The sequence below is a fragment of the Pseudomonas sp. LABIM340 genome, assembly GCF_040017195.2.
Taxonomy (GTDB): domain Bacteria; phylum Pseudomonadota; class Gammaproteobacteria; order Pseudomonadales; family Pseudomonadaceae; genus Pseudomonas.
On sequence record NZ_CM200227.1, the window covers coordinates 4,570,097 to 4,627,767 of the forward strand.

Here is a 57,671-nt window from a genome sequence, read left to right on the forward strand (position 1 = left end):
GCAGGACGTCGGACAGCGCCAGCGGCGTATCGGCGTGGTACAGCTTGCAGTGCAGCTGCTGCTCACCCTGGGCCAGCGGCTGGTAGAAGCTCATCACCAGCGGGCGGCTATCGGACAGGCTGGACAGGTGCTGCAGGTCCACCACCGCGAAGTGCGGGGCGAAGCGCTCGCGGTAGCCGGCCGGGAAGCCTTTCGGGAAGTCTTCCAGCAGGTTGTTGCCCTGCCCTTCGCCGAAGTTCTCCAGCACCAGCGCGGCGTAGTCGTCCTGCCAGGAACGGCAGGCCTGGATGGCTTCCTGCTCCAACTGGGCGGCGTCGACGTCGATGCGATTCTTCGGGTCGACGCGCAGGATGAACTGCACGCGGGCCAGGGTGGACTCGGAGAAGAAGGTCCAGAACTCGCAGTCGCTGGCCTTCAGGCGCTCCATCAGCACCTGCTGGATCTTCATCCGCGTTTCGGTGGAATAGATGTCGCGCGGCACGTAGGCCAGGCAGTAGGCGAAGCGGCCGTACGGGTCCTTGCGCAGGAACAGGCGGATCTTGTTGCGTTCCTGGATCTGCACGATGGACATGGCGGTGTTGTACAGCTCGTCCACCGGGGTCTGGAACAGGTCGTCGCGCGGCAGCACCTCGAGGATCTGCGCCAGCTCCTTGCCCAGGTGCGCCTTGCTGTCGAAACCGGAGTTCTTCAGGACGGCGGCGACCTTGCCACGGATGAACGGGATGTCGAATACGCTCTCGGCGTAGACCGCCGAGGTGTACAGGCCGAGGAAGCGGAACTCGCGGACGACCTTGCCCTTGGCATCGATCTCGCGGATCGACACGTAGTCCGGGTAGGCCGGGCGGTGCACGCGGCTGGGTTGCGAGGCCTTGGCGAAGGACAGCAGCACCGGCTCGCGCAGGTAGGCAACCGCGTAGTCCTCGATGTGCAGGTCGTCCTTGTTCAGGCCGGCGCGCAGGGTGCGGGTCAGGCCGAGGAAGGCCTTCTCGTCGTACACCAGGTGGCCGCCATCGGCCTCTTCCTGCACGGTGAATTCTTCGTAGCCGAGGAAGGTGAAGTGGTTGTCCAGCAGCCACTCGAGGAAGGCGCGCACCTCGGCGGTTTCTTCCGCGCGGGCCTTCACCTTGGATTTGCCCAGCCAGGCCAGCAGCTCTTCGGCCTTGGTGCGCATGGCCGGGAAGTCGGCGACGGCCAGGCGGACTTCGCCGAGCACGTCCAGCAAGGCCTTTTCCAGGGTGCGCAATTCGCCGGCCTGGGAGACGCGGTCGATCTCCAGGTACATCAGCGATTCCTGGTGCACGTCCTTGCCGGTGCTGTTCTTCGGCAGGATTTCCAGCAGCTCGCCCTTGGCGTTGCGGCGCACGCTGAGGACGTTGGTCTGCAGGGTGTGGATGCTGTAGCCGCGGCGGTTCAGTTCCATGCGCACCGAGTCGACCAGGAACGGCTGGTCCGGGTGCAGCACCTGCACAGCAGTATGGGTGGACTGCCAGCCGTGCTTTTCGTAATCGGGGTTGTACACCGCCACTTCGGGCTGGGCGGGATCGAAGCGTTCCAACAGGCGCCAGGAAGACAAGGTGCAGCCGACCAGGTCGGACAACCTGCGCTGGGTCAATTCGTCGAGGGAGATGAAGCCGAAGAACTGCTCGGCGAACAGGGCCACTTGTGGCAGACCCTTGTCGTCGACGTGCTGCGCCAGGGCCGCTTTCAGTTGTTGCTGGAAGTCGGCTTTGCTGGCTGCGGTGAAGAACGCCATGTTGTTACTCCGCTGGGCTCGTTTTGTTGGATTGAGCGTAGAACGCATATCGTCTTGTGTCGGGCCACAGGTATAGACGGGCAGTGTGACCCTCGATTGACAGCCTCGACCGGCCGGTCATCGATCCCACCGAGCTTATCGGGAGTCACCCGGCGCTGGCTTACGGGGCTGCGACATATTCGGTCAACGGCATGCAGGCTCCTTGTCCACGCGAGGACGACCGATTTCGCAGTACGATCGTTCCGCATCTGCCGCAGGAAATATCAAAGCGCTATCATGGCGATTCCTGCCCTGGAACGGACGCCATGCAACGCCACCCACCCCTGCACCGCCCGCTGCTGCGCCACCTGGACAACCTGCTGGTCACCCTGCTGGGCGTGGCGCTGCTGGTGCTGGCCTGGCTGTTCCTCGACGAGGCCGTACGGCCGCTGCTGATCGGCGCCGTCCCGGTCTATCTCGGCGTACTGCTGCCGCGCATCGTCGGCCGCGACGAGCGCCTGCGCCGTGTCGAAGCCGCGCGCGAACGCTCGGTCCGCGAGTGGGGCTTCTGCAGCCGCGACCGCAACGGCCCGTGGATCAACTACATCGATTTCCCGCTGGTCTGCGAAGACCCGGTGTTCGACGGCCGCTTCTTCTATAGCGAATGGCTGGTGGTGCACGACGGGCGCATCATCATCAACCCCGGCCCCGCCAGCGTGGACCTCACCGCCGGCACCGTCGGCTACGACTTCGGCTGCACCCGCACCTACGCCTGGGACGGCTGTTCGCCGAAAGTGCCGTTCTTCTGGATCGCCACCCTCGGCACGCCGGACTGGTGGGAACACCTGGAAAGCGTGCAGTGCCTGCGCCACGGCCAGCAGAAGGAGCGCGTGATGTTCTGGCCGGTGGCGCACCACGCCAGCCTGGTCCATGACGCGCTGTACCAGTTCCTCAACGTTGCCCCGGTGACCAAGGCCGAGGCGGACGAGCTGTTCCACCGCATGCTGCTGCGCGCCGGCATGCCGCGCCTGGTGGCCTGGGTCTACCGCTTCGCCGTGGTCCATGGCGGCGCGCGCGACATGCGCCGCCAACGCAACCCCAATACCACGCTGCGCTGCCTGACCCCACTGCCCGGCCTCGAAGCCCATCGGGAACCACTAGCGCCGCACAAGGCTCGAAGCGCAGCGCTGCAAGAGTGAGGGCCGATGCAGTAAAGTAGGCGGCCCGACAGCCCCACCCTTCGTCCAGGAAATCCACGCGATGGAACATCGTGAGTCGCTCCTTGCACTGCGCCAGTATCTCTCCAGCCAGATCCTCGGCCAGGAAAAGCTCATCGAGCGGCTGCTCATCGCCCTGATCGCCGACGGCCACCTGCTGGTGGAAGGCGCACCGGGACTGGCCAAGACCAAGGCGATCAAGGACCTGGCCGAAGGCCTGGAGGCCGAATTCCACCGCATCCAGTTCACCCCCGACCTGCTCCCGGCCGACATCACCGGCACCGAGATCTATCGCCCGGAGAACGGCAGCTTCGTGTTCCAGCAGGGGCCGATCTTCCATCACCTGGTGCTGGCCGACGAAATCAACCGAGCGCCGGCCAAGGTGCAGTCCGCCCTGCTCGAAGCCATGGCCGAGCGCCAGGTCAGCGTAGGTCGCAGCACCTATGACCTACCGCCGCTGTTCCTGGTGATGGCGACGCAGAACCCCATCGAGCAGGAAGGTACCTACCCGCTGCCCGAGGCCCAGCTCGACCGCTTCCTCATGCACGTGAAGATCGGCTACCCGGAAGCCTCCGTGGAACGCCGCATTCTCCAGCAGGCCCGAGGCGAAGCGCTGCACGGCGAGACAAAACCCGAGCGCCGGGTCACCCAGGAAGCCATCTTCGCCGCCCGCCACGAAATCCTCGGCCTATACATGGCCGACGCCGTGGAGGAGTACCTCGTACAACTGATCATGGCCACGCGTACCCCGGCCAAATACGACGCCGAGCTGGCCGAGTGGCTGTCCTATGGCGCCAGCCCGCGCGGTTCCATTGCCCTGGACCGATGCGCACGCGCCCACGCCTGGCTGGCCGGGCGCGACTTCGTCAGCCCCGAGGACATCCAGGCGATGCTCTTCGACGTACTGCGCCACCGCCTGATCCTCACCTTCGAGGCGGAAGCCGCCGGGATCGACCAGGACCGTGTGGTCCAGCGCATCCTCGACGTGGTCGCCGTCGCCTGACATGCACAACGTCCTGGCGCCCGGCGTGGCCGTCTCGCTCGGCGAGCTGATCGAGATCCGTCACCGCCTGCGCGAAGTCCAGCTGTTCTCCACGCCCTCGCGGCGCAGCCCGCTGATCGGCCTGCACCACTCGCGCCTGCGCGGCCGTGGCGTGGACTTCGACCAGGTACGCGTGTACCAGGCTGGCGACGACGTGCGCACCATCGACTGGCGCGTCACCGCACGCAGCCAGGAGCCGCACACCAAGCTGTTCCATGAGGAGCGCGAGCGCCCGGTGTATGTGCTGGTCGAACAGAGCGCGCGGCTGTTCTTCGGTTCCGGGCTGTGCTTCAAGTCCGTGCTCGCCGCCCGCGCCGCCGCCTTCGTCGGCTGGGCCGCGCTGGCGCACAACGACCGTATCGGCGGGCTGGTCTTCACCGACAGCGAATGCCACGAGATCAAGCCGCGGCGCAGCAAGCAGAGCCTGCTGCAGCTGTTCAACCTGATCGTGCGCGCCAACAATGCGTTGCTCGCCGGCTCCAACCTCAGCCACAGCGGCGACGGCTTCGGCATGGCCCTGCGCCGCGCCCGCGAGGTGCTGCGCCCCGGCAGCCTGATCATGGTGATGTGCGACGAGCGTGCGCTCAGTGACGTCGCCGAACAGCAGCTGTCCCTGCTGGCACGCCACACCGACCTGGTGATGCTGCCGGTGTCCGACCCGCTCGACCATGCACTGCCCGCCGCCGGCCTGCTGAGATTCGCCGAGGGGCAGGCGCAGCTGGAACTGGACACCCACATCGACGAGCAACGCCTGGCCTACCGCGCCCTCGGCGAAGCCCGTCGCGAGCGCTGGAAACGCCTGGCCCTGCGCCTGGGCGTGCCGCTGCTGCCGCTGACCACCCAGGAAGAACTGGTGGAACAGCTGCGCAACCTGCTGGAACAGCACCAGCCGGGCTACGCGAAATGAATCCCCTCGACCAGCTGCAACCGCTGATCGAGCCCGCCGCGGTGCCCTGGTGGCCGCCGGCACCTGGCTGGTGGCTGCTCGCCGCGCTGCTGCCGCTGCTGCTCTGGGTGCTCTGGCGCAACCGCCAGCGCTGGCTGCCCAGGCGCAAGGTCAAGGTAGTTGCCGAGGTGCCGCTGGACCCGCTGCGCGAAGCCGCGCTGGAAGAGCTCAAGCGCCTGCCGCGCCCCTACGACCGGGCACCGGCCGGCCCCTGGCTGCAATCGCTGAACGGCCTGCTCAAGCGCTTGTCCCGTGCCCGCTGGCCGGAGAGCCACAGCCACACCCTGAGCGGCCGCGCCTGGCTGGCCTTCCTCGATACGCGCTGCCCGGCCGCCGGCCTGACCCGCTGGATGATCCTGGTGGAAGGCGGCTACCGTGCCGAGTGCAAGCTGGACGACAAGGCCATCGACGGCCTCGCTGCATCGGTGGAAACCTGGGTGCGCAAGCATGTTTGAGTTCGCCTGGCCCTGGATCTTCCTGCTCGCCCCGCTGCCCTGGGTGATGCGCTTCATCCTGCCGCCGGCCGACAACGGCGAGGCGGCGATCAAGGTCAGCTTCCTCAAGGAACTCGAAGGCCTCGCCGGCCGCCGCGCCCGCGCACGCCTGCCGGCCTGGCGCCAGCAGGCACCCTTCGCCCTGCTCTGGCTCTGCCTGTTGCTGGCCGCCGCGCGCCCGCAGTGGGTCGGCGAGCCGCTGCCAATCCCGGCCACCGGCCGCGACCTGCTGGTGGCGGTCGACGTCTCCGGCTCGATGGATTACGCCGACATGACCTGGGACGGCGCGGAAGTCAGCCGCCTGGACCTGGTGAAGAAGCTCTTCGGCGGCTTCATCGAAGGCCGCCGGGGTGATCGTGTCGGGCTGATCCTGTTCGGCACCCGCGCCTACCTGCAGGCGCCGCTGACCTTCGACCGCCACACCGTGCGCATCTGGCTGGACGAGGCACTGATCGGCATTGCCGGCAAGGACACCGCCCTGGGCGACGCCATCGGCCTGGCGGTCAAGCGCCTGCGCCAGCGCCCGGCCGAGAGCCGCGTGCTGGTGCTGATCACCGACGGCGCCAACACCGCCGGCGAGATTTCCCCGCAGACCGCCGCCAAACTCGCCGCCGAAGAGAACGTGAAGGTCTACACCATCGGTATCGGCGCCGATCCCAAACAGGGCGGCGTCGCCGGGCTGTTCGGCCTCAATCCGGGGCTGGACCTGGACGAACCGACGCTCAAGGCCATCGCCGAAAGCACCGGCGGCGACTACTTCCGCGCGCGCAACGGCGAAGAGCTGCAACGCATCTCCGACAGCCTCGACCAACTTGAGCCGGTGGAACAGAAGCCGACCCAGGCACGCCCGGCCATCGCGCTGTACCGCTGGCCGCTGCTGCTGGCCCTGCTGATCAGCGCGGCACTGGTCATTGGCACCCTGTGGCCGCCCGAGGACTGGCGCAGGCCCGCCTGGGTGACGCGCCTGCAGAAGGAGCGCCGGCCATGAGCCACATCTGGCCGCACCTGCTGCACCCGCTCTGGCTGATCCTGCTGCTGCCGCTCGGCTGGCTGCTGTGGAAACTCTGGCACCGCGAACGCCGCGCCGGCCGCTGGCAGCTGCTGCTGCCTCCGGCCTTCCATCCTTGGCTGCTGTCTGGCGGCAATGGCCGGCATGAACGCCGCCCGTGGATCTACCTCGGCATCGCCTGGCTGCTGGCCGTGCTCGCCCTGCTCGGGCCGAGCTGGGAGCAGGTGGAACAACCGACCATGGAACGCAGCGACCCGCTGGTTGTTGTGCTGGAACTCACCCCGCAGATGCTCGCCACCGACCTCAAGCCGACGCGCCTGGAACAGGCCCGGCACAAGTTGCTCGACCTGCTGCACAGCCGCAGCGACGCGCAGACCGCCATCGTCGTCTACGCCGGCAGCGCCCACACGCTGGTGCCGCTGTCCAATGACCTGGGCACCGCGCGCAACCTGCTGGACGCCCTGAAGCCTTCGATCATGCCCGAGCCGGGCGAGCGCGCAGACCTTGCCGTGGCCCAGGCGCGCCGCCTGCTGGACAACGGCGCCGAGGGCAACGGCCGGATCCTGCTGATCACCAGTGCGCTGGACGCCCGCGAACGCCAGGGCATCCGCCAGGCCCTCAAAGGCAAGGGCAAAGACCTGCTGCTGCTCGCCGTGGGCACTCCCGGCGGCGCGCCCATCGCCCAGGAAGACGGCACTTTCCTCAAGGACGACCAGGGCAACATTCTCGTGCCGCGTCTCGACGAAGCTTCGCTGCGCGCCTTCGCCACCGACATGGGCGGGCGCTTCCAGCGCCTGCGCGCCAGCAGCAGCGACCTGCGCTCCCTCGGCCTGCTGGACAGCACCCAGGGCCTGCAGGTGAGCGAGGAAGATGCCCTGCTGCGCCTGCAACGCTGGGCGGACCAGGGCTACTGGCTGCTGCTGCCGCTGCTCCTGCTTGCCGCCTGCGCCGGCCGGCGCGGCTGGCTGTTCAGCCTGCCGCTGTTGCTGCCGCTGCTGTGGGCGCCGCCGCAGGATGCCAACGCCTTCGAGTTCAACGACCTCTGGCTGCGTCCGGACCAGCAGGGCCAGCGCCTGCTCGATGCCGGGCACCCCGCCGAAGCCGCCGAGCGCTTCGACGACTTCCGCTGGAAAGGCCTGGCGCTGTACCGCGCCGGTGACTACGTCGACGCCGCCCAGGCCTTCGCCCAGGGCGACGAGGCCGCGGACCACTACAACCGCGGCAATGCCCTGGCGAAACAGAACGAACTGGAAGCCGCCATCGACGCCTACGATCAGGCGCTGGAACGCGACCCCGAACTGGAAGCCGCCAAGCGCAACAAGGCGCTGCTCGAGGACCTGCTGCGCCAGCGCAAGGACAACCCCGCAGGCGACGGCACCGACCAGCCGCCGCAGCAGAACCAGGACCCCGCCCAGAGCAGCGATCCCCAGGCCGCCAAGCCGCAGGACCAGCTGCAAGAGGAAGAGCACGCCAGCGAACGCGACTCGCAGCCGGCACCGGCGGCGAAGAACCCTTCGCAGGAAGCCGACCGCCCCTCCGCCAGCCAGAGCGACAAGCCCGGCGAGGACGCCCGCGAAGAACAGGAAACCAACCCGGAAGATGCCGGTCCACTAGGTGACGAGCGCCGTCAGGCCCTGGAACAGTGGCTGCGGCAGATTCCCGACGATCCGTCCGAGCTGTTGCGCCGCAAGTTCTGGTACCAGCAACAGCAGCAGCGCCAGGAACCCAACCCATGAAAAGGCTGATCTGCCTGACCCTGCTCTGCCTCGCCGCCTTCCGCGCCGAGGCCAGCCTCACCGCCAGCGTCGACCGCGCGCGCCTGAACCAGGGCGAGAGCGTCGAACTGACACTGGAATCCGACGACCCCACGCTGTTCGGCAAGCCGGACCTGAAGCCGCTGGACGAACAGTTCGTGGTGCTCGGCACCCGCCAGGTCAACCGCCTGACAACCCTCAACGGCAAGTCCCAGGCCACCACGCGCTGGATCATCACCCTGCAGCCGCGCAACGAAGGCAAGGTGGAAATCCCGCCGATCCACCTGGGCGGCAATACCAGCGAACCGATCAGTCTCGAGGTGCTCAAGGCCGAGGACAGCGCCGAGGGCCAGAAGCTCGCCCCGGTGTTCATCGACGCCAGCGTCGACCGCGAGGAAAGCTGGGTGCAGGCCCAGGTGATCCTCACCCTGCGCATCTACCACTCCGTGTCGCTATACGACGACAGCAGCCTAAGCCCGCTGCGCATGAACGACGCCCGCGTCGAACAACTGGGCGAGCCGCGCACCTACGAGAAGGACATCAACGGCGTTCGCCACGGCGTGATCGAAGTGCGCTACGCGATCTTCCCGCAGAACAGCGGCACCCTGGAAATCCCCGGCCAGACCTTCAACGCCACCCAGGTCGCGCAACGCCGCAACGAGGACAACAACCCCTTCGGCCCGCCGGCGGGCAAACAGATTCGAGTGGTCTCGCCGAGCATCCCGCTGCAGGTCGCCCCCAAACCGGCGGACTATCCCAAGGACGCGCCATGGCTGCCCGCCCGCTCGCTCAGCCTGACCGAGACCTGGAGCCCGCAGCCGGAAGAGGCCAAGGCCGGGGAGTCGCTGACCCGCAACATCATGCTCCGCGTGGACGGTCTCTCCAGCGCCCAGCTGCCGCCATTGCCGATCATCCTGCCCGAGGGCCTGCGCCATTATCCCGACCAGCCGCAGCTGGCCAACGAGGCCAGCGACCAGGGCATGATCGGCAGCCGCGAAGAGCGTGAAGCGCTGATCGCCGACAAGGCCGGCCCGGTGGAGCTGCCACCGGTGGAAATCGTCTGGTGGAATACCCAGGAGCGCCGTGTCGAGCGCACCAGCCTGCCGGCGCGCACGCTGCAGGTCGCCGCCAACGCACAGCTCGAAGAACACGCCGAGCCACCCGCCGCGCCCAGCGAAACGCTGGTCAGCGACGCGCTGCTATGGCCCTGGCAGCTTGCCTGCGCACTGCTCAGCCTGACCACCCTGCTCGGCTTCGGCCTGTGGTGGCGCGCCCGCAGCCAGCCGGCGGTGATCCGTGTGGCGCAGGCCGGCCCCAGCACCCGCACGCTGCTCGACGAACTGCGCCGCGCCTGTCAGGCCAACGATTCCCACGCCACCCGCCAGGCGCTGGACGCCTGGGCCCGCCAGCAGCCGGAAACCCTGGCCGACATGGCAGCGCGCTTCGTGCCGCTGTCCGATGCGCTGGACGGCCTCAACGGTGCGCTCTACAGCGACAGCGAAGGCGGTCGCAACTGGCAGGGCGAAGACCTCTGGCGCGCCATCCGCACCCTCCCCGGCGCCGATCCGGACGCGCCACCAGCGCCGGAAGCCAGCAGCCTGCCACCGCTCTATCCACGCTGACGGCTATGCTGGAGGCATCCCCGCCAGAGGTGCCTCCATGCCCGCCCACCGGCTGATTCCGGCGCTGGCCGCCGGCCTGCTGCTGATCTGCAACCTTCTGCAGTCGGCCCCGCTGAGCGCTGCCGAGGTCCTGCCACCGACCCAGCCGCTGCAGGGCCCGGGCGGCTCGAACTATGCCCACGCCGACGTGCGCCAGTGGCACTTCACCACCGACGGCAACGAGTACTGGGTGTTCACCCCGGACCGACCAGTCCCGTCCACGGCGCCCGTGGTGGTCTTCACCCACGGCTGGAGCGTCATGCAGCCCGACCTCTACCGCGCCTGGATCGAGCACATCGTCCGGCGCGGCGCCATCCTCATCTACCCGCGCTACCAGGCGACGCTGAAGACGCCGGCGGCAGAGTTCCTGCCCAACGCCGCCGACTCCGTGCGCCGTGCCCTCGCCGATCTGCAGGCGGGCAAGCTGGGGGTGAAGCCGGAGCTGGAGCACGTCGCCTATGTCGGCCATTCGGCGGGCGGCCTGATCGCCAGCGGGCTGGCAGCCTCCTGGCAACGCCTAGGCGTGCCACAACCGCGCGCGCTGATGGCAGTTGAGCCGGGCAAGAGCAGCGGCCCGCGCTGGCGGCAGGTGCCGCTGGAACCACTGGTAAACATTCCCACCGGCACCTTGCTGCTGGCTGTTTGTGGTGATGAGGACGAACGCGTCGCCTGCGATGATGCGCGACGCGTCTACGCGGAAAGCACTCAGGTCGCACCACGCGACAAGGACCTGCTCCTGCTGAGCAGCGACCGCCACGGCAGCCCGCCGCTGCTGGCCAATCACGCAGCGCCGACCGCACCGCGCTTCGATCCGCGCTACCCGCCCAGCGACTCTTCCAGCTGGCTGCTCAACCGCGTGCAGGAACGTGTGAAGCAACGGCTCAAGCAGGGGCAACCCTCCGCGCACAACGCTCTGGCCACCGATGCGATGGACTGGTTCGGACCGTGGAAGCTGTTCGATGCACTGTGCGATGCGGCCTTCTACGGCCAGGATCGCGATTACGCCCTGGGCGGCGGGCCGGCGCAGCTCTCCATGGGGCGCTGGAGCGATGGGACTCCGGTGAAGGCGATCCAGCGGTTGTCCCAATCCCGCCCCTGATGGTTCGGGCGCAGGGTGGGTTCGCGAGCAAGCTCGCTCCTACGAAGAGCCCAACCGATCCGGCTTTGGCTTTGGCTTTGGCTCAAAGAGATTTCCAGAGAAATCACCGCACGCGCCGAATGCCCCGTTCAGGAGGCCTCGTTGAAGTGGAGTTTCAGGGGTTGAGCGACATGGATGTCGCGAGAGCGTTGATGGGCCAGGGATGGCCCTTCGACGCGTGCCCCTGAAACTTCGCTTCAACGAGGGAATTTTTCGCCTAAGCGAAAAACCGGATGTCCGGGGCAAGACCTTTTGGTTCCTTTTGGGGCGTTTGCCAAAAGGGACTCGCCCGAGGGGGCGAAACACTATGCCCGCGCGCGCACCAAAGCGGCGCAGAAATGCCCAAGCCGAAGCAGCAAACCCGCAACACCAGAGCAAAAAAACGTCGGCCCTGCCGACGGATCGCGGGCATGGCCCGCTCCTACAAGGTCAGCCCCTGGTCCAGTCGACTCAGCTACCGCTGCTCTCCATCACCGCGCCCTTGAACACATCGTCCAACGGCACCTGGTAGCCGATGGCAAGGCGGTTCGTTTCGTTGGCCATGGCCACCACCGCCATCAGCTCGCCGAGCATGGCGTCGTCCATCCCGGCCTTGCGCGCCGCGGCGCCGTGGGAGCCGATGCAGTAATTGCAGTTGTTGGTGACGCTGACGGCAACGTAGATCAGCTCCTTCACCAGCGGGTCCAGTTGCCCCGGCCCCATCACTTCCTTGAGGCTTTCCCAGGTCCGCTTGAGCGTCTGCGGGTGGTTGGCCATCGCCTTCCAGAAGTTGTTCACCCAGTCGATCTTGCGGGTCGCCATGATGTCGTCGTAGACGGCACGGACTTCAGGACTGGCTTCGGCGTACTCGATGAGCTGGAAGGACATGGGGTTTCCTAACGGAAAGGAATAAGAAAAGCAGAATTCAGAATTGGATAGCGGATCAGACGATGGAGAAAGATAAGGCGCTTTCTCCCATCCCCGTCAAGGAATCAGACCCATGCAACGCCTCCCCGCCCTGCTCTTCGCCGCCGCCCTGTTGCCCGTCGCGAGCCAGGCCGCCCAACCCGGCTTGTGGGACACCTACGCCAGCCTCAAGCAGCACGCTTTCGTCGACCTGACCCACTCGTTCGACAGCAACACCCCGCACTGGAAAGGCTTCGAGCCCATGGGCCGCAAGACGCTCTACACCGTGGACAAGGATGGCTTCCAGGTGGAGCTTTACAGCCACGTCGGCCAGTGGGGCACCCACGTCGACCCGCCGGTGCACTTCCACAAGGGCCTGCGCAGCGTCGACCAGCTCGATGTGAAGGAGCAGTTCCTGCCGCTGGTGGTGTTCGACATCCACGAGCAGGTAGCGAAGAACCCCGACTACGTGCTCACCCTCGCCGATGTGAAGGCCTGGGAGGCCAGGCATGGCGCAGTGCCGGAAGGCTCCTTCGCGGCGCTGCGCACCGACTGGTCCCGGCGCTGGCCGGATCAGGCGAAGATGCAGAACCAGGATGCCAAGGGCGTGGCGCACTATCCGGGCTGGAGCAAGGAGGCGCTGGTGTATCTCTACGAGACGCGCAAGATCACTGCATCGGGCCACGAGACCACCGACACCGATCCGGGCATCGCCACCAGCAAGGACGACTATTCGCTGGAGTCCTACATCCTGGGCACCAACCACTACCAGATCGAGCTGCTCGCCAACCTCGACAAGGTGCCCGAAGCCGGCGCGCTGGCGGTGGTGAGTTTCCCGAAGATTGCCCAGGGCACGGGCTTCCCGGCACGGGTGTTCGCCATCCTCCCGTGACTCTCGCATGAACTCCACGCATAAAAAACGCGGCCCGAGGGCCGCGTTTTTTATTGCTCAAGCGTCGATCAGTGAACCAGGATCGAAGCCTTCTTCTGACGCACCTTCTCCGGGTTGATCAGGAAGCGCGCCAGCGCCGGCAGCAGCCACAGGGCGCCGAACATGTTCCAGAGGAGCATGAAGGTCAGCATCAGGCCCATGTCGGCCTGGAACTTGATCGCCGAGAAGATCCAGGTGGCGACGCCGATGGCCAGGCACAGGCCGGTGAACAGCACCGCTTTACCCGTGGACTTCAGGGTCTCGTAGTAGGCTTCCTGCAGGGATAGGCCCTGGCGCAGGAAGGACTCCAGGCGGGTGTAGATGTAGATGCCGTAGTCCACGCCGATACCCACGCCCAGCGCGATCACCGGCAGGGTTGCCACCTTCACGCCGATGCCCAGGGTCGCCATCAGCGCGTTGCCCAGCACCGAGGTGAGGATCAGCGGCAGTACGATGCACAGGGTCGCGGCGAAGGAGCGGAAGGTGATCAGGCACATCAGTGCAACGCAGATGTACACCAGGATCAGGATGGTCAGTTCCGAGTGCTTGATCACGTCGTTGGTGGCAGCCTCGATACCGGCGTTACCGGCGGCGAGCTTGAACTTCAGGTCGTCCTTCTCATTGGCCTTGGCGAAGTCCTGAACGACGGCCACGGCGCGGTCGAGGGTCTCGGCCTTGTGGTCGTTGAGGAACACCAGCAGGGGCGCCAGCGAGCAGTTGCTGTTGAACAGGCCTTCGGCGCGGCTGATGGAGTTGTTCAGCACGTCCTGGTTGCGCGACAGCGACTCCCACTTCAGGTTGCCTTCGTTCATGCCCTTGATCATCTGCTTGGAGACGGTGACCAGGGAGATGGCCGACTGCACGCCCTGGGTGTTCTCCAGGCGCCAGGCCAGCTCGTCGATGGCGGACAGGGTCTTGTGGGTGGAGCAGCCTTCGGCCTCGGACGCCACCATCACCACCAGCACGTCGGAGCTGGTCGAGTAATTGCGGATGATGAAGTCGTTGTCCAGGTTGTAGCGCGAGTCCGGACGCAGCTCCGGCGCACCCTGGTCGAGGTCGCCGATCTTCAGGTGATGCCCCTGCCACATGCCGCCGGCGAACATCGCCAGGGCGATGACCACGGAGATCGGTGCCACGGACGGGCTTGCGAAGTTGGACAGCGCACGCCAGAAGGGATGGTCGCGCACGGCGTCTTCCTTGCTGCGCTGTACCGCCTTCTTGCTGATGCCGATGTAGGAAATGGCAACCGGCAGCAGGATCAGGTTGGTGAACACGATCACCGCCACACCGATGGACGCGCCGATGGCCAGCTCGCGGATCACGCCGATGTCGATCACCAGCAGGGTGATGAAGCCCACGGCGTCCGCGAGGATCGCGATCATGCCCGGCAGGAACAGCTGGCGGAAGGTACGGCGGGCGGCCAGCAGCGGGGTTTCCGCGTCACTGGACTGCAGGGCGATACCGTTGATCTTCTGCACGCCGTGGGAAATACCGATGGCGAAGATCAGGAACGGCACCAGCATCGAGTACGGGTCCAGCCCGAAGCCGATGATGTGCAGCAGGCCCAGCTGCCAGATCACCGCCACCAGGGTGGTGGACAGCACGGCGATGGTAGAGCGCACGCACTTGGTGAACCACAGCAGCAGCACCAGGGTGATGACGAAGCAGATGCCGAAGAAGCCGACCACCATCAGCAGGCCGTCGATCAGGTCACCGACCTTCTTGGCGAAGCCGGTGATGTGGATCTTCACGTTGGGGTTCTGCAGCTGGTACTTGTCGCGGATCTTCTCTTCCAGCTCATGGGAGAACTGGCGGTAGTCCAGCTTCATCAGCTTGCCCTGGTCCTTCGGGTCCGGGTAGACCTCCAGCAGCGGCACGTCGACGATGCTCGACTTGAAGTTGTTGGCCACCAGGCGGCCGATCTGGCCGGACTTGAGCACGTTGTTGCGCAGCAGGTCCAGGGCCTTGGCGGAACCGTCGTAGGTCTGCGGGATCACCTCGCCACCGGCGAAGCCTTCCTCGGTCACTTCGGTCCAGCGCACGCTCGGGCTCCACAGCGACTTCATGCCGGAGCGGTCGACGCCGGGGATGTAGAAGACCTCGTCATGGATCTGCCGCAGCGTCTCCATGTACTCCTTGGTGAAGATGTCGCCATTCACTGCTTCCACCGAGATGCGCACGGTGTTGCCGAGGTTGGCCAGGTCGTTGCGGTGCTCCAGCATGTTCTGGATGAACGGGTGCTGCAGCGGGATCATCTTCTCGAAGCTGGTGGACGGACGCACTTGCGTGGCCGACCAGGCGAGGAAGACGGTCACCAGCAGGCACGCGATGATCACGAACGGCCGGTGGGTGAAGATGATGCGTTCCAGGAAAGTAGCCTTGTCCTGTTGATGCTTGTTCAGAGCGTTCATTGCGGCTCCCCGGCTTATTGTTGTTCTGTCAGCTCGGCGCCGGTCGCCGAAGCCAGGTGGATACCGCCCTGGCCGACCAGGACCAGGTTGCCATTGCCGGCCGCGCTCACGCCCGCGAGGGACAGGCGATCCGGACGGTTGACGACGCTGAAGCTCACGCCGTCGTCCTTGCTCTCCAGCACGCTGCCGCCATGGCCGACGACGACGATGGTGCCGTCATCCAGCAGGCTGCCTTCGGAGAGGCCGAACTCCAGCTCGCCGCCGTTGGCGGTGGGCAGGCTGACCTGCTGCCAGGTGCTGCCGAAATCGGTGGAGCGGAACAGGTGACCGCGCAGGCCGTAGGCCAGAACGGTGCCGGCCTGGGTGGTGCCGGTGGCGCCGAACAGCGAACCTTCGTACGGGCCCTGGAGTTTCTCCCAGGTCTCGCCCCAGTCCTTGGAGCGGAACATGCTGCCCGCCTCGCCGACCACGAACAGGCCGGAATCCTTCACCGCCGTGATGGCGTTGAGGTGGAACTGGTCTTCGTTGTCCAGGCGGTCGCTGACGTCTTCCCAGTGCTGGCCACCGTCGGTGGTTTCCAGCAGCGCGCCATAGGCGCCCACGGCCATGCCGTGGTTCTCGTCCTGGAACCAGATGTCCAGCAGCGGCGCTTCGCGCTTGAGGTCCTCGAACTGGCGCACCCAGGTGGTGCCGCCATCGGTGGTGGCCAGGACCTGGGCGTCATGGCCGACGGCCCAGCCCTTCTTGTCGCTGATGAAGAACACCGAGGTCAGCAGCTGGCGGGTCGGCACGGTGGCCTGGGTCCAGCTCTTGCCTGCGTCGTCGGAATAGAGGATGTGCCCGTGATCACCCACCGCGACCAGACGCTTGCCGGCATGGGCAATGCTCAGCAGTAGGCTGCTGGAGGCCTTGGCGGAAACGATCGAGTTGGAATCACTGGCGGCGTCCGTTGCGGCAACGGCATGCAGCGGAGCCAGGGACATCATCAGGAAGGAAAGCGCGCCGAGCAGGGAAACCGTCTTGCGCGACATCGGGAAAGAGCTTCGCACTCCCGATACGGGCTGCTCGCTCGAAGTGCGCCACAGGGGCTCACGCATATGCCTTTACCTCTTTTTCTTATGCAGGCGGTATGTAGTTTGGAGCTATATAGCCAGCCTTTTCCGAGGCTGACAATTAACGGCACGTTATCTTTTGTTAAGCCCTGGCCGCCTCACTCGAAAGGATGACTGCGTTTTGCCATCTCAGCCGAAAGGCGCGCAGCTGGGGGCTTTCAGCGGGTTGAGCGGTAACACTTTTCGCCTCCGCCCTACAGGGTCTGACGACTTTTCGACCACAAATGAAAAAGCCCGCCGAAGGGCGGGCTCTTTCAGACATGACACGAACTCAGCGGGTGCCGCGGCGACGCAGTGCGGACGGGCTGAAGTAGGAGTCGTCCGGTACGGCCTGGCCGAAGTCGATGGTGCTCGGCTCTTCGTTGTCCAGGTTCTGTACGTGGTAGCGACGGGCCTGCAGGTCGTGGAAGGTATCCAGAGCGGTCCAGGTGGTGGGCAGCTCGTAGTAGTTCTTCAGGTAGGCCAGCGATACGCGCCACAGCTCGCCGCGACCGTCGTACTGGTCGACTTCGGCGGCGCCCCAGCTGTCTTCGTCCAGGAACAGCACGCGCTTGGAGTAGATGTGGCGCGAGCCCGGCTTCAGGGTGCCTTCGACGACCCACACGCGGTGCAGTTCGTAGCGGGTGTACTTCGGGTTCAGGTGGCTGGGGGTCAGCAGATCCTTGTACTTAACCTCAGGGCTGGAAACCTTGTAGTTGTTGTACGGGATGTACATTTCCTTCTTGCCGATCAGCTTCCAGTCGTAGCGATCCGGCGAGCCGTTGAACATGTCGGTGTCGTCGGCGGTACGCAGGCCGTCAGCGGCAGCGATCGGGGTGTCGTAGGCCAGGTTCGGCGCACGGCGCACGCGGCGCTGGCCAGCGTTGTAGCCCCAGGCCTGACGCGGTTCCTTCACCTGATCCAGGGTCTCGTGGACCAGCGCGGCACCACCGGCCAGGCGAGCCGGGCTCTTGGTGAACGACAGGTAGTAGAACAGCAGGTTGTTCAGGTCGGCGAAGCTCTTGCCCTGGACGTAGTACTTGAACAGCGCTTCCTGCTGCGAGGTCACCAGCGAGTAGTCACCGTTGCGCTGCACGGCCACTTCGGACGCACGACGCACGATGAAGGTACCGCGGTAACGAGCGATGTGGTTCCACACTGCCTCCACGCCGCTCTGCGGGATCGGGAACGGAATGCCGCCGAAGGCATCGACGAAGCCGTTGCCGCCCTCGGCCAGCTTGGCGCTGGTGGCGTTCTTCAGGGTGTTGTCATACACCCACTGCGGTGCCGAACCACTGCGGCGGCTCGGGTACACCGGCATCTGGAAGGTGTCCGGGTAGGTGGCGAACAGCGCCAGGGTGCCCGGGGTCAGGTTGGCCTTGTACTGGTCCAGGTTCGCCTTGGTGATGGTGTACAGCGGCTTATCGGCGGCAAACGGGTCGATGTGGTGCTGGCCCGGCTTGTAGCCGGCCGGCGCCTGGGTGATGCCACCGGTCCAGGCCGGAATGGTGCCGGCGGCGTTGCCGGCCTTTTCCGCGCCCAGCGGGGTCAGGGTCGACTGCAGCTTGGCCGCGTCCTGCGGGGAAACCGCTGCCAGGGCACTGCCGGCCGACAGGGCCAGGGCCACTGCGGCGCCAACCAGGGTACGCATGTTGCGCATGTTGCTTCTCCGTGAGGTGTGCGCGGCGGGTACTTCTGAACCCCGCCGCGCGGCTTTCATAGGATCTGTTTTCGTTAGAACGAGTACTTGACGTTGAAGCCCACGTTGTCGCGGTCGCGTGCGGCGTTGTTCTGCCCGGCGCCGTAGAACTCGGTGTATTGCAGCTCGGCTTCCAGGGCGTTCAGGTAGGTAGCCTTGACGCCCAGGGTGTAGGCCTTGCGGCCTTCGATGAAGTTGCCGGTCTGGTAGGAGTTGCCTTCGAAGTCGTCCTTGTAGACGGCGTAGGGCGAGATGTTCACGCCGGCGAAGACGTCGTTCCAGGTACCCGACAGCAGCAGGGTGTAGCCGTAGGCGTTCTTGTTCACCTGATCGTCGCGGTCGTAGCCGGAGATGTAGGCGCCGTTGCTGCGGCCGGAGTAGTAGCGGGTCGAACCGTCGTAGGCGGTGTACTGCAGGTTGCTGCCGCGCAGGTGCTCGGAAGCCAGCTCCGCCACGCCCATCAGCGAGTCGAAGGACAGCGACGGGCCGAAGTTGTAGATGGTGCCCAGCGAGGTGTTGAAGGCCTCGACACGCTCGTAGTTGTGGATCTGGTCGCTCATCGAGACCTGACCACCACCGATGTTCACGCTCTTCCCGCTGGCCAGCCCCGGAGCCTGGACCAGCAGGTCGCCGAGCAGGTCGTTGGTGGTAGCGATGCCGATCGGCAGGTTCGGGCGGTAGGCCAGCTCACCGAACACCGAGGCGTCGCCCACGGTGGTGTTGAAGCTGAGGCCGTACATGCGGATGTTCTCGACGTACTCGCGGCGGGCGTTGACCTGGTTGGCCACGTCCACGGAGGTTGCGCCGTTGACCAGGCTCAGCACCTGGCCTGCCAGGGCGTTGCCGCCGCCTGCCGCGCTCACCAGCTGGTCGTAGGAGCTGAAGCCACCAATGCCGGCCAGCTGGTCGAGGTTCACGCCGGCGTAATCGCTGTTCAGGTCGGCGTAGATGGTCGGTTCTTTCGAGTGGTAGTTCACGAAGTAGAAGCCGAACTCGGTGGAGTTCAGTTCTTCGGCCACGTAGTGGAAGGCCACGCCGAACTGACCATCGTTCTTGGCGTTGATGTCCTTGCCGACGTTGGCGACCTTGAACACGCCATTGGAGTCCAGGTAGCTGGTGCCCTGCAGGCCGCCCACATGGGCTGCGGACAGCTGCGGGTAGAGGGTCTGGAACAGCGGGTTGGAGAGCGCGCCCACGGTGGTGTAGGCGGTGTTGCCGCCGTCGGCGAACAGGTCGGTCTCGGAGAAGAAGGTGCCGACCGGGTCGATACGGGTCTCTTTCCAGTTCCACTGGTAGAAGGCGTCCATCGACAGGTTGTCGGTCAGGCCGATGTTGAAGCTCGCGGCTTCAACCGGCATCAGCACTTCCTTCAGCTCGGAGCCCGGCAGGCGGAACTTCGCGGCGTCCACCGGGTTGGTGGTGTTGACGCCACCGCGGTAGAAGATGCCCTCGCCCCAGTTGAACACCTGGCGACCCAGGCGCGCGGTCAGCGGGTGATCGGCCACGTCCCAGTTGCCATAGACGTAGGCATCGAGGATCTCGGCGCGGTTGCCGGCGGCGTCGCGGGTCTCGCTGGTGAAGCGGTCGCTGTTGGGGTAGGTCTGGCTCGGCTGCGCCGGATGGTTGTTGTCGTAGTAGTCGTTGCGCTTGTCCATGATCTGGGTGTCATAGAAAGCCGAGCCACGTACGAACAGGCCGTAGTTCTTGTAGGTCGCTTCCAGGTCGGAAGTGATCTTGTACACCTCGGAAACCAGGCCGGTATCGAAGTTGCGGTTGCCGTCGTTGCCGTTGATGTCGTTGTTGGTCTTGTCCTGACCCTGTACACGCCACAGCGAGCCGTAGGAAACGGTACTGTCCAGCGAGCCGCTCACCTCGTTGTCGAGGAAGCTGAACTCCACGGCGGTCGCCGGGGCGGACATCAGCAGAGGCAGGATGCCTGCCAGGGCGAAGCCCGCACGAGCAGGCGCATAACGCAAGACGGGCTTGCGAACTGGGATTTCCATTAGGACTCACTCCATGGACTGATCATTCTTTGGCGGTGCCGCCACTGCGGGCGGTTCACCGTTTTCAGCCGTTATTCCACGGCCTTGTTGTCGTCGATCTGAAGGAAACTCCCCCAAGGTGCTCGACATGCCTCCCGCCCCATCGGACGGGCAAAGGCTAAGCGGGGTCCGTCGGTGCAACCCCAGTGCCAAGAGCACCGATGTATCCGGTTCTGCTTACAAAAAATAAAGAATCTGCGCGCTACTTTTTGTGACTGGTCGTTCACTGATCAAATCAAGTGGCCGATTGCGCCATTTGCCATCCCTGATGGCGCAATCGGCCCCTGAAGGCGCGACGCAGACACATCGGAGTTTTTCGCCCAATATCACAAAGCGATAAGAATGCTATCGGTTAATTTCGATAGGTAACAAAAAGGTGTTACCAACAAAAGTTGGTAACACCTTTTCGAAAGTGCAGTGCGCCCCTGGGAGGGGGCGCGGCGGGTGTGTTACGCGAGGCTCTTGCTGACTACTTCGTATACATCGCTGGACAGCTCGCCGGACGCGAGGATGCGTTCCAGCTCGGCTTTCATCAACGCCTGACGCGCCGGCGCGTACTTGCGCCAGCGGGTCAGCGGGGTCAGCAGGCGCGAGGCGATCTGCGGGTTGAGCGCATTGAGGGTGATGATCTGGTCGGCCAGGAAACGGTAGCCGGCGCCGTCCGCGCGATGGAAGTTCACCGCGTTCTGGTTGGCGAAGGCGCCGATCAGCGCGCGGATCTTGTTCGGGTTCTTCAGGGTGAAGGCCGCATGGCCCATCAGCGCCTGCACACGCTCCAGCCCGCCCGGCAGGGTGCAGCCGGCCTGGACGCTGAACCACTGGTCCATCACCAGCGGATCTTCCTTGAAGTAGTCGGCGAACATCGACAGCGCTTCGGCCTTCTCATTATCGAAGGAAGAATTGACCAGCACGGCCAGCGCGGTCAGGCGCTCGGTCATGTTGTCGCAATCCTTGTACTGCTCCTGGCAGGCGGCGAGCACTTCGGCCTTGCCGCTCTGCATGAGGTAGGACAGCGCGATGTTCTGCAGGCTGCGGCGGGCGATGTGCGAGGCTTCGGCAACATAGGCGGTCTCGCGGGACTGCTTGCGGTTGGCCTGGTAGCGCTCCCACAGCTGCTCGTGCAGCGCCGCACCGATCTGCTGGCGGGCGAACTCGCGGGCGGCGTGGATGGCCTCGACGTCAGCCACTTCGCTGATCTCGGTGAGGTACGCCTCGCTGGGCAGCGAGAGCATCTCGGCGACCATGGCCTGGTCCAGACCGGTGTCGAGCAGCAAGGTGCGGAAGGCGGTGATCAGGCGATCATCCAGGACAAGCTGCTCGCCACGCTGGTGCTGCCCGATCAGCTCCTGCAGGACCTGCACGGAGAGCTGTTGGCCGGCTTCCCAGCGATTGAAGCCGTCCTCGTCGTGCTGCATGAGGAACATCAGCTGGTCGCGGTTGTACGGGAAGCTCAGCTTCACCGGCGCGGAGAAGCCACGCAGCAGCGACGGCAGCGGCTTCTCGGCGAGGCCGACGAAGGTAAAGGACTGCTCGGCCTCGGTGACCTGCAGCACACGATCGCTGCCATGGCCGTGCTCTTCGCCCTGCAGACGCAGCGACAGGGCGTTGCCCAGCTTGTCGATCAGGCCCATCTGCACCGGGATGACGAAGGGCTGCTTCTCGCTCTGCCCCGGTGTGGCCGGGCAGCTCTGGCGGAAGGTCAGGGTGTAGCTCTGCGCCGCAGCGTCGAAGCTCTCCTCTACCGCCAGGCGCGGGGTGCCGGACTGGCTGTACCAGCGCTTGAACTGGGTCAGGTCGACGCCGTTGGCGTCCTCCATGGCCTTGACGAAGTCGTCGCAGGTCACGGCCTGGCCGTCATGGCGCTCGAAGTACAGGTCGGTGCCCTTGCGGAAGCCGTCGGCGCCCAGCAGGGTGTGGATCATGCGCACCACTTCCGAACCCTTCTCGTAGACGGTCAGGGTGTAGAAGTTGGAAATCTCGATGAAGGAATCCGGGCGCACCGGGTGCGCCATGGGGCCGGCGTCCTCGGCGAACTGGTTGGTGCGCAGGAAGGCCACGTCCTCGACGCGCTTGACGGTGCGCGAGTTCATGTCGGCGGAGAACTCGCTGTCGCGGAACACGGTGAAGCCTTCCTTGAGCGACAGCTGGAACCAGTCGCGGCAGGTCACGCGGTTGCCCGACCAGTTGTGGAAGTACTCGTGGGCGACGACGCCTTCGACGCGCTGGTGCGCGGCGTCGGTGGCTGTCTCGGCCTTGGCCAGCACGCAGCTGGAGTTGAAGATGTTGAGGCCCTTGTTCTCCATGGCGCCCATGTTGAAGTCGTTGACCGCGACGATCATGAAGATGTCCAGGTCGTACTCGCGGCCGTAGACCTTCTCGTCCCAGCGCATCGAGTTCTTCAGGCTGTCCATGGCGTGCTGGACCTTGTCGATGTTCTCCGGCTCGACATAGATGCGCAGGGTGACTTCGCGCTCGCTCATGGTGGTGAACTGGTCTTCCACGCACCAGAGGTCACCGGCGACCAGGGCGAACAGGTAGGCCGGCTTCTTGAACGGGTCCTGCCAGGTCGCCCAGTGGCGGCCGCCCTCTTCCGAGCCACTGGCCACCGGGTTGCCATTGGACAGCAGCACCGGGTACTGGTGCTGTTCGGCCGACAGCGTGGTGGTGAAGCTGCTCATCACGTCCGGGCGGTCGAGGTAGTAGGTGATCTTGCGGAAGCCTTCGGCTTCGCACTGGGTGCAGAACATCTTGCCGGACTTGTACAGGCCTTCCAGCGCGGTGTTGCTTTCCGGGTGGATGCGCACGGTGCTGTCGACGGTGAAGGTCTTCGCCGTCGGCTGCAGGGTCAGGTGGTTCTCGTCCTGCTGGTACTGGCCGGCTTCGAGGGTCTGGTCGTCCAGCGCCACCGACAGCAGCTCCAGCTGCTGGCCGTCGAGCACCAGCGGCGGCAGGCCGTCACCGCGCTCCGGGTTGCGGCGCATCACCAGCTGGGCGTGGACCAGGGTGTGGTCCTCGTACAGCTCGAAGGTCAGGTTGGTCTCGTCGATCAGGTACTCGGGCGCCTGATAATCCTTGAGGTAGATGACTTTCGGTTGCTCGGTACGCATGGCTTTTGGCCCCTTGGAAGGCGGCAGGCAGGGTGGGCCGGCCGGAGGAATACTGACTCTAGCGATTGGGAACGGCGCGGGCGAGTCGCAAGACGCATCTATCCGTAGATGCGTCTCTCACTAGATGCGAGCTCTGGGCCGAAAATTCAATGCAGGTGCGATCAGGCGCTGATGGCCAGCTGGTACGCGGTGAACTTGCGCACGTTGATCACGCCGGTATCGAAGATCAGGTACTGGCCCTTGATACCCTGCAGGGTACCCTCGACCACCGGCGTCTTGTCCAGATCGAAGCTGGTGATCTTGGCCAGGTAGGCCTCCACCGGGTAGCTGATCTCGATGGGTTGCATGTCGATCACCGGCTGGATCGCCTGCAGGCCGAAGCGCTGCTGCAGGGCGACGATGCCCTCGGCGCAGGCGTCGAATATCTGCTCGCGGATGGCTACCAGGTCCAGCGGTTCGGCCTCGCCCTTGAGCAGTGCGCGCCAGTTGGTGCGGTCGGTGACCTGGCTGCGCAGCAGGTCCTCGACGAAGCCGGACTGCTGGCGGGTCGCCACGCGCATGATCGGCAGCGCCTGGCGCGCGCCCTGGTCGATCCAGCGGGTCGGCACCTGGGTGGCGCGGGTGATGCCCACCTTGGCTCCCGAGGAGTTGGCCAGGTAGACCACGTGGTCGGTCATGCAGAAGCGCTCGCCCCACTCCGGTTCGCGGCAGGAGCCGTCGTCGTAGTGGCACTTCTCCGGGCTCATGATGCAGCTGTCGCATTGCGCCAGCTTGGTGAAGCACGGGTAGCAATAGCCCTGGGCGAAGCTCTTCTTGGTCTTGCGCCCGCAATGGCAGCAGTTGATCTCGCCCAGGTACTCCAGGCGCACGGTCTTGCCGATCAGCGGGTTTACCGCGACTTCCTTCTCGCCGAGGCGAAAGGCGTACTGCACGGGGTTTTCCAGGCGCGCCGACATCTTGCTCAGGGCGCCGCGTCCAATCTCTTCCATCAAAACCCTGCCATCAGTGCAGCGAATTGGAGGAGAAGAGGATGTTCGGGATCGGCTCGGCGTGTGACTCGCAGGCCTGCGGGCCCATGTAGCCGGTACGCTGGTCCTCGGGAAGGTTGTCCATCTCCCAGGCGATCATGGCCTGCAGCGACAGCTCCTTCTGTTCCACGGACAGCTTGCGGCCGTCGGGCCATTTGCCGATTTCCACGGCCAGCTTGAGGCTCTCGTAGATTTCGGGGGTGATGTTCTCGATCATTTCGGCGAAGGACGACATGGGCCGGCTCCTGCAGGGGAAAAACGAAGCCGGCATTCTACCGGGCGAAAGCCTTGCGCGCACGAACGCCGGTCAATCGGTTGCGCGGCTCCCGTTCATCCAGGGGGCGCTTTCGTAGGATGGCGTGGAGCGAAGCGATACCCATCGATCCCAGCACCGACAGCATGGGTATCGCCTAGGCTCCACCCATCCTACGAAGTCGCCAGCCGGCAAGGATCGGCCGATGATGAGACGCCGCAATGCGGCTCAGCGCGCCGCGCGCCGAGCCAACAGCCCGCCAAACAGCCCGCTCAGGCAACCCGCCACCAGCCCGCCGACGTGGGCGCCGTTGGCGATGGAGCCGAAGCCGAGCAGGTCGATCACGCCCGACAGGCACACCAGCAGCCAGATCAGCATCATTGCCACCACGCCTTTGGGCAGGTGGTAGGCCGGCGTCGGCGCCATGCGCTGGAATATCCAGCAGTGGCCAAGCAGCCCGTAGAGCACGCCGGACAGGCCACCGAACAGGCTCGGCCCGCTGACGCCGTACTGCACCAGGTTCGACACCAGGCCGAAGCCCAGGCTCAGCCCCAGCAGCATCCAGGCGCCCTGGCGATACTCGATGCGCCGGCCCAGCTCCCAGTACCACATGGCATTCATCGCCAGATGCAGCCAGCCGAAGTGGATCAGCATGGGCGTGAACAGGCGCCACCACTGCCCCTGCGCCAGCGAGTCGGACAGCGGATAGAACAGCGCGCGATCCTCGCCGACCATCTGGAAATTCTGGAAGGTGAACCAGCGCAGCGTCTCGGGCGAAGTGCCCAGCAGGGTGATGGCGGCCACCACGAAGGTCACCAGCAGCACCGCCGCCGTCATGCGGCTGACCTTCAGTTGCTGGACGAAACCCGGCCCGCCGCGCTGGGGCTCGGCATGTACGGTGAATTCGGGATCGCCCTGTGGATAACGCTGGTACAGGCTGCGCACTTGCTCGGCCAGCTGGGAATTGGGCACCCAGAGCACCTGCTCACCGGACTCCTCGCTGACCCGGAACGGCACGTTCAGCCGCTGCAGCAGGGTGACGAACTGCCCCAGGTCGACCGCCGCCGGCAACCGCATCGCTTCAATTGCGCTCACTCATCGCCCTCCGGACGCTTCACATCCACCCAAACGAACTTGTTGCGGTCCAGCCGCGTTTCCTCGTCCAGCCGGTAGGCCGCGAGCTTGCCGTACATCACCGCGCTGTAGTCCAGGCAGGCGAGGTTCGGGCGGATCGGCGCCGGGGTGCCGCGCCGCCAGTAGTGGCCGACGAACAGCAGCGGCTCATCGGCGCCGTAGGTCAGCAGGCGCGACTTCTGTTCCTCGCTCAGGCGCTCGCTGGCCACTTCGTCGGGCAGCGCGTCGGGCTGGAACACGATGTCGCCGTAGGTTTCCGGCGCGCGGTCTTCTTCCCAGAACTTGGTGCGGAAGAAGGCGCGGGTGAAGCCGTCGCTGCCGGTCAGCGTCAGGCCGTTGGGCAGGCGCATGTCGGTGCCGCGCAGCAGGCGGTCGCAGGCCTGCTGGGCAAAGCTGCCCGGCTCGGCGGTGGCCATGAGGAAGGCTTCGTCGATGCGCCCGTCGGGGAACTGCTGGCGCAGGGCGTCGATCACGTCGTGGTCCCAGCAGGCGTGGACCATGCGGAAACGCCCGGAATCGAGAAACAGCGGCATCTCCTGGAACCAGCCGAGGAAGTCGCGCCAGTCCGCCGGGTGCCCTTCGAACTGCTCCAGCGTCTCGCGGATCAGCCTGGCGTGGCGCGGCGTGTGCTCGCGCACGTACTGGCGGCCGCTGCCCGGCGCGGCAGGCGTGGACCAGCCGAGGGCGTTGAACTCGTGGTTGCCCATGATGCACAGCGCCTCACCGGCGGCGACCATGTCGTGCACCCGGTGTAGCGCCTCGCGGATGCGCGGGCCACGGTCGATGAGGTCGCCCAAAAACAGCGCCTGGCGCCGCGCATGTCGCCACACGCCGCCCTGCGAGCGGTAGCCGAGGCGCTCCAGCAGATGGTCGAGGGTATGCGCGCAGCCGTGGATGTCGCCGATCAGGTCGTAGCCGCGTGCGGGGTCGAGTTCCATCACTCGCTGCTCCCGAGGCGGCTGCCCCAGCCCAGCTTGGTCCGGCAGACCTCGTAGTAGTTGTGGTCGATGGGGTGGATCAGGCGCAGCTTCTGCGGCTTCTTGCTTACCGTAACGGTGTCGCCCGGCGCGCAGGTGAAGTGGTTCTGGCCGTCACAGGACACCTGCGGGTAGATCTGCATGTTCGGCGAGACGACGATCTTCAGCTCGCTGTTGCCATCGACCACGATGGGTCGGCTGGACAGCATGTGCGGGTACATCGGCACGACCACGATGGCATCCAGCTTGGGATGCATGATCGGCCCGCCAGCGGATAGCGCGTAGGCGGTGGAGCCGGTCGGGGTGGCGACGATCAGGCCGTCGGCCTTCTGGCTGCAGACGAACTGGCCGTCGATGTACAGCTCGAACTCGATCATCCGCGTGGACTTGCCGGGGTGCAGCACCACGTCGTTCAGCGCGTCGCCCTGGCCGATGGATTCGCCGTGGCGGCGTACCAGCGCGTCGAGCAGGAAGCGGCTCTCGACGATGTACTGGCCGCCGAGGACTTCGGCGACCTTGGTTTCCAGCTCGTCGGGGCGGATATCGGTGAGGAAGCCCAGGCTGCCACGGTTGATCCCCAGCACCGGCACCTTGTGCCGCGCCAGCGCACGTGCGGCGCCGAGCATGCTGCCGTCGCCACCGACCACGATCACCAGGTCGCAGATCTCGCCCATGATCTTCCGCGAGCAGGTCTGCAGGCCGTGGCCCGGCAGGACCTCGGCAATGGTGTCCTCGAGGATCACATGCAGGTGGCGCTCGGTGAGGAATTTCTTCAGCCGACGGATGGTTTCCAGAACCTGGGTGCTGCCCAGGCGGCCGATGATGCCGATATTGCGAAAGGGTTCCATGGGACTCCGGACGGCGTTGCGCTACTCGAATGGCGGAATTATGGGCGAAAGGCGGAAGCAGCGGCAAACCGCAGCGTGGCCGGAGCGAGTCTGTAGCGGCTAGGCTTGGGGCATGACCGACTTCACCACCCTGCTCGACGAGCTGCTGATCGACCTGCGCCAGCCGCAGGTCCGCGACCTCGCCTGGACGCTGCTCTCCCCGCCCCTGCTGCACCCCGGCAGCCCGGCGCTGCGCCACCCGCTGAGCGCCAGTCGCTGGTACACGCAGCCCGAACTGCTGGCTGACTGGCTGCGCGCTCAGGAGCGCTCGCCGGGCGAATTGCTGGCGCAGCTCGAGTCCGCGCCGCACCAGCGCCTGGGCCGCTATTACGAACGCCTCTGGCAATATGCCCTGGCGCGCACGCCGGACCTGCGCCTGCTGGCCGCCAACCTGCCGGTGCGCGACAACGGCCAGACCCTCGGCGAGCTGGACCTGCTGCTGGAGGACGACGACGGCCTGCATCACCTGGAGCTGGCCATCAAGCTCTACCTCGGCCCCAGCGAAGACGGCCCGGACTCCTGGCTCGGGCCGGGCGCCGAAGATCATCTGCTGCGCAAGATCGGGCACTTCTACCAGCACCAGCTGCCGCTCTCCTCCACCGTCGAGGGATTGGCCGTGGTGCGCGAGCACAGTGACGCGGAGCCATCCCCCGGCCTCTGGCTCGGCGGCTACCTGTTCTATTCCTGGCCCACACCCTGCCCGCCGCCAGCGGGGGCCAGCGACAACCACCAGCGCGGCCGCTGGCTGCACCGGCGCACCTGGCCCGCCTACCAGGCACAACAGCCCGACGGCTGGCAGGCGCTGTCCCGCAAGGGCTGGCTATCCCCGGCCGCCGAAGATGAAAGCTGGAGCGCTGAGCGCTTCGCCACCTGGCTGGCAGAACTGCCCGAAGACGGTTTCCCGCAGATGCTGGTGCGCATGGAGTTCCACGAAGGACGCTGGCGGGAGCATGAGCGCCTGTTCCTGGTGGGTGACCGCTGGCCACGGGTGCATAGCGGCTACTCGCGCTGAGCCGCCAGGGTCTTCAATTGCTCATCCAGCGCCCGGCGCCCCTGCAGGCCGCCGCTGTGGATGGCAACGATGCGGGCACCGCGCGCGATGCGCCCCGCCGCGATTTCATCGTGCAGCGCCAGCAGCAACTTCCCGGTGTACAGCGGCTCCAGCGGCACGCCGCACTCGGCTTCAGTCGCCTGGATGAAGCGAGCCAGCGTCGCGTCGATCCGCGCGAAGCCCCCACGGCTGGCATCCAGCAAACGGTATCCGGCATCGCTGGAGCCACCCTCCCTTAACAGCTCGGGCACCTGTGTTTCGATACCGTGCCCCGGCGGCACCGCCATGGCGCCGACCACCGGATGCGCTCCACCCTCGCCGAGCACCAGGCCGGCCAGGGTCGTGCCAGTGCCGCAGGCCACCCAGAGCTGCTGATAGTCATCCCAGCCGAGAGCACCGAGTTGCCCGCGAATCTGCGCAATCAACGGCGAGCAGCCCTGCGCACCGGCAAGCCCGCCGCCGCCTTCGGCCACAGCGAGCAACCGGGGATGGCGCTCGCGCCAGGGAGTCCAGAAATCCGCTTCGTGACGCCGGCGATAGCCGCCGTAGCCAAGCCAGTGGAGCTGCATGCCGAGCTGGCGCAGGTCGGCCGCTGTGGGATTGTCCTGCTCGTCTCCGCGCAGCAATCCGACGGTCTCGAAGCCGAAGCGCGCGCCGGCTGCCGCGACCGCATGCAGGTGATTGGAATGAGCGCCGCCCAGGGTCATCACACCGTTCAGGCCCAGGTCGGCGGCTTGCTGGAGATAAGTGGCGAGCTTGAACCACTTGTTGCCGGAGACCAGCGTGTCCACGAGGTCCAGGCGCAACAACGCCAGCTCGACGCCGGCGCGGTCGAGCCAATCCAGGTGGACGCGTTGCAGGGGGGCTTCGGGGCGCCAGTCGGGGAACCGCACGGCGCCCCGGTCAGCCGGTAGTGACGCTGCGCAGTCGGCCGGCAGTCTTGTGCCGGGAACAGCAGTTGCTGTCGCCTTCGACGAAGCGGCCGGGAGTTTCCACGCGGTCGATGGGCATGGCGCAGCGCTCGCCGTTGGACAGCCGTCCTTCGCAGGCGGGTTGCTGGTAATGGGCGAGCCAGCTGCGGTACTGGTCTTCGGCGACGAAGCACTTGGCCGCGGCGTAGGCCATGGGGTTTTCCTGGTAACGGGCGACATCCTGCAGCGACAGGGTCAGATGACCGGCGCCTGGATGGTACACCACGAAGATCACCCCCATGCCGGCCAGGCGCTCCAGCATCGAGCCATCGGCCGCCTTGGCCGCCAGCGCATCCAGCTCCAGGCGCAAGCCCTCGGCGCCCTGCTGCAGTTGCCCGGCGAGCTCGCGCAACTGGGCGGTTTCCTCGTGCAGTTGCTCGGCTTCCTTGCGCAGCTGCTGGTTCTCCTGCTTCAGCTGCTGGTCCACTTCGTTGCGGTAGGTCAGCTCGACGTCGCGGACAGAAATCTGCTCCTTGTAGCGAGCCTCCAGGCTGGCCAGGCGGGTGCGCGATTCCTCCTCGATCTGCTGGCGCAGTTGCTCCAGCTCGTCGCGGCCGCTTTCTTCGATATGACGCAACTGGGCGGTCAGCTCCTCGCGTCCGCGCTGGAAGCCATTGGCCTGGCCATCCAGTTCACGGCGCAGGCCGGCGTTGATCTCTTCCTCGCGCTTCAGGCCTTCGCGCAGTGCGGCGAGTTCGGCCTGCAGCACCTTGACCTGCTCCTGCGCACTGAGCTTCAGGCGACTGAGTTCCTGTTCGTGCTGCTGGCTGATCTGCGACAGGCGGGTTTCATGCTGACCGAGCAGCGCGGCGGTCTTCTGCTGGTGCTCTTCGAGCAGCGCGCGGGCGAGCTTTTCGGCCTCCTCGCGGGACTCCTCGGCAGGCGCATACCACTGGTGTTCGTCAGCCATCTGCAGGCGCGCAAGCTCCACGGCAGCAGGCTCTTCTTCCACCAGCATGCCCAGGTTGTTGCGCTTCACTGCTTCACGCAGTTGCACCAGATGGTTCTGCGCGGCTTCCAGGGTCGGGTCCCACAGGTGCATCTGGTGCCAGGACACCGGGCACTGGCTGCGGCAGGCCAGGCGGATAGGCCCGGCGCCCATGTCGGGGCCACGACCGGCGCGGTCGGCCAGGTTGCGCAGCGGCAGGTTCCAGCCTCTGTCGGCTTCGCCCTTTTCGTCGAAGTCCAGATAGAAGAACACCACCGCCTTGACCAGCAGACGCGGGTTGATCAGCACATAGGCGAGCTGCATCTGCTGATCGGCGTATTCCGGCATCTGCACGACGTTGTCGAGCAGCGCCTCGAATTCGGGGTAGAGCATTTCCCTGCAGACGCCGCGGTCATTGAAGAAGACCACGGCTTCCACCATTTGAGGCTTCTTCTGCATGCTCATCGATTGACCTCTGGGCTGGTGCGGGAGGAAGTCTGAAAAAAAGGGTCTGTCAGAAATGCAGCACCCAGACAGCGGGAAAATCCCGACATCCGAGCAAGTCTAGGGGAATTAATGTCGCAGGCAATGTGACTCGGTTGGCACCCGCCCCGGCGCTCGGGCCAGGCGGTTAACCGGCTGGAGAATTATGTGACGCGGTTGGATTTTTGGAGGGATATCCGGGCCCGGAAGGGAACTTTTCCGGGCCCGGCTTTGTGATCCTGGTCTCAGCCGAATCAGATTTCAGCGGCCAGGCGCGAGCCCTGGTTGATGGCACGCTTGGCGTCCAGCTCCGCAGCCACGTCGGCGCCGCCGATCAGGTGCACGCTCTGGCCGGCAGCGACCAGGCCGTCGTGCAGTTCGCGCAGCGGGTCCTGGCCGGCGCAGACGACCACGGTGTCCACCGGCAGCACCTGCGGCTCGCCGCCGGCGATGCTGATGTGCAGGCCATCGTTGTCGACCTTGAGGTACTCGACGCTGTTGAGCATCTGTACCTGCTTGTTCTTCAGGCCGGTACGGTGGATCCAGCCGGTGGTCTTGCCCAGGCCGTCACCGACCTTGGACTTCTTGCGCTGCAGCAGGAACACCTGGCGCGCCGCGGCGTGCGGATGCGCCTGGATACCGGCGATGCCGCCACGGGCATCCAGGTTCTCGTCGATACCCCACTCCTGCCAGAAGGCATGGCGGTCCAGGCTGGTGGATTCGCCAGCGTGGGTGATGTACTCGGAGACGTCGAAGCCGATGCCGCCGGCGCCGATCACCGCCGCGCTGTTGCCGACCGGTTTGCGCTCGAGGATGGCGTCCAGGTAGCTGATCACCTTGGCGTTCTCGATGCCGGGAATGGCCGGGGTGCGCGGCACGATGCCGGTGGCGAGGATGACCTCGTCGAAGCCGCCCTTGACCAGGTCGTCGACGCTGACGCGGGTATTCAGCTGCAGGTTCACGCCGGTGGTTTCCACCTTGCGCTTGAAGTAGCGCAGGGTCTCGTAGAACTCTTCCTTGCCCGGCACGCGCTTGGCGACGTTGAACTGGCCGCCGATCTCGCCGGCGGCGTCGAACAGGGTCACCTCGTGGCCACGCTCGGCCGCCACGGTGGCGGCGGACAGGCCGGCAGGGCCGGCGCCGACCACGGCGATCTTCTTCACGTGGGTGGTCGGGATGTAGTTCAGCTCGGTTTCATGGCAGGCACGCGGGTTCACCAGGCAGCTGGTCAGCTTGCCGCCGAAGGTGTGGTCCAGGCAGGCCTGGTTGCAGCCGATGCAGGTGTTGATCTCATCGGCACGGCCTTCGGCAGCCTTGTTGACGAAGTCCGGGTCAGCCAGGAACGGACGGGCCATGGAGACCATGTCGGCGTCGCCTTCGGCCAGTACCTGCTCGGCAATTTCCGGGGTGTTGATGCGGTTGGTGGTGCACAGCGGGATGTTGACTTCGCCCTTGAGCTTGGCGGTGACCTTGGTGAAGGCCGCGCGCGGCACCTTGGTGGCGATGGTCGGGATGCGCGCTTCGTGCCAGCCGATGCCGGTGTTGATGATGGTCGCGCCGGCCTTTTCGATAGCCTTGGCCAGCAGGACGATCTCGTCCCAGGTGCTGCCGCCTTCCACCAGATCAAGCATCGACAGGCGATAGATGATGATGAAGTTCGGGCCTACGGCCTCACGCACGCGGCGGACGATTTCCACCGGCAGGCGCATGCGGTTCTCGTAGCTGCCGCCCCAGCGGTCGGTGCGGTGGTTGGTGTGGGCGACCAGGAACTGGTTGATGAAGTAACCTTCCGAACCCATGATCTCGACGCCGTCGTAGCCGGCCACCTGGGCCAGGCTCGAGCAGTTGACGAAGTCGGCGATCTGCTTCTCGATGCCCTCTTCATCCAGCTCGCGCGGCTTGAACGGGTTGATCGGCGCCTGGATGGCGCTGGGCGCGACGGACTTGGGGCTGTAGGCGTAGCGGCCGGCGTGGAGGATCTGCATGCAGATCTTGCCGCCCGCCTCGTGCACCGCCTGGGTGACGATCTTGTGCTTCTCGGCTTCTTCGGCGGTGCTCAGCTTGGCCGCGCCGGAATACACGCCGCCCTCCTCGTTCGGACCAATGCCGCCGGTGACCATCAGGCCGACGCCGCCACGGGCGCGCTCGGCGAAGTAGGCCGCCATGCGCTCGAAGCCCTGGGGTTTCTCTTCCAGGCCGGTGTGCATGGAACCCATCAGGGTGCGGTTGCGCAGGGTGGTAAAGCCCAGGTCCAGCGGTGCGAGCAGGTGCGGGTAAGTGGCGGTCATGGTTCCTCCGGCATTCACGATGATGCCGCGCCCTCAGCCTGCGGGGGCGAGGCATGGGGCGCGGTCGGTATGGGGCAGACTCTAAGGAGCGCACCCTCGCCGCTCAATGATCGAAAATGACAAGTTACTGACCAAAGATGACACCCCAGCTTGGCAAGGCCCGGCCCAACCCCTACCCTGTGGTGCATCCCATGAGTACCCGTCCTTTATGCGCAAGCTGATCTTCCTCGTCCTGGTCATCCTCTTCGCCGGTTATGCCGGCTGGGCGGAGCGCCGCCCGGTGGGCCACTACCTGTCCGACCTGCGCAGCGAAGTCTCGCTCAACCAGGGCCAGCCGTCCGAGCGCGGCAACCTGCTGGGCGTGCAGCCGGAGCTGTTCACCCAGGACTACCAGAGTGTCGAGCGCCTGCGCCTGAAGTTCCACGCCTACCTGGCCAAGGCCCGCGACGAGGGGCTGATCAACCCCCGCACCGTGGTCGTCTTCCCCGAGCACATCGGTACCTGGCTGGTGGCTGCCGGCGAGAAGCCCGAGGTCTACCAGACCGAGCACATCGCCGAGGCCATGGAATGGATGGCCGCCAGCAACCCGCTGAAACTGGCGCGCGGCTGGCTCGGCGCCAAGGGTGAGGATCGCATGGCCGACGCCCTGTTCCGCATGAAGGCGGTGGACATGGCCCACGACTACCAGACGCTGTTCGGCTCGCTGGCGAAGGAGTTCGGCGTGACCATCGTCGCCGGCTCCATCGTGCTGCCCAACCCGCGCATCGTCGAAGGGCAGATTCGCACGGGCAACGGCCGCCTCTACAACGTCAGCCTGGTCTTCGGCAGCGACGGCCTGCCGCTGGGCAAGCCGCAGCGCAAGCTGTTCCCCATCGACGACGAGAAAGGCTTCACCCGCGGCGGCGATGCCGACGACCTGCAGGTCCTGCAGACCCCGGCCGGGCGCCTGGGCGTACTGGTCTGCGCCGACAGCTGGTACCCGGCCAGCTATAGCGCGCTGGCCGCGAACAAGCCCGACATCATTGCTGTACCGGCCTTCCTTACCGGCAACGGCAGCTGGAGCAAGCCGTGGAAGGGCTACAACGGCGGCGCGACGCCGAACGACGTGACCCTCAAGCCCGGCGAACTCTCCGAAGGCGAAGCCTGGGAACGCCTGGCGCTGGCCGGCCGTCTCGCTGAGAGCGGCGCGCACGCCGGCATCACTGTGTTCTTCCGTGGCCATCTCTGGGACCTGGGCAGCGACGGTCGCAGCCTGGTCGTGAATGGCGACAGCCATACCCTGGCGCCCGACGGCGTCGGCGCGCGCCTGATCAACCTCTGGCTATGAATCGCCCGACCATGCGTCTCGGCGACCTTTCGGTGGGTTTTGTCCACAGCCTCGCCGACGCGCTGGCGGAAAGCGGCGTCGCCCCGCACCCCCTGCTTCAACAGTACGGACTGGATGCCGCGCGCCTGGGTGAACCCGGCGCGCGCCTGTCGATCCCCCGCTACATGCGCCTCGGCCACGCGGCCATCCAGCAGAGCGGCGACCCCGCCCTCGGCCTGCGCATGGGGCAGCTGAGCCGACCGAGCCAGAGCGGCCTGGCTGGCGTCACCGCGGCCCAGGCACCCAACCTGCGCGCCGCCGCCCGCGCGCTGATCCGCTTCGAGCCGCTCTACGCGCAGAACTACCGTGGCCAGAGCAGCTTCATCGAAGACGCCAGCGGGGCCTGGCTGCGCTTCTACTCCATCAGCCCGTACAACGCCTACAACCGCTTCGTGGTGGATTCGGTGCTGGCCGGCTGGGTGAGCATGCTCGGCAGCATCGGCGCGCAGCCGCTGCGCCCGGAGAAGGTCGCGATCGAGTACCCGGCACCTGCCTGGGCGTCACGTTTCGAGGAAATGCTTGGGTGTCCGGTGGAATTCGGCGCCGAGCACAACCAGCTGCGTCTGGACCAGACAACACTGGCACGCGCCAACCCGGACCACTGCCCGAGCACCTGGCGGCAATTGCTGGATATCTGCGAAAAGGAGCTGGAACAGCTGACCCGCACACGCAGCCTGCGCGAGCGCGTTGCCCAGTTGCTGGGCCCGATGCTCAACGGTCGCGAACCGGACCTGGAAGAAGTGGCCGCAAGGCTCAAGCTGCCGACCTGGACGCTACGCCGCAAGCTGGCCGAGGAAGGCACGCAGTTCCGCAGCATCCTCAACGACACCCGCCGCGACCTGGCGATGATCTACATCCGCGACACCGACCTGGCCTTTGGCGAGATCGCCTACCTGCTCGGCTTCGCCTCCGCCGAGGCCTTCCAGCGCGCCTTCAAGCGCTGGAGCGGACAGACCCCAGGGGAATTCCGCCGCGCCCAGCGTCACAGCGCCTGATTACATCTCCGTGGCGTCGTCGGCCGGCTCCGGCAGATCCTGTTCCACGGCGTGCAACTCCAGCAGCTCTTCCTGATAGTCGTCCATTGGCTCTTCTCCTGACCGTTCGATCCGGTTTTAGCAAAGACCATGGGAAAAAAGCTAGACGGCAAAGGTGAAGGACCTGTGACAGCGTCTTACAGAAGGATTGCTGGAGTTTTTGGATGAAAACGAAAAAACCCCCAGGTATTGCTACCTGAGGGCTTTCGAATATGGCGCAGCGGACGGGACTCGAACCCGCGACCCCCGGCGTGACAGGCCGGTATTCTAACCGACTGAACTACCGCTGCGTGTCGGTTGGACTTTCGTCCGGTACAGCAACCTCCTTGCGCCTGGAGTGAATCACTCGACAAGCCGGTTCGGGGTAAGAACCAAGGAGGGGGAAATGGCGCAGCGGACGGGACTCGAACCCGCGACCCCCGGCGTGACAGGCCGGTATTCTAACCGACTGAACTACCGCTGCGCGTAACTTGCGAGAGTGGTGGGTGATGACGGGATCGAACCGCCGACCCTCTGCTTGTAAGGCAGATGCTCTCCCAGCTGAGCTAATCACCCTTCGTCTCGAAGTGGGGCGCATTCTACAGCCGGCAGAACCTAAGTCAATGCCCTGATTGAAATTTTTTTCATTTCCCGCGAAAAAAATTCGGCGTACAGTCAGCGGCCTCAGGTCCACGCGCAAGTCAGCCTCAGGAAGACTCTACTTCCGCAGGGGTGGAGCTTATCCGCGAAGCTCTTCTTCTTGAGGCGACACATGATGCCAACCTGTAGGAGCGCGCCATGCGCGCGATCGCGGGCATGGCCCGCTCCTACAGGGGAATGCTGTGCCCGACACCGAAGCCAGAAAAGAAAAAGGGCGACCCTCAGGCCGCCCTCCTCTCCCACACTCGACACTCAGTCGAGGTAGATCATCTTGCGTGTCATGCCGCCGTCGATCACCAGCTCCTGGCCAGTGACGAAGCCGGCACTGTCACCGATCAGCCAGGCCACCGCCGAGGCGATATCCTCTACCGTGCCGACACGGCCGACCAGGTGCTGATCATGATCCAGCTCGGTCAGCGGCTCGGCCTCGCGCTCGCGCAGGTCGCGGGCGTCGATCCAGCCCGGGGAAATCGCGTTGACGCGGATATCCGGGCCCAGGCTGCTGGCCAGGGCGTGGGTCAGTGACAGCAGCCCGCCCTTGCTCGCCGCGTAGGCTTCGGAATTCGGCTCGGACTGGTGCGCGCGAGTGGAAGCGATGTTGACGATCGCGCCGCTGTGCGCGCGCAGGTACGGCGCGCAGTGCTTGGCCAGCAGCATCGGGCCGGTGAGGTTCACCGCCAGGGTGCGATTCCACTCGTTCAGGCCCAGGCTTTCCAGCGCCGTGTTGTGCGGTCGGGCGATGGCGGCATTGCTCACCAGCGCGTCGAGGCGGCCGAACTGGCCGATCAGCTCGGCCACGGCGGCAGCGACCTGCCCTTCGCTCGCCACGTCCAGCGCGATGAAGCTGGCGCGCTCCCCGAGCGCCGCAGCCACTTTCGGGCCGCGCTCGCGGTCGATGTCCGCCAGCACCACCTGCCAGCCCTCGGCGACCAGCCAGGCAGCGACGCCCAGGCCAATGCCGTGTGCTGCACCGGTGACCAGCACCACCTGGCCGTTGCCGAGGGCGTCCATCACGCTCACAGCGCCGCCAGGCCTCGCGCCAGGTCGGCCTTGATGTCATCGACATCTTCCAGGCCCACGGCAACGCGGATCAGGTTGTCACGGATGCCGGCGTTCTCGCGCTCCAGCGGCGACAGGCGACCGTGGGAGGTAGTGGCCGGGTGAGCGATGGTGGTCTTGGTGTCGCCCAGGTTGGTGGTGATGGAGATCATCCGGGTGGCGTCGATGCAACGCCAGGCTGCGGCCTTGTCACCCTTCACCTCGAAGCTCACCACCGCGCCGAAGCCCTTCTGCTGACGCTTGGCCAGCTCGTGCTGCGAGTGGCTGGGCAGGCCCGCGTAGTAAACGCGATCCACGCCTGGCTGCTGCTCGAGCCACTCGGCGACCCGTTGCGCCGAGGCGCTGTGGGCCTGCATGCGCACGCGCAGGGTTTCCAGGCCCTTGATGAAGATCCAGGCATTGAACGGGCTGAGTGTCGGGCCTGCGGTACGCAGGAAACCGACGACGGGCTCCATCTGCGCGCGGCGACCGGCGACTACGCCACCCATGGTGCGGCCCTGGCCGTCGATGTACTTGGTCGCGGAGTGGATCACCACATCCGCACCCAGCTTCAGCGGCTGCTGCAGCGCCGGGGTGCAGAAGCAGTTGTCCACCGCCAGCAGCGCGCCCTTGGCATGGGCGATCTCGGCCAGCGCGGCGATGTCCACCAGTTCGGCCAGCGGGTTGGACGGCGATTCGACGAAGAACAGCTTGGTGTTCGGCTTGCAGGCCGCTTCCCAGGCTTTCAGGTCGCTGAGAGGCGGGTAGTCCACCTCGATGCCGAAGCGCTTGAAGTACTTCTCGAACAGGCTGATGGTCGAGCCGAATACGCTGCGCGAGACCAGTACGTGGTCGCCGGCGCTGCACAGGCTCATCACCAGCGAGAGGATGGCCGACATGCCGGTGGACGTGGCCACCGCCTGCTCGGCGCCTTCCAGCGCGGCGATGCGCTCCTCGAAGGTGCGCACCGTGGGGTTGGTGTAGCGCGAGTAGACGTTGCCCGGCACTTCACCGGCGAAACGCGCGGCCGCATCGGCGGCACTGCGGAACACGTAGCTGGAGGTGGTGAACAGGCCTTCGCCGTGTTCAGCCTCCGGGGTGCGGCGTTGCCCGGCGCGCACTGCGAGGGTGTCGAAACCGACGCCCTCCAGGTCGCTGTCCAGCCGGCCGGCTTCCCAATCCTGAGCCATGCCTGCTCTCCTTAGTCGTTATAGAGATCGATGATGGCGCTGACCGCGGCACCCTTGGTCTTGGTCACGTCGTTGCGCGCCTGGTCGATCTTGTTCAGATAGGCTTCGTCGACGTCGCCGGTGACGTACTCACCGTTGAACACGGCGCAGTCGAAGTGGTCGATCTTGATCTTGCCGCCCTCGGTGGATTCGATCAGGTCCTGCAGGTCCTGATAGATCAGCCAGTCGGCGCCGATCAGCTCGCCGACTTCCTCGGTGCTGCGGTTGTGCGCGATCAGCTCGTGGGCACTCGGCATATCGATGCCGTAGACGTTGGGGTAGCGCACCGCCGGAGCGGCAGAGCAGAAGTAGACGTTCTTCGCACCGGCCTCGCGGGCCATCTGGATGATCTGCTTGCAGGTGGTGCCGCGAACGATGGAGTCGTCCACCAGCATCACGTTCTTGCCGCGGAATTCCAGCTCGATGGCGTTGAGCTTCTGGCGTACCGATTTCTTGCGCGCGGCCTGGCCGGGCATGATGAAGGTACGACCGATGTAGCGGTTCTTCACGAAGCCTTCGCGGAACTTCACGCCCAGGCGGTTGGCCAGTTCCAGCGCGGCGGTGCGGCTGGTGTCCGGGATCGGGATGACCACGTCGATGTCATGGTCCGGACGCTCGCGGAGGATCTTGTCGGCCAGCTTCTCGCCCATGCGCAGGCGCGCCTTGTAGACCGAGATGCCGTCGATGATGGAGTCCGGGCGGGCCAGGTAGACGTGCTCGAAGATGCACGGCGCGTACTGCGGATTGGCCGCGCACTGGCGGGTGTAGAGTTTGCCGTCTTCGGTGATGTACACCGCTTCGCCCGGCGCCAGGTCGCGGATCAGGGTGAAGCCGAGGACGTCCAGGGCCACGCTTTCCGAGGCGATCATGTATTCCACGCCGTTCTCGGTGTGACGCTGGCCGAAGACGATCGGGCGGATCGCATGGGGATCGCGGAAGCCGACGATGCCGTAGCCGGTGATCATCGCCACCACGGCGTAGCCGCCTACGCAGCGGGCATGCACGCCGGCAACGGCGGCGAACACATCTTCCTCGGTGGGCTGCAGCTTGTTGCGCACCGCCAGCTCATGGGCGAACACGTTGAGCAGCACTTCCGAGTCGGAGTTGGTGTTCACGTGGCGCAGGTCGGATTCGTAGATTTCCTTGGCCAGCTGCTCGACGTTGGTCAGGTTGCCGTTGTGCGCCAGGGTGATGCCGTACGGCGAGTTGACGTAGAACGGCTGCGCCTCGGCGGAGCTGGAGCTGCCCGCGGTCGGGTAGCGCACGTGGCCGATACCGATCTTGCCAACCAGGCGCTGCATGTGGCGCTGCTGGAAGACGTCACGGACCAGGCCGTTGTCCTTGCGCAGGTACAGACGGTCGTCCTGACAGGTGACAATCCCCGCAGCGTCCTGGCCACGATGCTGGAGAACGGTGAGCGCGTCATAGAGCGCCTGATTCACGTTCGACTTGCCCACGATACCGACGATGCCACACATGCGACGCAACCCCTAGTTGGTGTTCAGGCTAAAACAATTCCGTATTCGGCAGTATCCACCGGACCTGCCGTAGCGGCGACGGCTACCCGTCGCCTCCGCCCGCCCGTCACTGGGCAGGCAGCAAGGACCCCACACCGGATGGCGGAGTGATGGTCACGCCGGACATCCACTGCCCGGCAAAAGTCAGGATGAAGTTCTTCGACCAGTCGGCGACCATCAGGAAATGCGGCATCAGCACCGATTGCTGCCACCACGGGTCCTGTTGCACCGGCGCAAGGCTCAGCAGACCGACCAGCAAAACCACCAGCAGCACGCCACGGGCACCGCCGAACACCATGCCGAGCACGCGGTCGGTGCCGGACATGCCGGTCACCCGCACCAGCTCGCTGATGAGGAAATTGACGAGTGCGCCCAGCAGCAGCGTGACGACGAAAAGAAGAGCGCAGGCGGCGATGACACGCCCCGAGGGCAGCTGGATATAGGGTGCGAGATGCTCGGCCAGGGCGCCGCCGAACATCCAGGCGACCGCACCGGCTACGATCCAGGTGACCAGCGACAGGGCTTCCTTGACGAAACCACGACTCAAGCTGATCAGGCTGGAAATGACGATGATGCCGATCATCGTCCAATCGACCCAGGTAAATGCCACGTTGCGGCCCAGAAACGGAAAGGCCCCGCATTTTAGCAGAGGCCTTCGATTTAGAAGAGCCCCAGTTTGACATGGGGCTGATTGAGAGAAGCTAACGAACGGACTCAGCCACGCTCAGGCTGAAAACGCACCACGAAACCATTGAGCTTCTGCTGCTTGCCCAGCTGGTCGCGGAGGCGATCGGCCTCTGCGCGCTCGACCACCGGGCCGACAAAGACGCGGTTCATACCGTCGAAGCTGCGCACGTAGGCGTTGTAGCCCTGGCTGCGCAGCGACTTCTGCAGCTCGTCGGCACGGGCGCGGTTGGACAGGCTGGCCAGCTGCACCGACCAGCTCACCGGCAGGTTATTGCTGTCCAGACGCTGGGCCGGCTGCTGCACGGGAGCGGCAGCGGCCTGGGCAGGCTGCTGCGCCGGCGCGGCAGGCTTGGGAGCGACCGGCTGCGGGGCCGGAGCCTTGGGCTGCGTCGGCTGGGCCTGCTGGGTCGGCACACTGGCGATGGGCGCGGAAGGTGCCTGCGCCGGAGCCGCTTCGGCCGGCGGCACGGCGTTATCCGCGTCGTCGGCCTGCGGCTCGGGAACTTCAGTGGGTTGCACTTCGACGGTAGGCATCGCCGGCGGCTTGGGCATCACCGGCGCTTCGACCACCACCTGGCGTACATCATCCTCGCGGGAGAACAGCATCGGCAGGAAGATCACGGCCAGTGCCAGCAGCACCAGCGCTCCGACTACCCGCTGCTTGAGCCCCTTATCGAGCAACGCCATGCACAACTCCCCTTAGGTCCACTTATTGAGCAGCCTTGGCGAGCCACTCCAGGGCATCCGCCACGCTGTAGAACGAACCGAACACCAGGATCTCGTCATCGGTGCCCGCTGCATCGCATTGCGCCACCAGCGCCGCGGCGATATCGCCATGGCAACTGACCTGCGCCCCGCGAGCCTGCAGCGCGGCCTCCAGCTCTGCGGCCGGACGACTGCGACCGGTGGGTAGCGGCGCGACGGCCCAATCCTGCACCAAGCCGAGCACGGGTTCCAGTACGCCGTCGAGGTCCTTGTCCGCCAGCAGGCCGAACACCGCGTGGCGCACACCCTTGGGCGGCGCCGCACGCAGGCGGCTGGCGAGGTATTGCGCTGCGTGCGGATTATGCCCGACGTCGAGCAGCAAGTGGCGCTCTTCGCCGTGCCATTGCACGGTGCGGCGATCCAGGCGTCCGGTCACGCGGGTGCGCTGCAGTGCGGCGACCAGTTGCTCGGGCTGCCACGGCAGGTCCAGCAATGCATAGACCTGCAAGGCCAGCGCCGCGTTCTCCATCGGCAGGTCGAGCAGCGGCAGATTGTGCAGGCTCAGCACCTCGCCAGTGGCGGAGCAGCCGCGCCAGTGCCAGTCGCCCTCGCCCATCGCCAGGTCGAAATCACGTCCGCGCAGGACCAGCGGCGAGCCGAGCTTGCGCGCTTGTTCCATGATCGGCGCCGGCGGCTCCAGGTCCCCACAGACGGCGGGCTTGCCGGCGCGGAAGATACCGGCCTTCTCGAAAGCCACGCTTTCGCGGGTGTCGCCCAGCCAGTCGGCGTGGTCGATTCCGATGCTGGTAACTGCCGCGACGTCGGAGTCGATCAGGTTGACCGCATCCAGGCGACCGCCCAGGCCGACTTCCAGCACCACGGCATCCAGGTTGGCGCGTTCGAACAGCCAGAAGGCCGCGAGGGTGCCCATTTCGAAGTAGGTCAGGGAGATCTCGCCGCGAGCCGACTCGACAGCGGCGAACGCTTCGCAGAGCGCTTCATCGCTGGCTTCGACGCCATCGATGAGCACGCGCTCGTTGTAGCGCAGCAGGTGTGGCGAGCTGTAGACGCCGACGCGCTGGCCCTGCTCGCCGAGCAGGGCGGCGAGGAAGGCGCAGGTGGAACCCTTGCCGTTGGTGCCGGTGACGGTCACCACGCGGGGCGCGGGGCGCCCCAGGCCAAGCCGGCCAGCCACTTCACGGGAGCGATCCAGCCCCATGTCGATTGCCGTGGGGTGGAGTTGTTCGAGATAGCTGAGCCAGTCGGCAAGGGTACGCTGGGTCATCCTGCGAGCGCGGTACTTGGAGTGTGGGTGAATTTGGCCAGCAGGCTGGCGAGCCGCTGACGCATTTCTGCACGGTGGACGATCATGTCGATGGCGCCGTGCTCCAGCAGGAACTCGCTGCGCTGGAAGCCTTCCGGCAGTTTCTCGCGCACGGTCTGCTCGATCACTCGCGGACCAGCGAAGCCGATCAGCGCGCGCGGCTCGCCGACGATCACGTCGCCGAGCATCGCCAGGCTGGCGGATACGCCGCCGTAGACCGGGTCGGTCAGCACGGAGATGAACGGGATACCCTCTTCACGCAGGCGGGCCAGCGCGGCGGAGGTCTTGGCCATCTGCATCAGGGAGATCAGCGCTTCCTGCATGCGCGCGCCACCCGAGGCGGAGAAGCAGATCATCGGGCAACGGTTTTCCAGGGCGTAGTTGGCGGCGCGCACGAAGCGCTCGCCGACGATGGAACCCATGGAGCCGCCCATGAAGGAGAACTCGAAGGCGCTGACCACGACCGGCAGGCCCATCAGCTTGCCGCTCATGGAGATCAGCGCATCCTTCTCGCCGGTGTCTTTCTGCGCGGCGGTCAGGCGGTCCTTGTACTTCTTGCTGTCACGGAACTTCAGGCGGTCCACCGGCTCCAGCTCGGCGCCCAGCTCTTCGCGGCCTTCCTCATCGAGGAAGATATCGATGCGCGCGCGGGCGCCGATACGCATGTGGTGATCGCACTTGGGGCAGACGTCGAGGGTCTTTTCCAGCTCCGGACGGTACAGCACCGCCTCGCAGGACGGGCACTTGTGCCACAGGCCTTCCGGAACCGAGCTCTTCTTCGCCTCGGAACGCATGATGGAAGGGATCAGCTTGTCTACCAGCCAGTTGCTCATGCTCTCGTCTCCAGTGCAGTGACACGGCGCGATGGGTTGCGCGTGCCCCTGAGCAAATTCATCGTCGCGGTTCTGACCTCAAGGCCGGAACCCCTCGCAAACAAAGGCGCCGCCTGGGGCGTCGCCACGGATACAGCACTCGATGCGGGTCGCCGGTGGGCAAGACTGCCAACACCGACAACTCCCAGCGCCACCCACGGGCAGCGATTGGGTAGTGGACGGCGGCAGGCCGCTCGTCGTCACATGAAGATTCCGCGTCACGCCACCGAACGACACTGCGCAATGAAATCGCGGATCTTCCGGGCATCCTTGATGCCCTTGCTCGCCTCCACTCCGCCGCTCACATCCACGGCGTAAGGACGCACCTGGGCGATGGCATCGGCCACGTTGGCGACCGTCAGGCCGCCGGCCAGGATCAACGGACGCTGCACATCCTTCGGCACCAGGGACCAGTCGAAAGCCAGACCAGTTCCGCCAGGAATACCCTCCACATAGGTATCGAGGAGGAAGCCGCTGGCCTGCGGATACTTCGCGATCTGCGCCGCCACGTCGTCGCCCGGCTTCACGCGCAGGGCCTTGAGGTAGCGCTTGTGCCAGCCGGAGCAGGCCTCGGGCGTCTCGTCACCATGGAACTGCAGCACGTCCAGCGGCACCGCATCGAGGATTTCCCCCAGCTCGCAGCGACTGGCATCGACGAACAGGCCGACGGTACTGACGAAGGGCGGCAGCGCAGCGACTATCGCCCGCGCCTGCTGGATGCTCACCGCGCGCGGGCTCTTGGCGTAGAACACCAGGCCGATGGCGTCGGCACCCGCCTCGGCGGCGGCCAGGGCGTCCTCGACTCGGGTAATACCGCAGATTTTGATGCGAACGGCGGACAAGATGCAGCAACCTTCAGGCAAGTGATCGATCGATGGTAGCAAATGACCCCAGCATCGTCAGCCGACGATATCCGGCAAACTTGAAAGGAAATGTGGCCCCACATATCGCTCGGGCAGCACGAACTCCTCCGGGTATTCCACGCCCACCAGATACAGCCCGTAAGGGTGCGCGGTGATGCCGCTGGCGCGCCGATCGCGCGCGGCCAGCGCCTCGGCCGCCCACTCCACCGGGCGCTCGCCGGCGCCGATGGTCATCAGCATCCCGGCAAAGTTGCGCACCATGTGATGCAGGAAGGCGTTGGCGCGAACATCCAGCACGATGAAGCGCCCGTGCTCGATCACCTCGAGGTGGTGCACCGTCTTGATGGCCGACTTGGCCTGGCACTGCACCGCGCGGAACGAGGTGAAGTCGTGGGTGCCGACCAGTGCGCGGGCCGCCTCGCGCATGCGCGAGACATCCAGCGGACGGTGGTTCCAGGTGACCTCCTCGGCCATGTGCGCCGGGCGTATCTGGTCGTTGTAGATCACGTAGCGATAGCGCCGCGCCATGGCGGTGAAGCGCGCATGGAAATGCGCCGGCATCACCTTGGCCCAGGTCACGCTGATGTCGTTGGGCAGGTTGGCATTGGTGCCCATGACCCAGGCGATCAGCGAGCGCTCGGCGGTGGTGTCGAAATGCACCACCTGCCCACTCGCGTGCACCAGCGCATCGGTACGACCCGCGCACATCAGGGAAACCGGATGGTCAGCCACCCGGGACAGCGCTTTTTCCAGCGCGCCCTGCACGGTCGGCACACCATTTTCCTGGCGCTGCCAGCCGCGATAGCGCGAGCCTTTGAATTCGACGCCCAGGGCAATCCTGGAAACGCCAACGGCGGCCGATTCGGCCGCCGCTGAGGGTACTGCTTCAATCATCTATCTGGAGCCTTCCGGCTCAGGCGATACGCCCGAGCAGTTCGCGAGCTTCCTGCTGCTGGTTGTCGTTACCCTCGGTGATGACTTCATCGAGGATGTCGCGGGCGCCTTCGGTATCGCCCATGTCGATGTAGGCACGCGCCAGGTCGAGCTTGGTGGCCGCTTCGTCGGCGCCGGAGAGGAAGTCGAAATCGTCTTCGTCGTCGGCACCTTCGCCCGGCAGATCCAGATCGCTGGCGGCGAAGCTTTCTTCAGCCAGCGACTCGACCGGAGCCTGCGGCTCGTCGTTCTGCACGGAGAGACGGTCCAGTTCGGCGCTGACCTCGTCCAGTTGGGCGGCGAAGCTGTCTTCGGCCTTGGCCGGCGCCGGCTCGTCGTCCGCCAGGGAGAGGTCGAAATCGTCCGGCAGGTCGTCGGCTTGCGGCGCCTTGCTCTCGATATCCAGGGTGAACTCCTCGGGGCTCACGCCGGACAGCGATGCGGTGTCGTCATCCAGGCCCAGCAGGAAATCGTCTTCCGCCGAAGCCAGGGTGGAGTGGGTATCTTTCTCCAGGTCCTTGTCCAGGTCCAGGGAGAAGTCGCTCAGGTCGTCGACCAGCGACGGCGCCTCGACCTTGGCAACCGGCTCTTCCGGCAGGTCCAGATCGAAGGCGAAGTCGTCCTCGGCCTTGTTGCTCGGCGCTGCGGCCGGCGAAGCGCCCAGGCTCAGGTCGTCGTCCAGGTCGAAGTTGCCGAAGGACAGTTCGTCGTCCTGCTGCGCGACCGGAGCGGCGGGCTTCTCGTCACCCAGCTCGAGGTCGTCCAGCGCCAGATCGAAGGCGTCATCGAGGTCATTGTGCGGCTGAGCGACGGGCTCGGCGGCCGGCGGAGTCGGCTCCACTTCGAAGTCGTCCAGGCTGAACCCGTCGAGGTCGTCGGCCGAAGTGGCTGCGGCAGCGGCCAGACCACCACCCACGGCAGCCAGGGTGACCATGCCCGGGTAGCGGGACTTCAGTTGCTCGACCTGCGGCTCGGCGCCGCCGATCTCGCGCAGTTCGTTTTCCTGACGGGCGAAACCTTCGCGGTCACCGATCTCGGCATAGACCTCCATCAGTTTCAGACGCAGGTCGGTGCGCTGCGGCTCATCGTAGATGGCGCCCTGCAGCAGTTCGGCAGCCTGGTTGAAGCGGCCGTAGGCGATGTAGATGTCCGCCTCGCCCAGCGCATCGCTGGTCTGCGCGGCAACACGCTCGGGCACAGCCTGAGCCGGAGCGGCAACCTCGGCGGCCTGCGCCACGTCCAGGGTGTCCAGTTCACTGCCGGCAAGGGTCAGGTCGTCGTCCAGATGCGGCTCGTCATCGCCCGCATAGGCAGCGAGGCTCTCCTGCTCCTTGGCGGCGCGGCGGCGGGAAATGATCATCAGCAGGACCAGCAGGGCCAGCAGCGCGCTGCCAGCGATGGCGCCCAGCCAGATCGGATTGGCGAGAATCTCGTCGACGATGCTGGTCTCGGCCTGCGGGGCCGGCGCGGCAACAGGAGCCGGTTTCGGCTTCTGCGCTTCAGGCACGGGGGCCGCTGCGGCGGGAGCCGGTGCGGGTGCCGGAGCAGGTTGCGGTTGTGCCTCGGCGGCCGGAGCCGGCGGAGTGCCTGCATCGCTCCCCGGAGCCGGTGCGGCCGGTTGCTCTGCGACCGCCGGAGCCGGCGGAGTGGCCGGCTGGGCAGCCGAATCGGCACCCGGCACAGGAGCCGGAACGGCAGCGGCGCCATTGGCGGCGGCTGCCTTGTCGCTGCCCAGTTCGTTCTGCAGCTTGGCCAGCTGGGCATCCTTCAGCGCGATGAGCTTCTGCAGCTTGTCCATCTGGCTCTGCAGGTCGGTCATGCGACTGCTCAGCTCGTCGTTCTCGCGACGGGTGCTGTCGAGGCTTTCCTTGGTGACGGCCAGCTTGTCAGCGACGGCCTGGCCGTCCTTGCTGCCCTTGTCGCCACCCTTGGCCTTGCCGTTCTCGCCGGAGAGCAGGCGCAGGCTGTCCTTGGTTTCGGCCTGGGCCGGAGCGTTGCCGGCATTGGCGCGCGGCGTGGCATCCAGCTGACGGGCGCCACCGGTGGGCAGGCTGCGGCCTTCACGCCAGGCGGTGTACTGCTGATTGACCTCGGTCACGGCCGCGGGCTGGGTGCGAGCCTTGATCTGCTCGGCATCGGGCAGGCGCAGCACCTGGCCGCTCTTCAGGCGGTTGATGTTGCCGCCGAGGAAGGCATCCGGGTTGAGATCCTGGATCGCCAGCATGGTCTGCTGGACGGAAACGCTGCCATCCGGGCGCGCACGGGCGGCAATTTCCCAGAGGGTGTCATTCTTGCCGGTGCGGTACTCGTTGCCTTCCAGGCGACGAGCCGGGGCGGCGGGTGTGGAACTGGGCGCGGGAGTCGCACGCGGCGCAGCAGTGGCGGACGGGCGCACCACCGGAGCGGGAACGGCCATCGGCGCGCGCGGCACGGCGGCGGCGGTCTGCGGCGAATACAGCGGCGGGTCCAGCAGCACGGTGTACTCGCGCAGCAGACGACCATTGGGCCAGAGTACTTCCACGAGGAAGTTCAGGTAGGGTTCCTGCACCGGCCGGTCGGAGGTCACGCGGATGACGCTCTTGCCGTTCGGCTTGACGATGGGAGTGAACTTCAGCCCGGTCAGGAAATACTGACGATCGACGCCGGCCTTGTTGAAGTCTTCCGGTGAAGCCAGCTTCGGGATTACCTCGGCCGCGGACAGGTCACGAACTTCGACCAGCTCGATTTCGGCATCCAGCGGCTGGTTCAGCGCCGAACGCAGGTGGATATCCCCCAACCCCAGCGCATGTGCCATGCCCGAGGTCAGTGCCGAAGCAGCTGCGATTGCCTGCACCAGTTTGCGAAGCCGGACCATATAGTAATCCCTTGTTTTAATAGCTTTTTTCTGGATTAGAACAACGTCTAACGGGCGCCGCTGCCCACTACACCTTCCGTTTTCACGGCGGTGCTCTCCCCTGTCAGCGACGTTCCCGGCCAGTATTGCCAAGCTAGAATACTTCTTCAAATATTCGGTAAGTATCTTTTACAGATAGTGTTTTATCAACAATTCGCCCAAGTTCACAGCATTTAGGGCTGCGCCTTTTCTCACATTATCTGACGCAATCCACAAATTCAGTTCGCACGAATCTGTCAGACCGGTCCGTAGGCGACCGACGTAAACACTATCCTGCCCCTGTGCATCACCGATGACAGTCGGGTAATCGTCTTCCACCAGCTCGATGCCGTCGGCCGCGTCCAGGGCAACGCTGACAGTCGCCAGAGAAACCGGCGCTGCCGCCTTGATGGAAAGCATCAGGGTATCGCCGAAGAAGACCGGCGCCAGACTGCAGGTCACGCTCAGGCCGTTCTTCAGTTCGGGGAACAGCACGGCGAGCTCTGCTGCAATGCGGCGCTCGACCACGGAATAGCCCTGTTCGTCGACACCGCCCAGCTGCGCCAGCATGTTGAAGGCGAACTGGCGATCCACCAGTCGCGGCTCCAGCGGACGGGCATTGAGCAGCTCGGCAGTCTGCCGCGCCAGCTCCTGCACCCCCTCGCGACCCAGCGCGGAAGCGGACAGGCAGGCACTCACAGTGACCTGGCGAAGCTCCAGCACGCCACGCAGCGCGGCAAGCACTTCGGCAACCTCGGCGGCCGGCGCTGCCGGGGCGGCAATCAAAGCGGGAAGCTGCAGGGTTTCGACGGCCTCGCCATTCACGCAGGCCTGAGCCAGCAGCGCGGCGGCATTGTTCAGCGAAGCACCACTGAGATCGATCACGCTACAGCCAGCCTCACTGGCACGGGTGGCGCAGTCGGTAGCAGCTTCGGCGCCCACGGAGAGGAAGGCCAGGCGCACCTTGGCGAAGTCGAAATCATCGAGCTTGCCGACCCGGATGTTGCGCCCGCGGAAAGCGATCGACTTGCCGGCGGATTCGCCGCTGGCCAGCAGATACAGGTTGGCGACAGGGAAGTCGCGCTCTTCCAGCAGTTCGACCAAAGCCTCGCCAACGAGTCCAGTGGCGCCTACTACGGCGATGTCGAGTGTTTCAGGCATCCGGGGTCTCACAATCGGTGGGTAAAGTAGCGCAGCACTTTACTGCCCCCACCGGCGGCGAAGCAATCGAGGGCTCCGCCGCCTATCGCCGCAGCTCAGGGGCGCGGCGCACCCTCCGCCGCCTGGGCGGTCAGCGGCGCGGCTGCCTGGGCGATAGCCCCGGCGCCCGCCTGCGGATTGCCCGCCTGCGGAGCACCCTGGGTCTTGGCGCGATCCTGTTCGGCCAGACGCGCGATCAGGCCGGCGATCTGCGAGTCCTTCAGCTCGATCAGCTTGTTCAGTTTCTGGGTCTGGCTTTCCAGATCGGAAATCCGGCTGCGCAACTCGTCGCCCTCGCGACGGGCGCTGTCCAGGCCTTCCTGGGCCACGGCCAGTTGCTCGGCCTCGACCTTGCCCTTGTCCTTGCCCGGCAGGCCGGAGATCAGGCGCAGGTTGTCACGCTCTTCGGCCTTTGCCGGCGCACTGCCCGCCTCCGCCTTGTGGGTGGCGTCCAGCTGGCGACCCTGCTCGGCCAGTTGCGGATTGCGCTTGGCCTTCCACTCTGAATTCTGGGTTTCCACGTGGGCCACGGCCTGGGCATGGTTCTGCTCGCGGACCTGCTGTTCGCTGGGCAGGCGCAGCACCTGGCCGACCTTGAGGCGATTGATGTTGCCGTCGACGAAGGCATCAGGGTTCATCCGCTGCATGGCCGCCATGGTCTGCATGACCGAGACGCTGCTGGAGGGCCGATTGCGCGAGGCGATATCCCACAGCGCGTCATTGCGCTGGATGCGATAGCTGTCTGCCGGCGCATTGGCTACCGACGGCGCCAACGGTTGCGCCTGTGGCGCGCGGACTGCCGCCACTGGCGCGATGGCCGGCGGTTTCACCGGGCTGGCCACATAGGTCGGCGGGTCCAGCAGCAAGGTGAATTCGCGCACCAGGCGCCCCTGCGGCCAGACCACCTGAAGGACGAAGTTCACATAGGGCTCGCGAATCGGCTTGGACGAGCTGACGTGAATGACGCCACGGCCGTTCTTGCCGACTTCAGGAGTGAATTTCAGTCCCCCGGGGATTACGCCGCGGTCCACCCCCAGGCGCTCGAAGTCTTCTGCCGAGGCGAGACTCACCACGACCTCTTCGGAGCTCAGGTCAGCCACGCCGCGCAGGTCGATATTGGCCGAGAGGGCCTGCCCCAGTGCGGCCCGCGAGGAAATGTCGCCCAGCTCCAGGGCGCCTGCCATGCCCGGCATGAACGCCGCGGCGACTGCCGTCGCCAACCACAATCTGTGTAACCGAGCCATTGTCTTCCCCGCTGCTTGCTTGCCGTCGGCCGGCGCGAAAAGGCGCGCCGAAACCTGTCCCCATGGACGGGCTGCGAGGATAGCGACTGGTTCCCGGTGGCTTTTCCGGGTGCGTCACAGAAACTGGCGCCAAAGAGCCGACAGCCAGACGGACTGACGTTTTTGTGCGGCGGTTCACCTACATGCTGGGAACTTCTCGTGCTCCACAAAGCACGACGCCGGCTCAAGGCCGGCGTCGCGGGGTTCACACTCAGGTGCGAATCAACGCTCGAGCAGGATGCGCAGCATGCGGCGCAGCGGCTCGGCGGCGCCCCACAGCAGCTGGTCACCCACGGTGAAGGCGCCCAGGAACTGAGTGCCCATGTTGAGCTTGCGCAGACGGCCGACCGGAACGCTCAGGGTGCCGGTGACGGCCGCCGGAGTCAGTTCGCGCATGCTGATCTCGCGCTGGTTGGGGATCAGCTTGACCCAGGGATTGTGCTGGCTGATCAGGCCTTCGATGTCCGCGATGGGCACATCCTTGTTCAGCTTGATGGTCAGCGCCTGGCTGTGGCAACGCATGGCGCCGATGCGCACGCAGATGCCGTCCACCGGGATCGGGTTCTTGAAGCGGCCGAGGATCTTGTTGGTCTCGGCCTGGCCCTTCCACTCTTCGCGGCTCTGGCCGTTGGGCAGTTCCTTATCGATCCACGGGATCAGGCTGCCGGCCAGCGGCGCACCGAAGTTCTCGGTGGGCATGGCGTCGCTGCGAATGGCTTCGGCGACCTTGCGGTCGATGTCGAGGATGGCGCTGGACGGGTTGGCCAGGTCATCGGCGACGGAGGCGTTGATGGCGCCCATCTGCTTGATCAGCTCGCGCATGTTCTGCGCGCCGGCGCCCGAGGCCGCCTGGTAGGTCATGGCGCTCATCCACTCGACCAGGCCGGCTTCGAACAGGCCGCCCAGGGCCATCAGCATCAGGCTGACGGTGCAGTTGCCGCCGATGTAGTTCTTGGTGCCGGCGTCCAGCGAGTTGTCGATGACCTTGCGGTTCACCGGGTCGAGGACGATGACCGCGTCATCCTGCATGCGCAGGCTGGAAGCGGCGTCGATCCAGTAGCCCTGCCAGCCGGCTTCGCGCAGTTTGGGGAAGACTTCGCTGGTGTAGTCGCCGCCCTGGCAGGTCAGGATGACGTCGAGGGTTTTCAGCTCCTCGATGCTGTAGGCGTCCTTCAGGGGGGCAATGTCCTTGCCAATGGACGGACCTTCGCCACCCACGTTGGAGGTGGTGAAGAACACCGGCTCGATCAGGTCGAAGTCCCGCTCTTCCAGCATCCGCTGCATGAGCACCGAACCCACCATGCCACGCCAACCGATCAGACCTACACGCTTCATCGCTACTACACCTTCAAATATTTAGAGGGCCGTCGTTCCCGCTTTCCTACAGAAGTACGGGAACGAGCGAGCCGGACAGATTACAGATTCCGCAGTGCTGCGACTACCGCGTCGCCCATTTCGCGGGTACCGACCTTGGTGCAGCCTTCGGACCAGATGTCACCGGTACGCAGGCCCTGGTCGAGCACCAGGCTCACGGCCTTCTCGATGGCGTCGGCGGCGGCGCCTTCGTTGAAGGTGTAACGCAGCATCATCGAGACCGAGAGGATGGTCGCCAGCGGGTTGGCGATGCCCTTGCCGGCGATGTCCGGCGCGGAACCATGGCAAGGCTCGTACATGCCCTTGTTGTTCGAATCCAGCGAGGCAGAAGGCAGCATGCCGATGGAGCCGGTGAGCATGGAAGCCTCATCCGACAGGATGTCGCCGAACATGTTGTCGGTGACCATCACGTCGAACTGCTTGGGTGCGCGGACCAGCTGCATGGCGGCGTTGTCGACGTACATGTGCGACAGCTCGATGTCCGGGTAGTCCTTGGCAACTTCCTCGACCACTTCGCGCCACAGCTGGCTGGAAGCCAGGACGTTGGCCTTGTCCACCGAGCACAGCTTCTTGTTGCGCACGCGGGCCATGTCGAAGCCGACACGGGCGATGCGGCGGATTTCGCTTTCGCTGTACGGCAGGGTGTCGTACGCCTGGCGCTCGCCGTTCTCCAGCACGCGCTGCTCGCGCGGTTGACCGAAGTAGATGCCGCCGGTCAACTCGCGGACGATGAGGATGTCCAGGCCAGCAACCACTTCGGGCTTCAGGCTGGAGGCATCGGCCAGTTGTGGGTAGAGGATGGCCGGACGCAGGTTGCCGAACAGGCCCAGTTGCGAGCGGATCTTCAGCAGGCCGCGCTCGGGGCGGATGTCACGTTCGATCTTGTCCCACTTCGGGCCGCCCACGGCGCCCAGCAGCACGGCGTCGGAGTTGCGCGCGCGCGCCAGGGTCTCGTCAGCCAGCGGCACGCCGTGCTTGTCGATGGCGGCGCCGCCGATCACGTCTTCGGTCAGCTCGAAGCCCAGGGCGAACTTGTCGTTGGCCAGCTCCAGCACCTTGACCGCTTCGGCCATGATTTCCGGGCCGATACCGTCGCCGGGGAGAACCAGAATCTGTTTGCTCATCTTTCTGCTCACTCTTTGAAAGTCGCTTGGCAAATAAAGCCGCTTGGCAAATAACGTAACGCCCCGGATGGCTCACGCCATCCGGGGCGGTCAGAACCTTGAAATCAGCGCTCAGCCCAGAGCACCAGCACGTCAGTGCTGAAGGAGCCCTCGGCGTCGATCTCGAAATACTCGCGCACCTCGTCGCCCATCGAAAGCTGCAGGGCACGAATGGCCTGGCGCATCACTTCGGGGGTGCGCATGCGCTCGACCCAGGAGGTGAACTCCAGGCGCAGGCGCTGGCGTTTGGCGGCAGTCACCGCAAGGCCCGCCTCACCCACTAAACGCGCCCACTCCGACGGGGAGTAGTCACGCACATGGCTGGTGTCGCGCAGGACTTCCACAGTCTGCAGATAGGTGTCCAGCAGAGGCAAGCCCGGCGCGGCGACATCGATGAGGCAGGCCACGCCACCGGGCTTGAGCACCCGGCGCACTTCCCGCAGCGCCTGGCCGACATCCCGCCAGTGGTGCGCGGAATAGCGGCTGAAGACGAAATCGAACTCGCCATCCTCGAACGGCAGCTGCTCGGCAGCGCCACAGCGCGTGGCGATGTTGCCGAGGCCGCGCTCGGCGGCAGCCGAAGCCACCACATCGAGCATCTGCTGGGACAGGTCGTAAGCCACCACCTCGCCGGCCAGCGGCGCGACGTTGAAGCTCACATGCCCCGCCCCGCACCCCAGATCGAGCACGCGCGCACCGGTAGTCGCCGACAGTCGCTCGCGCAGCTGGGCGAACTCCTCGCCCTGTGCGTGTACGGCGCTGGTCAGGTAAGCGTTGGCCTGGGCGCCGAACTGGCGCTGGACCACTTGCTCGTGACGACTCTCGGTCATGCTGCTCTCCTTGACGCGGTGGTACGACGCCAGTCAGGCGTCGCGGAACAACCAGGGCTGGTTCTGCTTGTAGCCGGTTTCGAAACTGCGGATGGCCTCGGCGTCCTGCAGGGTCAGGCCGATGTCGTCCAGGCCATTGAGCAGGCAGTGCTTGCGGAACGCGTCCACTTCGAAGCTGTACTGCTTGCCGTCCGGGCGGGTCACGGTCTGCGCGGCGAGGTCGACGGTGAGCTGGTAACCCTCGGTGGCTTCGCACTGGGCGAACAGCTCGTCGACTTCTGCGTCCTTCAGGATGATCGGCAGCAGGCCGTTCTTGAAGCTGTTGTTGAAGAAGATGTCGGCGAAGCTCGGCGCGATCACGGTGCGGAAGCCGTACTCGTCCAGCGCCCACGGCGCGTGCTCGCGGGAGGAGCCGCAACCGAAGTTCTCACGGGCCAGCAGCACGCTGGCGCCCTGGAAGCGCGGGAAGTTGAGGACGAAGTCCTTGTTCACCGGGCGCTTGGAGTGGTCCTGGTTCGGCTGGCCCACGTCGAGGTAGCGCCACTCGTCGAACAGGTTCGGGCCGAAGCCGGTGCGCTTGATCGACTTGAGGAATTGCTTGGGGATGATCTGGTCGGTGTCGACGTTGGCGCGGTCGAGCGGCGCAACGAGACCGGTGTGCTGGGTAAAGGCTTTCATGTTCGGTCTCCTCAGGCCTGCATCAATTCACGTACGTCGATGAAACGACCGGTCACGGCAGCCGCGGCAGCCATCGCCGGGCTCACCAGGTGGGTACGACCACCGGCGCCCTGACGGCCTTCGAAGTTGCGGTTGGAGGTGGAAGCGCAATGCTCACCACTCTCCAGGCGGTCCGGGTTCATCGCCAGGCACATGGAGCAGCCCGGTTCACGCCATTCGAAGCCAGCCTCGATGAAGATCTTGTCCAGGCCTTCCTGTTCGGCCTGGGCTTTCACCAGGCCCGAGCCCGGCACGACCAGCGCCTGCTTGACGGTGGCAGCGACCTTGCGGCCCTTGGCCACGGCGGCGGCGGCACGCAGGTCTTCGATGCGCGAGTTGGTGCAGGAGCCGATGAAGACGCGGTCCAGCTGGATGTCGGTGATCGCCTGGTTGGCGTTCAGGCCCATGTACTTCAGCGCACGGACGATGGAATCGCGCTTGACCGCATCGGCTTCGGCCGCCGGGTCCGGCACGTTCTGGTCCACCGCGAGGACCATCTCCGGGGAAGTCCCCCAGCTGACCTGCGGCTTGATGTCCTCGGCACGCAGCTCGACGATGGTGTCGAAGTGTGCATCGGCGTCGGAAACCAGGTCGCTCCAGGCTTCCACGGCCTTGGCCCAGTCACTGCCCTGCGGCGAGAACGGACGGCCCTTCACGTAGTCGACGGTCTTCTCGTCGCACGCCACCATGCCGACGCGAGCGCCCGCTTCGATGGACATGTTGCAGATGGTCATGCGGCCTTCCATGGACAGGTCGCGGATGGCGCTGCCGGCGAACTCCAGGGCATGGCCGTTGCCGCCCGCGGTGCCGATCTTGCCGATCACTGCGAGGACGATGTCCTTGGCGGTCACACCGAAGGGCAGCTTGCCCTCGACGCGGACCTGCATGTTCTTCATCTTCTTGGCGACCAGGCACTGGGTGGCGAGCACATGCTCCACCTCGGAGGTGCCAATGCCATGGGCCAGCGCACCGAAGGCGCCGTGGGTCGAGGTGTGCGAGTCACCGCAGACCACGGTCATGCCCGGCAGGGTCGCGCCCTGCTCCGGGCCGACCACGTGAACGATGCCCTGGCGGACGTCGTTCATCTTGAATTCGAGGATGCCGAAGTCATCGCAGTTCTCGTCCAGGGTCTGGACCTGGATGCGCGACACTTCGTCGGCGATGGCCGCGAGGCCGCCCTTGCGCTCGACCAGGGTGGTCGGCACGTTGTGGTCCGGGGTCGCGATGTTCGCGTCGATGCGCCACGGCTTGCGGCCGGCCAGGCGCAGACCTTCGAAGGCCTGCGGCGAGGTCACTTCGTGGAGGATGTGGCGATCGATGTAGATGAGCGACGAACCATCGTCACGGCGCTTCACCTCGTGCATTTCCCAGAGTTTGTCGTAGAGCGTCTTGCCGGCCATCAGAGAGTCCTCATCAGCGTCTTTCTATGCCCCTTGGGCTTGTGGGGATGATCCTATGGAAAGGCGCCGAATAACTCAAATTCATATTTTTCATCCGAAGGATTCCCACGAGGAATACGGTGCGTTATAAAAGTCGGGCGCCGCCTTCAGAGCGCAGGGAGTCGACATGGACCTGACCAGCCTCAACACCTTCCTCGCCATCGCCGAATCCGGCAGCTTCTCCGAGGCCGGCGAGCGCCTGCACCTGACCCAGCCGGCGGTGAGCAAGCGCATCGCCGCCCTGGAGAACCAGCTGGGAGTGCGACTGTTCGACCGCGTTGGCCGTGAGGTGACCCTCACCGAATCCGGCCGCGCCCTGCTGCCACGCGCCTACCAGATCCTCAGCGTGCTGGACGACACCCGCCGAGCTCTGACCAACCTGAATGGCGAAGTGAGCGGCCGGCTGGTCCTGGCCACCAGTCATCACATCGGCCTGCACCGCTTGCCGCCGCTGCTGCGCGCCTTCACCAAGGCCCACCCGCAGGTGGCGCTGGATATCCAGTTCTGCGACTCGGAAGTAGCCTACGAAGAAATTCTCCATGGCCGCGCCGAACTGGCCGTGATCACCCTCGCCCCGGAAACCGCCGAACCCGTGCGCGCCGTGCCGGTGTGGGACGACCCGCTGGACTTCGTCGCCGCGCCCGAGCACCCGCTGTCGGTGCAAGGCACGGTATTCCTCGCCGACGTGGCGCGGCACCCGGCGGTGTTCCCCGGCGGCAACACCTTCACCCACCACATCGTGCGGCGCATGTTCGAGGCCGAGGGCCTGACGCCGAACATCGGCATGAGCACCAACTACATGGAGACCATCAAGATGATGGTCTCCATCGGCCTGGCCTGGAGCGTCCTGCCACGCACCATGCTTGATGACAGCGTTGTCCGCCTGCCGTTGCAGGACATCCAGCTCAGCCGCCAGCTGGGCTACATCCTGCATACCGAGCGCACGCTGTCCAACGCCGCGCGGGCCTTCATGCGCCTGCTCGACGCCCAGGCGGGCGGGCTTGCGCCTGTCGCGGCCTAACCTCTATTGTTCTGACAGAACTAGAAGAAGGGGCCCGAATGCCCGTCCGCACATCAGTTCGCGTTAGCCGGCCCCACTTGGCCGGCGCCGCCAGACACAGGGGGAGCGCCGCATGAGCCGCGATCCGCACACGCCCCCGCACGCCTCCGACGGACAGGACAAGTTCGCCAAAGCCTTTCATACCGCTCCCGACGCCATGGTCATCACCGACCGGGACAGCGGAAAATTCCTTGAGCTCAATGCCAGTTTCGTCGACCACTTCGGCTGGAGCCGCGAAGAAGCCCTCGGCCGCACTTCCGTGCAACTTGGCCTCTGGCACAGCCTCGAAGAACGTCAGCGGATGCTCGACAAGATCACCGCCGAGCGGCAGATCGACGGGTTCGACGTCACCCTCATCACCCGTACC

General features: G+C 65.7%; 46 protein-coding genes and 3 tRNA genes (2 of these 49 running past the window's edge). 14 read left to right on the plus strand and 35 right to left on the minus strand.

Translation table 11 applies throughout. From position 1 onward, the window contains the following. Nucleotides 1-1,753: the 5' portion of an NAD-glutamate dehydrogenase gene (locus ABKS89_RS20835; protein ID WP_348586897.1), read on the minus strand. Its footprint begins 3,110 nt before the window's first position; only the first 1,753 of its 4,863 coding nucleotides appear in the window; it begins with the start codon at nucleotides 1,751-1,753; its stop codon lies off the left edge, out of view. Between the two features lie 305 nt (nucleotides 1,754-2,058). Between ABKS89_RS20835 and ABKS89_RS20840 the strand changes: the two genes are divergently transcribed. The 8 genes from ABKS89_RS20840 (at nucleotide 2,059) to ABKS89_RS20875 (ending at nucleotide 10,954) form a co-directional block, all read left to right on the plus strand. Then, nucleotides 2,059-2,931 carry a DUF1353 domain-containing protein gene (locus ABKS89_RS20840; RefSeq protein ID WP_348586899.1) on the plus strand — a complete coding sequence of 291 codons (873 nt, stop codon included), beginning with the start codon at nucleotides 2,059-2,061 and terminating at the stop codon, nucleotides 2,929-2,931. 61 nt (nucleotides 2,932-2,992) lie between these two features. Continuing rightward, nucleotides 2,993-3,952 (plus strand): AAA family ATPase, encoded by a 960-nt coding sequence (locus ABKS89_RS20845; RefSeq protein ID WP_045211803.1) that lies wholly within the window; start codon nucleotides 2,993-2,995, stop codon nucleotides 3,950-3,952. Nucleotide 3,953: 1 nt separating this feature from the next. Next, on the plus strand, nucleotides 3,954-4,898 hold the full coding sequence (locus ABKS89_RS20850) for a DUF58 domain-containing protein (RefSeq protein WP_138214982.1): 945 nt from the start codon (nucleotides 3,954-3,956) through the stop codon (nucleotides 4,896-4,898). Beyond that, complete coding sequence (locus ABKS89_RS20855; protein ID WP_138214983.1) at nucleotides 4,895-5,392, plus strand: DUF4381 domain-containing protein; 498 nt, start codon at nucleotides 4,895-4,897, stop codon at nucleotides 5,390-5,392. The genes ABKS89_RS20850 and ABKS89_RS20855 overlap by 4 nt, the downstream gene beginning before the upstream one ends. Further along, entirely contained in the window at nucleotides 5,385-6,419 is a 1,035-nt protein-coding gene (locus ABKS89_RS20860) for a vWA domain-containing protein (RefSeq protein ID WP_348586901.1), read from the plus strand. The genes ABKS89_RS20855 and ABKS89_RS20860 overlap by 8 nt, the downstream gene beginning before the upstream one ends. Further along, nucleotides 6,416-8,176 (plus strand): VWA domain-containing protein, encoded by a 1,761-nt coding sequence (locus ABKS89_RS20865; protein WP_348586903.1) that lies wholly within the window; start codon nucleotides 6,416-6,418, stop codon nucleotides 8,174-8,176. Before ABKS89_RS20860 ends, ABKS89_RS20865 begins: the two co-directional genes overlap by 4 nt. After that, nucleotides 8,173-9,816 carry a BatD family protein gene (locus tag ABKS89_RS20870; RefSeq protein WP_348586905.1) on the plus strand — a complete coding sequence of 548 codons (1,644 nt, stop codon included), beginning with the start codon at nucleotides 8,173-8,175 and terminating at the stop codon, nucleotides 9,814-9,816. The genes ABKS89_RS20865 and ABKS89_RS20870 overlap by 4 nt, the downstream gene beginning before the upstream one ends. A gap of 37 nt (nucleotides 9,817-9,853) precedes the next feature. Further along, nucleotides 9,854-10,954: an alpha/beta hydrolase fold domain-containing protein gene (locus ABKS89_RS20875; RefSeq protein WP_348586907.1), complete on the plus strand. Its 1,101-nt coding sequence runs from the start codon at nucleotides 9,854-9,856 to the stop codon at nucleotides 10,952-10,954. Nucleotides 10,955-11,443: 489 nt separating this feature from the next. Here ABKS89_RS20875 and ABKS89_RS20880 read toward each other — a convergent pair whose 3' ends face one another. Next, nucleotides 11,444-11,860 carry a carboxymuconolactone decarboxylase family protein gene (locus ABKS89_RS20880; protein ID WP_138214988.1) on the minus strand — a complete coding sequence of 139 codons (417 nt, stop codon included), beginning with the start codon at nucleotides 11,858-11,860 and terminating at the stop codon, nucleotides 11,444-11,446. A gap of 112 nt (nucleotides 11,861-11,972) precedes the next feature. On the opposite strand from ABKS89_RS20880, the gene ABKS89_RS20885 reads away from it, so the two are divergent. Then, nucleotides 11,973-12,770, plus strand: coding sequence for a cyclase family protein (locus tag ABKS89_RS20885; protein WP_348586909.1), 798 nt, complete (start codon nucleotides 11,973-11,975; stop codon nucleotides 12,768-12,770). A 68-nt stretch (nucleotides 12,771-12,838) separates the two neighbouring features. Here the strand turns inward: ABKS89_RS20885 and ABKS89_RS20890 are convergent, their stop codons facing one another. From ABKS89_RS20890 to ABKS89_RS20935, 10 genes are all read right to left on the minus strand, one after another. Continuing rightward, entirely contained in the window at nucleotides 12,839-15,220 is a 2,382-nt protein-coding gene (locus ABKS89_RS20890) for an efflux RND transporter permease subunit (RefSeq protein ID WP_081519390.1), read from the minus strand. A 14-nt stretch (nucleotides 15,221-15,234) separates the two neighbouring features. Next, nucleotides 15,235-16,317 (minus strand): YCF48-related protein, encoded by a 1,083-nt coding sequence (locus ABKS89_RS20895; RefSeq protein ID WP_138214990.1) that lies wholly within the window; start codon nucleotides 16,315-16,317, stop codon nucleotides 15,235-15,237. 286 nt (nucleotides 16,318-16,603) lie between these two features. Next, entirely contained in the window at nucleotides 16,604-17,971 is a 1,368-nt protein-coding gene (locus ABKS89_RS20900) for a DUF1329 domain-containing protein (RefSeq protein ID WP_138214991.1), read from the minus strand. 74 nt (nucleotides 17,972-18,045) lie between these two features. Continuing rightward, nucleotides 18,046-20,013, minus strand: a complete 1,968-nt coding sequence (locus ABKS89_RS20905) for a DUF1302 domain-containing protein (protein ID WP_138214992.1) — start codon at nucleotides 20,011-20,013, stop codon at nucleotides 18,046-18,048. A gap of 488 nt (nucleotides 20,014-20,501) precedes the next feature. Then, nucleotides 20,502-23,159, minus strand: a complete 2,658-nt coding sequence (gene pepN, locus ABKS89_RS20910; protein ID WP_348586911.1) for an aminopeptidase N — start codon at nucleotides 23,157-23,159, stop codon at nucleotides 20,502-20,504. Nucleotides 23,160-23,320: 161 nt separating this feature from the next. Beyond that, nucleotides 23,321-24,148, minus strand: a complete 828-nt coding sequence (locus ABKS89_RS20915) for a DUF2797 domain-containing protein (RefSeq protein ID WP_348586913.1) — start codon at nucleotides 24,146-24,148, stop codon at nucleotides 23,321-23,323. 13 nt (nucleotides 24,149-24,161) lie between these two features. After that, the gene (locus ABKS89_RS20920; protein ID WP_138214994.1) at nucleotides 24,162-24,422 is read right to left on the minus strand and encodes a YeaC family protein; all 261 of its coding nucleotides are present in this window, start codon (nucleotides 24,420-24,422) and stop codon (nucleotides 24,162-24,164) included. 246 nt (nucleotides 24,423-24,668) lie between these two features. Beyond that, nucleotides 24,669-25,517 (minus strand): rhomboid family intramembrane serine protease, encoded by an 849-nt coding sequence (locus tag ABKS89_RS20925; protein WP_518301055.1) that lies wholly within the window; start codon nucleotides 25,515-25,517, stop codon nucleotides 24,669-24,671. Between the two features lie 14 nt (nucleotides 25,518-25,531). Then, on the minus strand, nucleotides 25,532-26,512 hold the full coding sequence (locus tag ABKS89_RS20930; RefSeq protein WP_348586917.1) for a metallophosphoesterase: 981 nt from the start codon (nucleotides 26,510-26,512) through the stop codon (nucleotides 25,532-25,534). Then, on the minus strand, nucleotides 26,512-27,399 hold the full coding sequence (locus tag ABKS89_RS20935; RefSeq protein ID WP_017519352.1) for an NAD(+) kinase: 888 nt from the start codon (nucleotides 27,397-27,399) through the stop codon (nucleotides 26,512-26,514). The genes ABKS89_RS20930 and ABKS89_RS20935 overlap by 1 nt, the downstream gene beginning before the upstream one ends. Before the next feature lie 112 nt (nucleotides 27,400-27,511). On the opposite strand from ABKS89_RS20935, the gene ABKS89_RS20940 reads away from it, so the two are divergent. Next, nucleotides 27,512-28,450: a DUF1853 family protein gene (locus ABKS89_RS20940; protein ID WP_348586919.1), complete on the plus strand. Its 939-nt coding sequence runs from the start codon at nucleotides 27,512-27,514 to the stop codon at nucleotides 28,448-28,450. Here the strand turns inward: ABKS89_RS20940 and ABKS89_RS20945 are convergent. From ABKS89_RS20945 to ABKS89_RS20955, 3 genes are all read right to left on the minus strand, one after another. Continuing rightward, the gene (locus ABKS89_RS20945; RefSeq protein ID WP_348586921.1) at nucleotides 28,438-29,382 is read right to left on the minus strand and encodes a 1-aminocyclopropane-1-carboxylate deaminase/D-cysteine desulfhydrase; all 945 of its coding nucleotides are present in this window, start codon (nucleotides 29,380-29,382) and stop codon (nucleotides 28,438-28,440) included. The two genes, ABKS89_RS20940 and ABKS89_RS20945, sit on opposite strands and share 13 nt — an antisense overlap. Nucleotides 29,383-29,392: 10 nt before the next feature. After that, entirely contained in the window at nucleotides 29,393-30,853 is a 1,461-nt protein-coding gene (locus tag ABKS89_RS20950; RefSeq protein WP_348586923.1) for a coiled-coil domain-containing protein, read from the minus strand. 272 nt (nucleotides 30,854-31,125) lie between these two features. Continuing rightward, nucleotides 31,126-33,159: an oxidoreductase gene (locus tag ABKS89_RS20955; protein WP_348586925.1), complete on the minus strand. Its 2,034-nt coding sequence runs from the start codon at nucleotides 33,157-33,159 to the stop codon at nucleotides 31,126-31,128. Nucleotides 33,160-33,367: 208 nt separating this feature from the next. On the opposite strand from ABKS89_RS20955, the gene ABKS89_RS20960 reads away from it, so the two are divergent. Further along, nucleotides 33,368-34,486, plus strand: a complete 1,119-nt coding sequence (locus ABKS89_RS20960; protein WP_348586927.1) for a carbon-nitrogen hydrolase family protein — start codon at nucleotides 33,368-33,370, stop codon at nucleotides 34,484-34,486. Next, entirely contained in the window at nucleotides 34,483-35,520 is a 1,038-nt protein-coding gene (locus tag ABKS89_RS20965; RefSeq protein ID WP_348586929.1) for an AraC family transcriptional regulator, read from the plus strand. The genes ABKS89_RS20960 and ABKS89_RS20965 overlap by 4 nt, the downstream gene beginning before the upstream one ends. A 252-nt stretch (nucleotides 35,521-35,772) precedes the next feature. On the opposite strand, the gene ABKS89_RS20970 is transcribed toward ABKS89_RS20965, so the two are convergent. The 20 genes from ABKS89_RS20970 to leuC all read right to left on the minus strand — a co-directional run bounded on the left by ABKS89_RS20970 (nucleotide 35,773) and on the right by leuC (nucleotide 56,205). Continuing rightward, nucleotides 35,773-35,849 (minus strand) — tRNA-Asp (locus tag ABKS89_RS20970). 96 nt (nucleotides 35,850-35,945) lie between these two features. Beyond that, nucleotides 35,946-36,022, minus strand: a tRNA-Asp gene (locus ABKS89_RS20975). A gap of 16 nt (nucleotides 36,023-36,038) precedes the next feature. Next, nucleotides 36,039-36,114: transfer RNA gene (locus ABKS89_RS20980), tRNA-Val, on the minus strand. A 336-nt stretch (nucleotides 36,115-36,450) separates the two neighbouring features. Beyond that, nucleotides 36,451-37,209 carry an SDR family oxidoreductase gene (locus tag ABKS89_RS20985; protein ID WP_138215460.1) on the minus strand — a complete coding sequence of 253 codons (759 nt, stop codon included), beginning with the start codon at nucleotides 37,207-37,209 and terminating at the stop codon, nucleotides 36,451-36,453. A 5-nt stretch (nucleotides 37,210-37,214) separates the two neighbouring features. Further along, entirely contained in the window at nucleotides 37,215-38,426 is a 1,212-nt protein-coding gene (locus tag ABKS89_RS20990) for an O-succinylhomoserine sulfhydrylase (protein ID WP_348586931.1), read from the minus strand. An 11-nt stretch (nucleotides 38,427-38,437) separates the two neighbouring features. Further along, on the minus strand, nucleotides 38,438-39,943 hold the full coding sequence (gene purF / locus ABKS89_RS20995) for an amidophosphoribosyltransferase (protein ID WP_138215004.1): 1,506 nt from the start codon (nucleotides 39,941-39,943) through the stop codon (nucleotides 38,438-38,440). Between the two features lie 106 nt (nucleotides 39,944-40,049). Continuing rightward, nucleotides 40,050-40,592: a CvpA family protein gene (locus tag ABKS89_RS21000; protein ID WP_138525869.1), complete on the minus strand. Its 543-nt coding sequence runs from the start codon at nucleotides 40,590-40,592 to the stop codon at nucleotides 40,050-40,052. A gap of 104 nt (nucleotides 40,593-40,696) precedes the next feature. Continuing rightward, entirely contained in the window at nucleotides 40,697-41,356 is a 660-nt protein-coding gene (locus ABKS89_RS21005) for an SPOR domain-containing protein (RefSeq protein WP_138215006.1), read from the minus strand. Between the two features lie 22 nt (nucleotides 41,357-41,378). After that, nucleotides 41,379-42,659, minus strand: a complete 1,281-nt coding sequence (gene folC / locus ABKS89_RS21010) for a bifunctional tetrahydrofolate synthase/dihydrofolate synthase (protein WP_348586933.1) — start codon at nucleotides 42,657-42,659, stop codon at nucleotides 41,379-41,381. Beyond that, on the minus strand, nucleotides 42,656-43,531 hold the full coding sequence (gene accD / locus ABKS89_RS21015) for an acetyl-CoA carboxylase, carboxyltransferase subunit beta (protein WP_045211873.1): 876 nt from the start codon (nucleotides 43,529-43,531) through the stop codon (nucleotides 42,656-42,658). The genes folC and accD overlap by 4 nt, the downstream gene beginning before the upstream one ends. Nucleotides 43,532-43,788: 257 nt before the next feature. Further along, nucleotides 43,789-44,412: a phosphoribosylanthranilate isomerase gene (locus ABKS89_RS21020; protein ID WP_192290884.1), complete on the minus strand. Its 624-nt coding sequence runs from the start codon at nucleotides 44,410-44,412 to the stop codon at nucleotides 43,789-43,791. Nucleotides 44,413-44,469: 57 nt separating this feature from the next. Next, nucleotides 44,470-45,327, minus strand: coding sequence for a tRNA pseudouridine(38-40) synthase TruA (gene truA / locus ABKS89_RS21025; protein ID WP_081519368.1), 858 nt, complete (start codon nucleotides 45,325-45,327; stop codon nucleotides 44,470-44,472). A 19-nt stretch (nucleotides 45,328-45,346) separates the two neighbouring features. Continuing rightward, nucleotides 45,347-48,220 (minus strand): motility hub landmark protein FimV, encoded by a 2,874-nt coding sequence (locus ABKS89_RS21030; RefSeq protein ID WP_348586936.1) that lies wholly within the window; start codon nucleotides 48,218-48,220, stop codon nucleotides 45,347-45,349. A 168-nt stretch (nucleotides 48,221-48,388) separates the two neighbouring features. Beyond that, entirely contained in the window at nucleotides 48,389-49,399 is a 1,011-nt protein-coding gene (locus tag ABKS89_RS21035; protein ID WP_348586938.1) for an aspartate-semialdehyde dehydrogenase, read from the minus strand. 95 nt (nucleotides 49,400-49,494) lie between these two features. After that, complete coding sequence (locus ABKS89_RS21040) at nucleotides 49,495-50,631, minus strand: type IV pilus assembly protein FimV (RefSeq protein WP_348586940.1); 1,137 nt, start codon at nucleotides 50,629-50,631, stop codon at nucleotides 49,495-49,497. A gap of 312 nt (nucleotides 50,632-50,943) precedes the next feature. Next, entirely contained in the window at nucleotides 50,944-52,056 is a 1,113-nt protein-coding gene (asd, locus tag ABKS89_RS21045) for an aspartate-semialdehyde dehydrogenase (RefSeq protein ID WP_138215011.1), read from the minus strand. Nucleotides 52,057-52,136: 80 nt separating this feature from the next. Continuing rightward, a complete protein-coding gene (leuB, locus tag ABKS89_RS21050) occupies nucleotides 52,137-53,219 on the minus strand; it encodes a 3-isopropylmalate dehydrogenase (protein WP_348586942.1) in 1,083 nt (360 codons plus the stop codon). A gap of 104 nt (nucleotides 53,220-53,323) precedes the next feature. Then, nucleotides 53,324-54,088 (minus strand): class I SAM-dependent methyltransferase, encoded by a 765-nt coding sequence (locus tag ABKS89_RS21055; RefSeq protein WP_348586944.1) that lies wholly within the window; start codon nucleotides 54,086-54,088, stop codon nucleotides 53,324-53,326. Between the two features lie 33 nt (nucleotides 54,089-54,121). Beyond that, the gene (gene leuD, locus ABKS89_RS21060; protein WP_348586945.1) at nucleotides 54,122-54,766 is read right to left on the minus strand and encodes a 3-isopropylmalate dehydratase small subunit; all 645 of its coding nucleotides are present in this window, start codon (nucleotides 54,764-54,766) and stop codon (nucleotides 54,122-54,124) included. Between the two features lie 11 nt (nucleotides 54,767-54,777). Then, entirely contained in the window at nucleotides 54,778-56,205 is a 1,428-nt protein-coding gene (gene leuC / locus ABKS89_RS21065) for a 3-isopropylmalate dehydratase large subunit (protein ID WP_348586947.1), read from the minus strand. Between the two features lie 166 nt (nucleotides 56,206-56,371). Here leuC and ABKS89_RS21070 point away from each other — a divergent pair, with 166 nt between their 5' ends. Together ABKS89_RS21070 and ABKS89_RS21075 are read left to right on the plus strand one after the other, a co-directional pair. Continuing rightward, nucleotides 56,372-57,265, plus strand: coding sequence for a LysR family transcriptional regulator (locus ABKS89_RS21070; protein ID WP_138215015.1), 894 nt, complete (start codon nucleotides 56,372-56,374; stop codon nucleotides 57,263-57,265). A gap of 112 nt (nucleotides 57,266-57,377) precedes the next feature. Continuing rightward, nucleotides 57,378-57,671 carry the start of a sensor domain-containing protein gene (locus tag ABKS89_RS21075; protein WP_348586949.1) on the plus strand. Its footprint extends 2,583 nt past the window's final position, so 294 of the gene's 2,877 nt are visible here — the first part of the coding sequence; the start codon lies at nucleotides 57,378-57,380; the stop codon falls past the right edge of the window.

Coding starts and splice junctions, on each gene's coding strand:
- ABKS89_RS20840 (WP_348586899.1), top strand. CDS start 2,059: ATGCAACGCCACCCACCCCTGCACCGCCCGCTGCTGCGCCACCTGGAC.
- ABKS89_RS20845 (WP_045211803.1), top strand. CDS start 2,993: ATGGAACATCGTGAGTCGCTCCTTGCACTGCGCCAGTATCTCTCCAGC.
- ABKS89_RS20850 (WP_138214982.1), top strand. CDS start 3,954: ATGCACAACGTCCTGGCGCCCGGCGTGGCCGTCTCGCTCGGCGAGCTG.
- ABKS89_RS20855 (WP_138214983.1), top strand. CDS start 4,895: ATGAATCCCCTCGACCAGCTGCAACCGCTGATCGAGCCCGCCGCGGTG.
- ABKS89_RS20860 (WP_348586901.1), top strand. CDS start 5,385: ATGTTTGAGTTCGCCTGGCCCTGGATCTTCCTGCTCGCCCCGCTGCCC.
- ABKS89_RS20865 (WP_348586903.1), top strand. CDS start 6,416: ATGAGCCACATCTGGCCGCACCTGCTGCACCCGCTCTGGCTGATCCTG.
- ABKS89_RS20870 (WP_348586905.1), top strand. CDS start 8,173: ATGAAAAGGCTGATCTGCCTGACCCTGCTCTGCCTCGCCGCCTTCCGC.
- ABKS89_RS20875 (WP_348586907.1), top strand. CDS start 9,854: ATGCCCGCCCACCGGCTGATTCCGGCGCTGGCCGCCGGCCTGCTGCTG.
- ABKS89_RS20880 (WP_138214988.1), bottom strand. CDS start 11,860: ATGTCCTTCCAGCTCATCGAGTACGCCGAAGCCAGTCCTGAAGTCCGT.
- ABKS89_RS20885 (WP_348586909.1), top strand. CDS start 11,973: ATGCAACGCCTCCCCGCCCTGCTCTTCGCCGCCGCCCTGTTGCCCGTC.
- ABKS89_RS20890 (WP_081519390.1), bottom strand. CDS start 15,220: ATGAACGCTCTGAACAAGCATCAACAGGACAAGGCTACTTTCCTGGAA.
- ABKS89_RS20895 (WP_138214990.1), bottom strand. CDS start 16,317: ATGCGTGAGCCCCTGTGGCGCACTTCGAGCGAGCAGCCCGTATCGGGA.
- ABKS89_RS20900 (WP_138214991.1), bottom strand. CDS start 17,971: ATGCGCAACATGCGTACCCTGGTTGGCGCCGCAGTGGCCCTGGCCCTG.
- ABKS89_RS20905 (WP_138214992.1), bottom strand. CDS start 20,013: ATGGAAATCCCAGTTCGCAAGCCCGTCTTGCGTTATGCGCCTGCTCGT.
- pepN (WP_348586911.1), bottom strand. CDS start 23,159: ATGCGTACCGAGCAACCGAAAGTCATCTACCTCAAGGATTATCAGGCG.
- ABKS89_RS20915 (WP_348586913.1), bottom strand. CDS start 24,148: ATGGAAGAGATTGGACGCGGCGCCCTGAGCAAGATGTCGGCGCGCCTG.
- ABKS89_RS20920 (WP_138214994.1), bottom strand. CDS start 24,422: ATGTCGTCCTTCGCCGAAATGATCGAGAACATCACCCCCGAAATCTAC.
- ABKS89_RS20925 (WP_518301055.1), bottom strand. CDS start 25,517: ATGCGGTTGCCGGCGGCGGTCGACCTGGGGCAGTTCGTCACCCTGCTG.
- ABKS89_RS20930 (WP_348586917.1), bottom strand. CDS start 26,512: ATGGAACTCGACCCCGCACGCGGCTACGACCTGATCGGCGACATCCAC.
- ABKS89_RS20935 (WP_017519352.1), bottom strand. CDS start 27,399: ATGGAACCCTTTCGCAATATCGGCATCATCGGCCGCCTGGGCAGCACC.
- ABKS89_RS20940 (WP_348586919.1), top strand. CDS start 27,512: ATGACCGACTTCACCACCCTGCTCGACGAGCTGCTGATCGACCTGCGC.
- ABKS89_RS20950 (WP_348586923.1), bottom strand. CDS start 30,853: ATGAGCATGCAGAAGAAGCCTCAAATGGTGGAAGCCGTGGTCTTCTTC.
- ABKS89_RS20955 (WP_348586925.1), bottom strand. CDS start 33,159: ATGACCGCCACTTACCCGCACCTGCTCGCACCGCTGGACCTGGGCTTT.
- ABKS89_RS20960 (WP_348586927.1), top strand. CDS start 33,368: ATGCGCAAGCTGATCTTCCTCGTCCTGGTCATCCTCTTCGCCGGTTAT.
- ABKS89_RS20965 (WP_348586929.1), top strand. CDS start 34,483: ATGAATCGCCCGACCATGCGTCTCGGCGACCTTTCGGTGGGTTTTGTC.
- ABKS89_RS20985 (WP_138215460.1), bottom strand. CDS start 37,209: ATGGACGCCCTCGGCAACGGCCAGGTGGTGCTGGTCACCGGTGCAGCA.
- ABKS89_RS20990 (WP_348586931.1), bottom strand. CDS start 38,426: ATGGCTCAGGATTGGGAAGCCGGCCGGCTGGACAGCGACCTGGAGGGC.
- purF (WP_138215004.1), bottom strand. CDS start 39,943: ATGTGTGGCATCGTCGGTATCGTGGGCAAGTCGAACGTGAATCAGGCG.
- ABKS89_RS21005 (WP_138215006.1), bottom strand. CDS start 41,356: ATGGCGTTGCTCGATAAGGGGCTCAAGCAGCGGGTAGTCGGAGCGCTG.
- folC (WP_348586933.1), bottom strand. CDS start 42,659: ATGACCCAGCGTACCCTTGCCGACTGGCTCAGCTATCTCGAACAACTC.
- accD (WP_045211873.1), bottom strand. CDS start 43,531: ATGAGCAACTGGCTGGTAGACAAGCTGATCCCTTCCATCATGCGTTCC.
- truA (WP_081519368.1), bottom strand. CDS start 45,327: ATGATTGAAGCAGTACCCTCAGCGGCGGCCGAATCGGCCGCCGTTGGC.
- ABKS89_RS21030 (WP_348586936.1), bottom strand. CDS start 48,220: ATGGTCCGGCTTCGCAAACTGGTGCAGGCAATCGCAGCTGCTTCGGCA.
- ABKS89_RS21035 (WP_348586938.1), bottom strand. CDS start 49,399: ATGCCTGAAACACTCGACATCGCCGTAGTAGGCGCCACTGGACTCGTT.
- ABKS89_RS21040 (WP_348586940.1), bottom strand. CDS start 50,631: ATGCCGGGCATGGCAGGCGCCCTGGAGCTGGGCGACATTTCCTCGCGG.
- asd (WP_138215011.1), bottom strand. CDS start 52,056: ATGAAGCGTGTAGGTCTGATCGGTTGGCGTGGCATGGTGGGTTCGGTG.
- leuB (WP_348586942.1), bottom strand. CDS start 53,219: ATGAGCAAACAGATTCTGGTTCTCCCCGGCGACGGTATCGGCCCGGAA.
- ABKS89_RS21055 (WP_348586944.1), bottom strand. CDS start 54,088: ATGACCGAGAGTCGTCACGAGCAAGTGGTCCAGCGCCAGTTCGGCGCC.
- leuD (WP_348586945.1), bottom strand. CDS start 54,766: ATGAAAGCCTTTACCCAGCACACCGGTCTCGTTGCGCCGCTCGACCGC.
- leuC (WP_348586947.1), bottom strand. CDS start 56,205: ATGGCCGGCAAGACGCTCTACGACAAACTCTGGGAAATGCACGAGGTG.
- ABKS89_RS21070 (WP_138215015.1), top strand. CDS start 56,372: ATGGACCTGACCAGCCTCAACACCTTCCTCGCCATCGCCGAATCCGGC.